The organism is Hyunsoonleella ulvae, from assembly GCF_016827605.1.
Classification (GTDB): Bacteria; Bacteroidota; Bacteroidia; order Flavobacteriales; family Flavobacteriaceae; genus Jejuia; species Jejuia ulvae.
On record NZ_JAEPJQ010000006.1, the window covers coordinates 173,015 to 230,685 of the forward strand.

A 57,671-nucleotide genomic window follows, 5' to 3' on the forward strand; every position below is an offset into this window, starting at 1 on the left:
AAAAAGTTAAAGCTTTAGGAAAACCAGTAATTGTTGTATTAAAACATAGAAGAACATTATCAATTAATACCATTGCAGAACAGGCTGATGCCATACTAGATGTTTGGGATTTAAGTGAATTTGGAGATGAGTCTACGGCAAAAATCGTTTTCGGCGAAGTGTCGCCGTCTGGAAAATCGCCAGTTACGATACCACGATCTATCGGGCAGATACCATTTCATTACAGTATGAAAGAGATTAACTATAAGAAAGAATATTTATTCTTAGGTCAAGGACCATTATATCCATTTGGGCATGGTTTAAGTTATGGGGATTTTAAATATTCTGATATTACAATCTCTAGTGAAGAAATCACACCAGATACAGAGTTAGAGGTTAGCGTCAAAGTTACTAACAGCGGTAGTATGAAAGCTAAAGAAGTGGTGCAACTCTATATTAAAGATGAAATTGGCTCTGTAACTCGACCAGATAAAGAATTAAAAGGCTTTGAGAAAATTGAGTTAGATGCTGGAGAAAGCAAAACAGTTAGTTTTAAAATAACACCAAAAATGTTGGAGTTTACAGGCATCTCTATGGAAAAGGTTTTAGAAGCTGGCGACTATACCGTAATGCTGGGAACATCTTCAAAAGAGTATTTAGAAACTACATTTAAACTAAAAAAATAAGATATAATGAATAAAACAATTTTAACACTTTTTATGGCTGTATTACTCTTTAATTGTTCAACGGCTCAGAAAGTAACAGAAGCGCAACCAATTAATAAGGAAGCAGTAAAAGCTTCAATGATAAAAGCTTTAGAGTGGCAAGAAGTTCATCCGATTTTCGCTTTATCTCCGACAGATTGGACTGCAGGGGCTTATTATGTAGGTGTAGCTAGAGCCCATAAAACTACTAAGGATATGATGTATATGGCAGCTCTTAAAAATCAAGGGTATTGGAATAATTGGCAAACATACAAACGTTTGCACCATGCAGATGATGTCGCTATCTCATATAGTTACATTTATATTGATAAATATGCTGGTAGGAAAAATTTTGTGGATTTAGAACCAACAAAGAAGTTTTTGGATGCACATTTATATGATGATGATAATTGGAAAGCAGGTACTGATAAAAGTGAAATGGGTAAAACTATTTTATGGTGGTGGTGTGATGCCTTATTTATGGCACCACCAGTACTAAATTTATATGCAAAACATACCAACCAGCCTAAGTATTTAGATGAGATGCATAAATTTTACATGCAAACCTATAATCAACTGTATGATGAAGAAGAGCAGTTATTCGCAAGAGATATGCGTTTTGTTTGGCAAGGTAAAGACGATGACACAAAAGAACCAAATGGCAAAAAAGTATTTTGGTCTAGAGGAAATGGTTGGGTTATTGCAGGTTTAGCTTTGATTTTGGATGATATGCCAGCAGATTATGAGCACCGTCCTTTTTACGAAAAACTTTATAAAGAAATGGCTGAAAAAATGTTAGCCATTCAACCAGAAGATGGTTTATGGCGCACAAGTTTACTATGCCCAGAATCTTATGACCATGGAGAGGTAAGTGGTAGTGGGTTCCATACTTTTGCATTGGCATGGGGTATCAATAATGGTCTGGTAGATAAAAAACATACAGCAGCAGTTAAAAAGGCATGGAATGCTATAGCAAAGTGCCAACATGAAGACGGTCGCGTAGGTTGGGTACAAAATATTGGAGCGTTTCCAGAACCAGCATCTGCTGATTCTTGGCAAAATTTTGGAACTGGAGCTTTTTTAATGGCGGGAAGTGAGATTTTAAAGTTAGACTAAAAAAATGTATATTTAAAATGTAAAGCGGGAACGGTATGTTCCCGTTTTTGGTTTTTATACATAAAGAATTTTGAAAGTGATTAAATTTAATGATATAAGCTTTTTGTTTATTGTATTCCTAATATTTTTTGGGGAAGCACAAAATGATATTTATAAGTTTAATCATATTACAGATGCCAATGGTTTATCTCAAAATTCTGTAATAGCTATGCATCAGGATAAACTTGGTCAAATGTGGATTGGTACCCGAGATGGTTTAAATAAATATGATGGTGAGCAATTTACAGTTTTCAAACATGAAAAAAATAATCCAAATTCAATTACGAATAATAGTATTCTCTGTATTGAAGAAGATAGAAATGGTTTTATTTGGGTAGGGACGTCTTTTGGACTTAATCGCTACAATCCAAAAAAAAATGAGTTTAAGGCTTATTTTGTTAATAAGCAACGCACATTTATTGGAAGTAACATGATTTCAGTAGTCAAAGAAATGGCTAATGATGCAATATGGATAGGTTCAGCTAGCGGTATTTCAATTTACAATATACAAAAGGATGAATTTGAAAGTGTATTGGAAAAGAAGAATATTACTTCGGTTTTAGAAACAAAATCAGGGAAAGTCATTGTTGGGACTACTAGTGGACTATTAGTTTTAGATGATAAAACAAGAAGCTTATTTAATTTTCACACTGTAGCAGGAACAGAAAATTTAGATATTCAAGATATAGTTGAAAGTAATAGCGGTAATATTTTAATCGCTACAAAAAACGAAAGTATATTAGAATTTGAAATAACTAAAAATAGTATAAAACCTTATTTTGATAAGGCTTTATTAAAAGGAAAAAGTAAGAATGTTAGAAGTCTACTTTTTGATGATCTAGGGCATTTATGGTTAGCTACCTATAATGGACTTCAAATATCCAGTGATAGAAACAAATTGATGGTACTCTACAGTGATGATAATGATGAAAAATCTATCAATGATAATTTTATAAAAACCTTATTCAAAGATAATATTGGAGTTTTATGGGTAGGTACCTATTATGGAGGGGTAAATATTTGTAGTGATTTTAATAAAAATTTTATCAATATTACTCAAAAATATTCAAAAGCAGGTCTTAGTTTTAAGGTCGTAAGTTCTTTAGTTAATTATAAAAATCTGTTATTTATTGGTACTGCAGGTGGGGGTATTTCTGTTTTAAATAATGAGAATAATTCCATAGAGCACATAAATACAAAAAACTCTAGAGCTTTAAAAAGTGACAATATAAAATCTTTATGTATAACAAATGATGACAAACTTTGGATAGGTACATTTGAAAATGGTGTAGCTATTTATAATTTAAAAACGAAGTTATTTGAGGAGTTACCTTTTTCAGAGAAATTAAAAGCGCTTTTAAAAGATGTTGGAGTATTAAGTTTATCACAGTATGATAGTAATTATATGCTAATAGGAACAAATGTTTCAGGCTTAATAAAATATAATATAAGACAAAATACGTATAGGGTTTTTAGTAGTTATTCAAAGACTTCTGCGCTTACAAATGGAAATATAAAAACTATTCATGTTAGCAAGAAAGGAGATATTTTAGTAGGAACGTTACGAGGTTTAAATTGTATTTCAGCAGACGGAATAGTTACCAATTATATTTATTCTAAGGACCTCAAAATAAAATTTGAAATCACTTCAATTTATGAAAGTCAAAATGATGTATTATGGATTGGTACAGCGGAGGATGGACTTTTTAAATTTGCAAACAATCAATTTGAGCCTATTCATTTAAAGGTAAATAATGAAGATATAAATGCAATTCGAGGTATAGTTGAGGCTGAGTCAGGCCATGTTTGGATAAGTACCTATACACAAGGGTTAATAAAATTTGATCTTGCTCAAAAAAAAATAGTATTCCACTATACCAAAAAAGATGGACTTCCGAGTAACCAATTTAATCGAGATGCGTATTTAAAAATTGGAGCCTCCTACTATTTTGGAGGACCATCTGGTGTAACATTTTTTAATGAAAAAAACTTAATAAAAAATAATTATGCACCACAGGTTATCATTACTGATTTTAAAATTAAAAACAATTCCGTTGATGTTAATGAAGATCAAAATATCATTGAGACCGCTATAAGTTATACAAGAGACATTGAATTGGCATATAATCAAGGTAATTTTAGCCTAAAGTTTGCAATGCCAAACTTTATCAATTCTTCAAGTAATAGTTATTTGTATAGGTTGCAAGGTTTAGAAAATGATTGGGTAGAAACTTCTACTAATGTAGCGTCATATACCATACAGAAATCAGGCGATTATAAATTCGAGGTAAAGGGTGTAAATAGCGATGGAGTAATAAATAAAATACCAACCACTTTAAACATCATAGTAAAACCGGCACCATGGGCAACATGGTGGGCATATAGTCTATATGGTCTTTTAATTATAGGGACATTATACTATTTGTATAATACTTTAAAATCGAAAACAAAACTTAAACATCAACTAGAATTAGAGCATGTTAAGACAGAGCAGATTGAAAAGATAAATAAATCTAAACTAGAATTTTTTACTAATATATCTCATGAGTTTAGAACTCCTTTAACCCTGATTTTGGGGTCTTTACAACAAGTTTTAGATGATTATCAAGGGAGTAGTAAAATGTTTAAGAAACTTAAAGTAGTAGAAAGCAGCTCTAATCAATTGTTAAAACTGATTAATAGATTGATGGACTTCAGGAAGTATGAGAATAGAGTAATGAAACTCGAAGCTGCAAAAGGCGATATTGTTAATTTTGTTGAAGAGATTTATTTGTCATTTTCAGAATATGCTAAAGAAAAAAAATATACTTATAACTTCTCTACCTCTGCAAAGATTATAGATTTATATTTTGATAATGCCAAGTTAGAGCGCGTATTTTACAACCTTATCTCAAACGCATTCAAATATACCCCCAAAGGAGGGAAAATAAATGTAGAAATAGAAGAACAGGAGAAACTTGTGCTAATTTTAATAAAGGATACTGGAATTGGTATACCTACGCAATTTAGAAGTAAAGTTTTTGATCGTTTTTTTGAAATATCAGAGCATAAATCAAATAATGAGCATAATCAGGGTACTGGAATAGGTCTTTCAATAGTTAAAAGCATAATAGATTTACATAAAGGAACAATTCATATTTCAGAACAAACTAAAACTACTGGTACTGTTTTTACTCTAGAACTGCCAAAAGGCAAAACCCATTTAAAAAGTAGTGAAATTGTTGAAGACTTTAAGCAAGGAGAGGATGTTTCTTATTATCAAAGTCAACTTAAAGCTATAAATGCATCTCATTTGGATGAAAACTTCTTTAATAAAACCCCACCACAAGATAAAGCTTCAATTCTTATTGTAGAAGATAATAAGGAGCTGAGAACTTTTATACGCAATCTTTTGAACTCATATTACAATGTTTATGAGGCTGGAAATGGAAAAGAAGGGTATAAAATGGCCATAAAACACCAGGTAGATCTTATAATTAGTGATGTAGTCATGCCTATAACTAGTGGTACTGAATTATGTGCTATGATTAAAGAAGATATAAGAACAAGCCATATCCCAGTAATTTTATTAACCACACGTTCTGCTTTGGTTTATAAACTAGAAGGCTTGGAAACAGGTGCTGACGACTATATAAGCAAACCTTTTAATCTTAAAGAATTTAAATTAAGAATATCTAATATACTGGCATCAAATCAACGACTAAAGGACAAAATAAATGCTAATGAGATCTTAAAACCAGAAGATATGGTAATGTCCTCTATGGATGAGGAGTTGTATAAGAAGGCATTAAATATTGTTGAGAAAAACTTAGGTAACGATACTTTTGATATTCCTTATTTTTGTGAAGAGTTAGGTGTTAGTAAGTCCGTTTTATATATTAAGGTAAAAGCTTGGACAGATTTTACACCTAAACAATTTATAGTTCATTTAAGACTAAAATATGCAGCTCAACTTCTTGAGCAAGGTAAAATGAATATAAATGAAGTTAGCCGTAAAGCTGGTTTTAAAAATCAGAAATACTTTGCAAAGATCTTTAAAAATAAGTTTGGAAAAACTCCAAGCGATTATGCTCAATCTTTTACAGAATTTTAGTTCTCTTTTTATTTAGCTCTTTTTTTTATTACAAAATAATGATAATCAAATCATTGTGTTTGTGTATGTAGTTTTAAAAAAGGAAATTTTCACACATTTTCAGGAAATTTTTACCCTGATTCTCCTTTAATTTTGTTACCAAATCATTTATAAACTAAATCTAACATTTTATGAAAAAAATTACATTTTTTGTTATCACTCTGTGTATTGCAACTAGCACTTATGCACAATTTATTGGAGCTGGTGAGTACAGACTAAGAAACAATTTTACTACTAATGGTACTGTTTATTTGTCACATGATGGCTCTAAAGCTATAAGGGCAACTTCGACTGCTTCTGATGCTACAAAATTTACATTAGTTTCCACAGGGGTAGCAGACCAATACAATATTGTAATACATACCAATGATGGTATTTTGAGAGCCAATAGTACCTCAGAAATTCCTGTAGTTGCTTATTCTGGATCACCTTCCACGTCTAACCCTAATGTTTGGTCTGTTGTTGATTCAGGATCGACTGGATCAGGCGGAGAAATTGCATACAATGTACTCACTCCGTTGACCAGTACAACTAGGTATTTGGTTTATAACAACAGTACTGATGCCATAGGTTATTCAGGTGGTAATTTTACAAGAACACAGTGGATTTTAGAGAGATTGTCTCCACCATTGAGTACGAATGATTTAGAAAAAAGTTCTGTTTTTATCTCTAACCCAATACATGATAAAATGACAATCAAAGGGTTAAAAGGGAAAGTAAACCAAATTGAAGTTTTTAATGTGCTAGGAGAATTAATGATAAGCAGAAGTACTGTAGACTCATTGTCAATAGATATAGAGACAAATGCACTATCAAGGGGATTATATCTCGTTAAGTTTTATGGAGAAACATTCTCTTTTACAAAAAAAATTATAAAAAGATAAACGTAAAGTAATTTTTTTCAATGATTGAAACGGTTTGATGCCATGAGTATCAAACTGTTTCATGTTTAAAGGATATTTTGTTTTAAGTTTATGAACAAGAAACGCTATTTGTTAAAAAATGTCAAAGAAAAATGAAACGCTATGAACAAAAGAATAATATTTTATCTCGCAATTTTAATTGCGGGTTATATTAATGCACAAAATGTAGAAGCACCCTCTTGGGTTGACTTTACAGAAAAAAAGCTTACAGGAAATTTAGCAGAAGCAACATTAAGCGACTTTTCATATACAGGTTACCACTTTTCTGAAAAAGAATTGCCAGATGTATCTGGTTGGAATACGATACGTGTAACAGATTATGGAGCCATTCCAGATGATACAGGTTATGATGATATAGGTATTCAAGCTGCTATTGATGCGGCAGAGGCTAGTAATCAACCAACAGTTGTATTTTTTCCAGCAGGAAAGTATATCGTTTCCAGTGAAACCACAAAAACGCAACCCATAGTTATTAGTGGGAGTAATATTGTTTTGAAAGGAGCAGGTACAGGCGTTGGAGGTACAGAGATATATGCAGATAAATTTAATGAAAATAAGTTTGGAAGTGGTTCTACACATTACCGATTTATGTTTAAACCATCTAATACAGATTCAAATGATATCACGCAGGTAACTGCAGAGATAAAAAAGGGAGATTTTGAAGTTCAAGTTGCAAGTACTGCTAATCTATCAGTTGGTCAATATGTAGATTTATTTCAAAAAACAACAGATAATTTAGAGGCAAATATGCCTGGATTAACACCTAACACAAGATGGACTGCTATCAACAGAGATGGTATTCGTCCTTTTGAAAAACATATAATTACTAAAATATCTGGCAATACAGTCACTTTTAAGAATCCCGTTCAGCTAAATATGCCGGTTTCTTCTACAACAGTACTTAAAACTTTTCAAACCATAGAAGAGGTTGGGGTCGAGGACATCTTATTTACAAGTGGTTGGAAAGATTATCCTGAAAACTTTGTACACCATGCTAATGACATTGTAGATTATGCGTGGCAAGCTTTGTTCTATACAAATGTTGTAAACGGATGGATTAGAAATTGTCATTTTAAAGATTGGAATGAAGATATTTTTATAGATAGAAGTATGGCAATAACAGTTAAAAATATTGACATTTCCGGAAAAAGAGGTCATACTAGCTATTTCTCAAGATATAGTTATGGCGTACTTTTCGAAAATTGTTTTGATAATGCAGATGAAGGTTTGGTTGATGCAAATAAAAAAGGAATGCATCATGGGCCAGGAATGCGTTGGAGTACAACAAGTTCAGTTTTTATAAACTGTCCCATGCAACCTGATCAATCCATAGATTGTCATGGCTCTCACCCTTACGCTAACTTATTGGATGATATTCAGGGTGGAAAGCTTCTAGGTAATGGTGGTGCAGAGCTATCTTACCCTAATAGTGGTCCTTATTTAACATTTTGGAATTTTAAGCATGATGCTAATTTTACCAGTAGGCTCTATGATTTTTGGTTTATATCTAATACAACAGAGCGGAGAACCCATACGTTTCCTAATCCATTATTTATTGGTTTTCAGCCTGGTCCAGGAGAGAATAATATAAGATTTCAAAATGAAGGTTTAAATGAGTTGCATGGACAGCAAGTATATCCGAATTCATTATTTGATGCCCAATTACAGTTACGCTTATTTGGTGCATATATGTCTGCTTCCTCCTCTAAAACAAACACTGAAGCTAAATTGGCAAATGACGATGACGATACTACATTTTGGGAATCCGATGGAGCAGGAACCGGAGAATGGTTAATGTTAGATTTAGGTATTAATAGAACGGTCAGAGGAATTACTATAAAAGAAGTTTCTTCAGGAATTAAAGACTGGACATTAGAATATTGGGATAACAACCAGTGGATAGAGCTTGTTTCAGATTCTGAAATAGGCGCAGAAAAGACCGTTAATTTTGATATCATCGTTACACGCAAAATTCGACTTAATGTAGTTAATATGTTGGCTGGACAGGAATCTGCTTCGGCATCTATTACCGCTTTTGAAATTGTACCTGGACCGTTAGAATTACCGGCTGACAATTTTACTATTGAAACTATTGGTGAAACCTGTACAGGCAAGAGCAATGGTTCTATTGTTATAAATGCTAATGCAACTTACAATTATATTGCTTCAATTAATGGTACTAATTATAATTTCACAGATACTTATACGATTACTGATTTGGCTCCAGGAGTTTATGATTTATGCATTACAGTAGATGGGGAAGATTTCCAGCAGTGTTATCAAGTAACTATAGAAGAAGGTGTTACCTTAACAGGTAAGATAGCAGTTGTTAAAAAATCTGCTCAAGTTTCTGTTGAATCTGGCGCAGCTCCTTACACGGTTTACAAAAATGGAACTCAAATTATGGAAACATATCAGTCTAACTTTTCAATTGATGTAAGTCATGGCGATGAACTGCAAATAAAAAGTAAGGACGCTTGCCAAGGGGAAATGATAAAAACAATAAATCTACTTGATAATGTTAAGGCATATCCCAATCCTTCTGATGGTGTATTTGAGATTTACATGCCAAGTAACCTAAAAACAGTGGAGATGTTCATCTATAATATACATTCTCAATTAATTGATGTTAAGATGTATACCTTAAATGCAGGAAAGTTGCAATTAAATATTGAAGATAAACCCAATGGAATTTATTTTGCTAAGATGAATTTAGAAAAACCGGTATTCATAAAATTAATAAAAAAATAGTATGAAAAAGTCATATTTATATTTAGTATTAATTACTAATGTTTGTTTGTCATGTAATAGTGGAGGGGCAGATGATGACAATGAATCAAACCTTGTTAACACTGCTCCCACTATTCCTGTACAAATATATCCATTGAGCAATACTTTATGTATTGATAATAACGTAATTTTTGAATGGAATGCTTCTACAGATAACGAAGGAAATACGATAACTTATAGAGTTGAAGTATCTGAACAAAGTGACTTCTCTTCGTTAGCATATGATGTCTCAAGTTCGTCAACGTCTAGAATTATTAGCTTAGAGAAAGGAAAATCGTATTATTGGCGGCTAAAATCCAGAGATAGTAAGGGAGAGGAAAGTGCATATTCTACCGTTAGTCAATTCCTTACTGAGGGAGACGGTATTTCAAATCATTTACCATTTGCACCAAGTTTGGTTGAGCCTGCTTTGAATGCTGAAATTGATGGTACGAGTACAACACTTAGTTGGTCTGCTAGTGATGTGGATAACGATAGTTTAATTTACGATGTGTATTTAGATACAGATAGTGATCCAACAACAAAAGTTTCAGAAAATCAATCTGAAACAACATATAATGCTACCGGTTTAGCAGCAGCTTCAACTTACTATTTTAAAATAGTTGTAAAAGATGGAAATGGAGGAACCACTATAGGTCAAATTTGGAGTTTTACGACTCAATAGGTAGTTTATTAATTCAAAACTAACTTGTCCAAATAATTAAATCTACAGTAGTTTTGTTTTTTGATAATGCTTAATTGATTTTAGCTTTATCATGTATTGCTCCTTCTTGCCTAAAGATTAGACTATAGTTTATTTAGGAGTTATAAAGAAATGCTGATTTATTCATTAGTAAGTAAAAAATCAGTATTTTATCAAATGGTTTTTTATTCGTGGAATTTTAGTAAATCAGGATAATACAGGACACTGCTTTATCTTTAGAAAACTAATTTTAGTAATTTAAATCTAGCCTAAATGAAATTATTCAAAATACTAGTCGTATTCTGTTTATGCTTCACTAATTGCCAAATTAAAAAGGGAAATAAGAGTGAAAAACATGAAGAAATAGCAAAACTAGAATTACCCAAGCGCCCGAATATTCTCTGGTTAGTAACTGAAGATATGGGGGCTTACATTCCTCCTTTTGGAGATAGCACAGTAGCTACACCAAATTTAAGTAAACTAGCTTCCGAGGGTGTTATCTATCCCAATTTATATTCAACTTCTGGTGTTTGTGCACCAAGTAGGGCGGCTATTGCAACAGGTATGTATCCGTCAAGTATAGGTGCTAACCATATGCGCACCAATTCTTATACAGAGGTTACGGGGTTGCCTAAATATGAAGCAGTACCACCACCCAATGTTAAGATGATAAGTGAGTTATTACGTCAACAAGGTTACTACTGTACCAATAATTTAAAAACCGATTATCAGTTTAAGGCACCAGTAACCGCTTGGGATGAAAGTAGTCCTTATGCTCATTGGCGTAATAGAGCTAAAGATCAGCCTTTTTTTGCAGTATTTAACTTTACAGAAACTCATGAATCAGGTTTATTTGAGCCTTATGGGTTCAGAGCCATAGAGACAAGGCATTACCATGCCGGAGATAGAAGTTATAAATGGAAAAACTTTGGAAGCTCACAATCCAAAAACCGCATGGCCGAAGCAGAAATTCCAGTACATCTGCCAAAAGACACAAAATTTAATATTCCTCCTTATTTGCCAGATACAGAAGTAACGCGTAGGGATATGTGGAAACTCTACAATAATATTGGCGAGATGGATAACCAAGTAGGTGCTGTTTTAAAACAATTAGAAGCCGATGGATTGTTAGAAAACACCATTATATTTTTCTACGGAGATCACGGTGGGCCACTACCGAGAGAGAAACGTTTAATCTATGATTCTGGGTTAAATACGCCAATGATAATCCGTTTTCCAAATAAAATAAACGCAGGAACAAAAGACAACCAGTTAATCAGTTTTATAGACTTTGCACCTACATTATTAGCATTAACGGGAGAAGCACCAAAAGCGTACATGCAAGGTCAAGCCTTTTTGGGAGAAAATAGTACTGAAAAAGAACGTAACTATATTCATGCAGCAGCAGACCGGTTTGATGGGTTTACTGATGCCATACGTGCAGTAAGAGACAGTCGTTTTAAATACATTCGTAATTATAGGCCAGAACAAGGCTATTATTTGCCTGTGGCTTACAGAGAAAAGATACCCACAATGCAAGAACTGTTAAGGCTAAAAAAAGAAGGAAAGCTAAACGATATCCAAATGCAATGGTTTAGAGAGAAAAAACCAGTAGAAGAGCTATTTGATTGCGAAAAAGATCCTCATGAATTAAATAATTTAGCTGACGACCCAGCTTACAAAGAAAAGTTATCCGAGTTAAGAGCCGAAATGGACCGTTGGTTAGCTGAAGTGGGAGATGATCCAAAACTTAAAGAAGCTAAGTTGGTTGAAAAATTATGGAACGAAAGCCCCACAAAACCAGCGACATTAAAACCAATTGTTACTTTTGAAAATGGATTGGTAAGTGTTGCTTGTGCAACTGAAGGCGCATCAATAGGCTATAAAATAATTGATAAAAATGGAAAAACTCCGAGATCTTGGGAAATCTATCAAGAGCCTATAAAACTTCCAGAAGCATCCAAATTAGTTGTACAAGCACATCGTATAGGTTTTGTGCCAAGTAAAGTTGTAGAATTTAATTAAGCTTAAAACATTCCACAATATTTAAATTGATGTTTTCAAGTTCGCTATCATGATTTGTTTCAGCTATGTATCTTTTAAGTGAAGAGTATAATAAACTGAGTATAGTTATTTATATTTACGACTCTATAACATATTTTTTTATTCAATGTTAAGGGGGCTAGCTTTTTTGATTTTTTTTACATGTAGTTTGATTTGTGTTAGTCAAACACGGTCGTATAGCTTTTCTCATCTATCTACATTAGACGGATTATCGCAAAGTACGGTTATAGCAATACATCAAGATAAATTAGGGCAAATATGGGTGGGAACTAGAGATGGTTTAAACAAATATGATGGTACAAAATTTACGATTTATAGAAATAAAGAAGATGACCCAAAATCTATAAGCAACAACGATATATTATCTATAGAAGAAGATGAAGAAGGGTTTTTGTGGATAGGTACATATAATGGGCTTAATAAGTATAATCCCAGAACAGATGAGTTTACCCGTTATTTCCACAATGAGGATAATACCTCTTTAGCCAATAATACTGTTTTAGTACTAAAAGCATTCTCAAATGGTAAGATTTGGGCAGGTACATCAGGAGGACTATCGATACTTAATAAAGCAACTAATAAATTCAGTACGTATTTAAACACTTATGGCAAGCCAATTGCTAGGCAGGTCATGTCAATTTTAAAAACTTCAGAAGATGACATATTTGTAGGTACAGGAGCTGGGATTTATAAGGTAGAAAGAGGTAAGGATACGTTAGGTTTAGACCGTTTAAAGGGGAGTGAATCACTTTTCGTTCAAGATTTAGTGAAAGGTTTAAATAATAACTTATTAATTGCTACCCAAAGTAATAGTGTGTTTAGTTATGATCTAATACAAAAAGAGTTTACCAGATTTTTAGACCCTGATACATCTAACACAAGTAACGTAAGACAACTACTTTTTGATGATGATAAAAACCTATGGGTAGGTTCTTATGATGGAATTAGGGTTGTTAATCAAGAAAAGGTTATTACCACTTTAAAAGCAGATATAGATAGAAAAAATTCGTTAAGTAAAAACTCTGTAAAATGTTTGTTTAAAGATAAAAAGGGATCAGTTTGGGTAGGAACATATTATGGAGGTATAAATATATGGGATGAAACCAATACAAACTTCAGTAATATAATACAAAACCAGAAAGGTAAGGGGTTAAATTATGCCGTAGTTAGTTCTATCGAAAAATATGGGGACAATATGTTTTTTGGTACAGAAGGCGGGGGTGTAAATATCTGGAACAGCAAAACGAATACATACAGGTACATAACCATAGGTAATTCCAACATATCAGATAATAATATAAAGTCACTAAAAATTCTTGGCAATGAACTTTGGATAGGGACTTTTAAAAGAGGCTTAGATGTATATAACCTTGATACTAGATCGATTAATACTAAAGGTCTACCAAGAATACTAAAGGCATTTTTGGAGGATACTGGCGTATATACGATAAAAAATGATGCGCATAATAATATTTGGATAGGTACTTTTGGACAAGGTTTATTTAAATATAATCCTACCACCAAAGAATTTAAAAGATTTTACGATACAGATAGCGGTAATGCCATATCTAGTAATCTAGTTAGGTCTATATGTATAGATTCAAAACACAATATTTGGGTTGGTACCGAAAAAGGGTTGAATAAAATTGATGAAAATGAAATTGTTTCCACATTTTTTTATGATGAAAAGCTGCAATACGGAGATGATATTTTATGTGTTTATGAAGATAGCATAAATAATTTGTGGGTAGGAACAAAGTCTAGGGGACTTTATAAATATGATGGTACAGATTTCAATGCTATTAATTTAGATATAAATAAACTGAAGATATCAGCAGTTCATAGTATTCTCGAGGAAAATGATAATAAATTATGGATAAGTACCAATCAAGGGCTAATGCAGTATAATATTAGTACTGAAAATGTACAATTATACAACCAGACGGATGGATTGATTAGTAATGAATTTAATAATAACTCCAGTTTTAAAACAAAAAGTGGTGTGTTTTATTTTGGAGGTCCCCAAGGAGCAACGTATTTTAATCCGCAGGAAATAACAACAAATAATTATGCACCTCAGGTTATATTAACCGATTTTATAGTTCGAGAAAATGATAAAGAGGCTGACGATGCTAAAAATAACCTTAATAAAGAGTTAGCATACACAGAGTCTATTAACTTATCACACAAGCAAGGTAATTTTAGTATAGCGTTCTCTATTCCTAATTTTATAAATTCTAGTAATAACAAGTATCAGTACAGATTAAAAGGACTAGAAAAAGATTGGAATTTAACTACTACTAATATAGCATCATATACCATACAAAACCCAGGAAATTATGTTTTTGAAGTAAAAGGCGCTAACAATGATAATATATGGAATGCTACAGCAACACAATTAGCTATAAACGTAGCACCGGCACCATGGCGTACATGGTGGGCTTTTGTATTGTATGGTCTTTTAATTTTTACTGCGCTGTATTTTCTTTTAGATATCTTAAAATCTAGAACAAAACTAAAACACGATTTACAATTAGAATACTTAGAAACAGAAAGAACGAAACAAACCAATAAAAATAAGTTAGAGTTTTTTACCAATATATCCCATGAGTTTAGAACTCCGTTGGCTTTAATATTGGGACCTCTAAATCAAATCTTAGAGGATTATCGAGGTAGCAGTAAAATGTATAAAAAGTTGTTGGTAATTGAAAATAATGCAAGCCATTTATTGCATTTGATAAACCGATTGATGGATTTTAGGAAATTTGAAAGTAACCTATATAAGCTAAAAGCAGCAGAAGGAAATATTGTTAAGTTCTTAAGAGAAATTTTCTTGTCATTTACCGAGTATGCCAATCATGGAGAGTATACGTTTGAGTTTATATCAGAAGCAGAAGAAATTTTAGTGTATTATGACCGTAATAAACTAGAGCGCGTTTTTTATAATTTAATTTCTAATGCATTTCGTTACACACCCAAAGGAGGGCATATTATCGTTAGAATAGAAAAGTTTCAACAACATGTAAAAGTACATGTTGAAGATTCTGGTGTTGGTATAGCAAAAGAATATCAAACCAAAATATTTGATCGATTTTTTGAAGTAGCAGTTAATAACAAGCCAGATAAAGATTATAATAAAGGAACAGGAATAGGATTATCTATTGCTAAAAATATTGTTGAGCTCCATAAGGGGAGTATTGAGGTAAAAGATAATAGCAATGATAAAGGATCTATTTTTTCAGTAACATTATTATTAGGAAAAGCACACTTAGATGATTCTGAAATTTTAAAAGATTTTAAATTTAGTGATGACCTTTCCCAATACGTTAAACAATTGGAAGAAGATAGTCCTACTTTAGAAGATGAAATTCAAATTCCTAGTGTCACAAAAAAGTATTCTGTTTTACTTGTAGAAGACAATAAACAACTAAGAAAGTTTATAAAAGACCTTTTAAAAAATGATTACAATATTTTAGAGGCAGAAAATGGAAAAATAGCTCTAAAGAAAGCAAAAAGGGAAGCCCCAGATTTGATTGTGAGTGATGTGATTATGCCAGAAATGACAGGAACTGAGCTCTGCTCTGCAGTTAAGGGGGACTTAAAAACAAGCCATATCCCTATCATATTATTAACATCAAGATCATCTTTAATTTATAAAATTGATGGCTTAGAACGTGGTGCAGATGATTACATCAGTAAACCCTTCAATATAAACGAGTTTAAGCTAAAAGTGAACAATTTGCTTCAAACTAGAGAAAAGTTAAGAGAGAAGTTTGTTTCTAGTGAGGGTTTAAAACCTGAAGATATTTTAGTTTCATCTTATGATGAAAAACTATACAAAAAAGCACTACAAATAGTAAATGATAATTTAGGAAACGAAGATTTTGATATAGCTTATTTCTGTTCAGAATTAGGTGTTAGTAGAACCATGTTATTTACAAAAATAAAAGCATGGTCTAATTTTACACCTAATGAGTTTATTCTACACTTTAGAATGAAGCGAGCTGCACAATTATTAGAGCAGGGAAAAATCAATATATCTCAGGTTAGTTATAAAGTAGGATATAAAGATCCTAAATACTTTAGTAAATCTTTTCAAAAGAAATTTGGAGAAACACCTTCCAAATACGCAGCTAAATTTTCAGAGTAGAAACTTTTGTTTAAGTAAAAGTTATTGTAAATCAGTTAGTTGTACTATTTTACTCCCTATTTTGTACTTCTACCAGTTCCATTTATTCTAGTTTTAGGTCATGAAAAATATTAAACCAACAACAAAATATCTAGAATATTTGCTCATCGCAGTAATTGTTGTTTTAGGGTTGGTTATAATCTATCTAAACTAATTATAATTTAAAACTAAATTAACTGATGAAAAAAACTAAACAATTAAAAAAGACACTTTTTCTTTTATTGAGTTTTTGTTTTGTACTAAATATTAGTGCACAGGAAAAAACAATAACAGGAACTGTAACATCTGCTACAGATGGATTAACGTTGCCAGGAGTAAACGTTATTGTTAAAGGTACTAACAATGGTACATCTACAGATTTTGATGGAAATTATACAATAACTGTCAAAGAAGCCAATGCAATTTTGGTGTTTAGCTATATAGGATACAAATCTCTAGAAGTTTCTGTAGGTAGTTCTAATCAACTCAATGTGAAACTAGAAGAAGACTTAGCTGCTTTAGATGAGGTGGTAGTTGTAGGCTATGGTGCAAGGAAAAAGAGTGATATTACAGGGTCCGTATCTTCTGTGAAGTCTGAAGAAGTTACAGCATTTCCTGTTTTAGATGCGCAGCAAGCATTACAAGGACGTGCGGCAGGTGTTGCTGTACAATCTAATAATGGTGGAGAGCCAGGTACGCCAATTAATGTAACCATAAGGGGTAATACCTCTATAAATGCCAGCAGTGCTGCACTCGTAGTTGTTGATGGGTTTGTAGGAGCTACATACCCACAACCAGGCGATATAGAATCTGTAGAAGTCTTAAAAGATGCTTCTGCAACTGCTATTTATGGGTCTCGAGGTGCCAATGGTGTAATTTTAGTTACTACTAAAAAAGGAAGAAAAGGTAAAATGGTTATAGAACTAAATAGTAATTATGCACTACAAACTACCTCTAACAGGTTAGATTTATTGGATGCTGGTCAATTTGCAGATTATACAAGGATCATTAACCCTTCGTACACTCAGGGCTCAGCCAATACAGACTGGCAAGATTTAATTTATACTACAGGGCATACAACAAACCATCAGTTATCATTTTCTGGAGGTTCAGATAAAATTAATTATTATGTGTCGGGCAACTACTTTGATCAGAAGGGGGTAGTTGTTAATTCTGGATTTGAGCGTTTTTCATTTTTAAGTAATATAGATGCTCAAATTAATGATAAGTTAAAGTTAGGCTTTAACGCTTTTGGAAGCCGTAGTTCCAAAGATGGTGTTTCTACTCAAGCTAGTACTGGAGGTAGAGGAAGTGGAGATGTAATATCCATTGCTTACAGGTTTGCCCCAGATTTAGGTGTTTTAGATGAAAATGGAAATAATACATTCAACTCTGTGGGAGATGATATTGACAACCCATTTGCTGTTGCTACGGAAAGAGTGGATGAAACACTCGAAGATATTTACAGAGCCAATTTTTATGGAGAGTATCAGGTTCTTGAAGGGTTAACTTTTAAGTCAACATTTGGTTTTAGTTCAAGAAACCAAACTAGAGGGCAGTTTACACCTTCAACCCTAATAACTTCCGCAGGAAGTCAAGGAGGTATAGCAGGTATTGCTAATTTGAAAAATACAAATTTATTAAGTGAAAATTATTTAACCTACACTAAGGAAATAGGGAAAGGAAATTTAACCGTATTAGCAGGATATTCTTATCAAAAAGATAGAACTGTAACAAATTCATCAGGAGCTGAAGGCTTTGTGACAAATAGTGTATCCTATTATGCTCTAGATACGGCATCAACACCTTTATTTCCAGAATCCTTTTTAAGGGAGTTTGAGATACAATCACAGTACGGTCGTATAAATTATGATTACGACGATAAGTATTTAATCACATTTACTGCACGTAGAGATGGGGCATCAAACTTTGCCAAAAATAATAAGTATGCATTTTTCCCTTCTGGAGCTATAGGTTGGAAAATTTCTAATGAGAACTTTTTAAAGGATAACGAAACTATAGCTAACCTAAAACTTAGAGTGAGTTATGGGGTTACGGGTAATCCATCTATTGCACCCTACCAATCTTTAGCAACGTTACAGTCAATTTATGCAGTTACAGGAGATCAAACAGTAAACGCTGTGGTTTCTGGTAGACCTGCAAACCCAAACTTAAAATGGGAATCATCTTATCAAACTAACTTTGGTATAGATTTGGGTTTGTGGCAAAATAGAGCCTCTTTAAGTGTTGATATTTACAATATTGATACAAAAGACTTAATAGTAGGTAATAGCAATACGCCAGAGTATACAGGTTTTTTAAATCCTAATTTTTTAGATAATATCGGGGAGATAAACAACAGGGGGGTTGAAATTACACTTTCTACAAAAAATATAAGCACAGAGGATTTTACATGGTCTACCGATTTAAACTGGTCTAGGAATAGAAATACAGTGGAGAAACTATTTGGTAGTGATGTAGATTTCTTCTTACCATCAGCTGCGCCAGGGCACTTTTTACAGGATGAAACACATATTTTAAGAGAGGGAGAGGCACTCGGACAATTTTTTGGTTATGAATATAGAGGTGTTTATCAAGGAGGAGACTTACCAGTAGGTACAGCTACATTTAGTGGTGCAGCAGCAGGAGAAGAATTATTTACAGATACAGATGGAAGTGGTGAGATAAATTCATCTGACCGAAAAATAATAGGAGATCCAAATCAAGATTGGACATTTGGTTTTAATAACACATTTAAATACAAAAATTTTGATTTGGGCATCTTTTTTCAAGGAGCAGTTGGTGGCGATATTTATAGTTTTACATTATCTGAGCTTGCATCTGGAGGCTCTAATGCTACAACTGAAGCATTAAATGCATGGACACCAACAAATACTGACACTAATGTGCCTTCCCCAGCTACTAGAGAAAAACGTATGAATTCTAGGTTTGTTTTCGATGGCACTTATGTGCGATTGAAGAACTTAGTACTTGGCTATAATTTGCCGCAAAATGTCACTGAAAAGTTAGGAATGGATAATGTTAGGTTTTCGCTTAGTGGACAAAATTTATTAACCATTACCGATTATCCTGGTACAGATCCAGAGGTAAGTTATAGGGCGTCTGGTTCTCAAAATGCCAATGTGAATCAAGGCTTTGATTATGGAAATTATCCTAATATAGAATCGGTTACTTTTAGTGTAAATCTTAAGTTTTAAAATAAAAAATAGAAAAACATGAAAAAATTAAAATATATATTCCTTTTATTGGTAATGCCTATTTTGGGATGTTCAGATTTAGAAGAAGAACCAATATCAGTGTTGTCACCTGATGGGTTTTTTAAATCAATCCAAGATGTACAAACAGCTATAAACGGTAGTTATGGAAATATGGGGACTGAGGCTTTTTGGGGAAGGAAATTTTCCTTACCATTAATGCTTAGAAGTGATATGGTTGGTATTGGAGATCAAGGTACAGCAGGTCGTCGAAAAGATCATGATAACTTTGCTGTAGCTGATGATAATGGAATGATTACGGCATTTTGGCCAAGAACTTATCAAATAATTGCTGGGGCTAATGAAGCTATTGCTGGCGGTAGTGGACTTGGTCTACCAGATGAGACTTTAAACCCAGTAGTTGCTCAAGCACATTTTGTTAGGGCTTATACATATTTTCACTTGGTAAGACTTTTTGGCGATATTCCTTATTTTGATGCTCCCATACAAAATATTGCAGAAGCGTCTCAAGTTTCTAAAACATCAGCAGCAGAAGTTTACACAAACATTATTGCAGATTTAGAGTTCGCCAAACAATGGTTACCCGATACACAACCTTCATCAGCATTACCATCTAAAGCTACAGCAGCAGGTTATTTGGCATTAGTGCATTTAACTATGAATAATTTTCAAGACGCTTATGATGAAGCAAAGTTTGTAATTGACGGAGAGGGAAGGTTTGATTTAGAGCTTGCTGCAGATTTTCAAGATTTATTCGATGCTACTAAGCAAAGTGGTTTAAAGGAAGCTTTGTTTACTATTGATCACAATGGTTTTAGAAGCGGGAATTACGGACAGGACTACATGCCCGCACTTACAGGTATTAGAGCGAATCAGTTTGGTGATATTGGTGGGGGATGGTCTGTAGCCGTACCTAGTATAGAAGTATATAACAGATGGGATGGTAGAGATTATAGAAAAGCTGTTAGTTTGGATACCACGGGTATTTTTAACGGCGCAGTTGATGATTTTATGAATTTCCCAACATATGATGCTCGAAATATTCAAAGTGCATACATAGCAAAATATGCAAGATTCACAGGGCAGACATCAAACGGTAATGGTCGCGGATCAGAACATAATTATGCACAAATGCGTTATGCAGAAGTTCTCTTAATAGCCGCAGAAGCATTGAATGAAATAAGTCCAGGAAGCACTGAAGCAGACGGGTATGTAAATAGAGTACGGGCTCGGGCAAGAAATGGCAATGGTTCTGGCTTCCCAGCAGATGTAATACCTGGAATGTCTCAATCAGACTTCAGAAATATGGTTCTTGAAGAACGTCGATGGGAACTAGCTTTTGAGTTTAAACGATGGTATGATATTAAGAGACGTGAATTGGGAATTGATGCTTTCGGGGCTAGTGGTTTTGAAGAAAGACCAAATTTTACGCCCTCTAGGGATTACTTATATCCGCTTCCTAATGATGAATTACAGCGTAACCCAAACTTAGAACCTCAGAACCCTGGATACTAAATCAAAGTTTTGTTTGATGTTTAGAGTTAGTTTTTTATTTATTATCCTTGGATTTACATGTGTATCATGTAAATCTGAGGATAAAAATAAAGTAGTAGACGGTCAAGAAACTATTGAAGCTTTGTTAGAAGCAAGGTACAGTAAGTTTCTAAATTATAAAGTAGATTCCACAGCTTTTGCACGAAGCTATAATCCAAAAACAGCTACAATAACAAAGGTGCCTTCTAGTAATTGGACCAGCGGTTTTTTTGCCGGAAACTTTTGGCAAATTTATATGCTCACTGGTAAAGAAGATTTTAAAAATAGCGCTGAAGAATGGACTGCTTACATAGAGAAAGAAAAGTACAATGATAGAACCCATGATATGGGCTTTAAGGTATTTTGTAGTTTTGGTAATGGCTTAAAAATTAAAGACAATCAAAATTACAAGGATATCATAGTAAAGAGTGCTAAAACTTTATCTACAAGGTTTGATGATACCGTAGGTAGTATACGTTCTTGGGATTTTAATGAAGATATTTGGCAGTTTCCTGTTATTATAGATAACATGATGAATCTAGAACTTTTGTTTGAAGCTACCAAAATATCAGGAGATAGTACGTTTCATAAAATAGCTGTTAAGCATGCCAATACTACTTTAAAAAATCATTTTAGAGAAGATGCAAGTACATGGCATGTATTAGATTATGATACAATATCTGGTCAAGTTAGGGGTCGTGTTACGCATCAAGGCATTAGTGATGAATCGGCATGGGCTCGTGGCCAAGGTTGGGCAATTAATGGTTTTACTACTGTTTACAGGTATACTAAGGATGCTAAATATTTAAATCAAGCCATAGCTACTGCAAACTTTTTTATTAATCACAAGAATATGCCAGAAGATGGGATTCCCTATTGGGATTTTGATCATCCTGATATACCAAACATCTCTCGTGATGTATCTGCTGCTGCAATCGTGGCGTCAGCACTAATAGAGTTATATCAGTATACCAAAAATGAAGATTTTTTGAATTATAGTAAAAAAGTTTGTGAAAGCTTAAAGTCAAGAAAATATATACTTCCCGAAGATATTGATATACCTTTTATATTAGATCATAGCTTTGGAGATTGGTCGCTCAAAAAAGAAATGGATGAGCCAATTGTATACGGAGATTACTATTTTTTACAAACCCTTCTTAGACTCAAAGCGCTCCAGAAATAGAAATTATATTTCTAGAATATTTGATACGTAAATAAATGTCTCGTTTTCACTTAAGTGGGAAGATCTATTTTTAGTTGTTGATTATATACATCCAATAGTTTTATTTGCAATTAATTTATTAAGCACCCAATGTTGTTGCTTATATTGTTTTTACATTATTTAAGTTTTAAAAGATGAAATTGAAATCCTCGTTTTTAGGAATATTAGTAGTTCTTTTATGTTGCCTTTCCCAGTTTTCATGCGATTCAGAAGTTAACGATGTTACTACTAATACAAGGAATAAGACTAATATAAACTTAAACTGGCTTTATTTAGAAAATAATACTCAATATTTAAAAGAAGCTCTTAAGCAGAATAATTGGCAAGAAGTAAATTTACCGCATAGTTGGAATGCATTAGATGCTACAGATATAACTCCTGGTTACAGGAGAAGTGCGAGTTGGTATAAAAAGGATTTAGATATATCTGAAGTTGTGGATGGTCAATCCTATCATCTATATTTTGAAGGTGTTAATATTGAAAGCGAAGTTTATGTTAATGGAACTAAAGTAGGAGGACATGTTGGAGGTTATATAGGGTTTTCTGTGGATATCACTAATGCTATAGTATCAGGAAAAAATGAAGTATTAGTAAGAGTAGATAATAGCTATAATCCAGAAGTAATACCATCACAAAAAAGTGATTTTTTCATATTTGGAGGGATTACTAGGGATGTGTGGCTTAAAACATATCCAACAATTTACCTTTCAGATTTAAAAATCAATACACCAAACGTTTCTTATGAGAAGGCAGAATTAATAGCAACAGTATCAATAAATGGCGCTAAAAAATCCAACCTAAAAGTTAAGGCGTCATTAATTGATACTAATAATGTAACAGTTAAAACATCATTGTTTGATGTCTCTGAAAACTCAGCAAATATTATATTTAGAGATATTAAAAACCCACAACTTTGGCATACATCAGCTCCAAACTTATATACTCTAAATGTAGAATTAGTTGATACTGATGTTGTAAAGGACACATTATCTGAAAAAGTGGGCTTTAGATGGTTTGAATTTAAAGACCATGGTGCATTTTATTTAAACGGAGAACGTCTCTTATTAAGAGGGACGCACAGGCATGAAGAGCATGCTGGTGTTGGGGCAGCAATGTCTAATGAACAGCATAGGGTAGATATGGAGCTTATAAAAGATATGGGGGCTAATTTTGTGCGGTTAGCACACTATCCACAAGATCCAGAAGTTTATAAAGCTTGCGACGAATTGGGACTTTTGGTGTGGGATGAATTGCCTTGGTGTAGAGGAGGGGTAGGTAATGATACATGGAAAACGAATACTAAAGCCATGCTCGAAGAGATAATTACTCAAAATTTTAACCATCCCAGTATCATTTTATGGTCTTTAGGTAATGAAATTTATTGGTTGCCAGATTTTGAAAATGGAGATAATAGGCAGGAAATAAATTCATTTTTAACAGAACTCAATGATTTGGAACATAAGCTAGACCCGTCAAGAAAAACAGCTATTAGAAAGTATTACGAAGGAGCGCATATTGTAGATGTATTCTCGCCTTCAATATGGTCTGGTTGGTACTCGGGAAGTTATAAAAGTTATCAAAAAGCAATAGATCAATATAAAGCCGAATACCCTCATTTTTTACATGCCGAGTATGGAGGCTCAAGTCATGTGGGACGCCATACTGAAAACCCGATAACTGGAGAAGGGAAAATTCAATCTGATGGTTGGGAAGAAGCTATCGTACAAACAGATGTTGCTAATATTGCACAGATAGGCGATTGGAGTGAAAACTATATTGTAGATTTATTTGATTGGCATTTACGAATTTCAGAGAACGATTCCACTTTTGTGGGTAATGTACAATGGGCGTTTAAAGATTTTGGAACGCCACTTCGTCCCGAAAATGCTATTCCTTATATGAACCAAAAAGGTTTGGTAGATAGAACAGGAACGCCAAAAGATGCGTTTTACGTGTTCAAGAGTTATTGGGGAGAAACTCCTTTTACTTATATAGAATCCCATACGTGGACAGAACGTCAAGGCCCAAAAGGGAAACCCAGAAATGTTTCGGTCTATAGCAACTGCCCTAAAGTGGAATTATTTTTAAACGGCAAAAGTTTAGGGACAAGAAACCGTGATACTAAAGATTTCCCTGCCGCAGGGTTAAATTGGAATGTAAACTTCAAGGAAGGTAAAAACCTATTAACATCTATTGGGTTTACCCAAGATGGTAAGGAGGTAAGTGACACTTTAAAGGTAAATTATAGGTTTGCTAAAAATGGTATAGCAAGAGGCTTGACACTAAAACATAAAAAATTAGAGAATGGTAATTACTTAATAACTGCTACAGCAGTTGATGGAAACGGTTTAAGGTGTTTAGATTATGAAGAACGTGTTTATTTCCAATGTTTAAATGGAGGACAAGCTATTATAAGCCATGGTACACCTAAGGGAAGTGAGGTAATAGAAATGGCTAATGGAGCAGCCTCAATTGAAGTAAAAAGATTTTCTGAAGATAAATTGCTACAAGTTATGGTACTTAATCAAAGCTTTAAAGGAACGTATTTAGATATAGAGTAGCCTTAAGAGTAATCACAGAAAAATAGTTTTATTTAACTTTCTTTTGAAGTTTAGATGTATCAGTCATACTATTAATGATAATTTTAGGGTTTTGATATAGATATATAGCACTCGAACCATTAGCATCAATGGTAATATCTTTAATAACCTCTAAATAGGCATCACTTGATATGTTGCAAATAACGTTACAGCTATTCATTGTAAAATTCTTTCCGTTAAATAAGGCATTATTATCTAGTTCTAAATTAGCAGTATCACAATTACCTTCAATAGTGGCATTAGCTCTCTCAAATATAGAAGCATTAACTTTTGGGGCGTTTATTAAAGCCTCTAATTTTCCCGAACCTCTCATATTAACCAAACAGGTATCTGCTGTAACATTCAACTTTACTTTAGCTTTATCAATACTTTCAAAATTAAAATTATCAGTTTTTATAGTTAAACCAACTTTAGAAGAACCGCTAGTTTTTAATGTTGCGTTATATAAATGTAAAGGCGTTAATCCATGTATTTCAGCATTATCAGTAACTTCAATATGTTGTAAAAAATCGTCATAACTTACTTTAATATGCAATCGCTTTTTTGAGGTTATGCGTTTTAGCTTGTTAAAGTAGAGTACACTGTCTCTTACCATAAAATCAATTATTTCATGTAGGTTTTCGTCTGTTTCAATTTCAATAGAAGGGATTTTATTATAAATCAAGTCAATTTCAAAATCTTCATCTAAAGCAATAGTATGAAAGCCATCAATTTGAGTATTTACAATGGTAACTTGACGGTTACCTTTAACCTTTTCTAGGTTTTGAGCGTGAGTTTTTATAGAAGCAAAAAAAGCTAGGGTAAGTACTAAAAAATATCTTTTCATGTTAAGTGGGTTAAAAGGTATAACGTACATTCAACACGTTATTCTGTTTATTTAGACACACTTAAGTAATAAGAAGTCACTTAATTAAAGGTAGTATGTAATAAAATAAAACCACCCTAAACCAATTAATGTTTAAGGTGGCAAAAATTCACAAAGTTTAGTTGGTTATCTTTTACTAATGCTACCTCCAGAACTTTTGTCAGTATCTATCATTTCAGGATTGCCATAGTATTTAACACCACCACCACTTGAAGCTTTTGCTATTAGTGCTTTGGAAGTATTTACAGTTAGGTTAGCACCACTAGATGCAGACACCTCAGAAGACTCTGCTTTTAAATCCCCTGCTTTAATATTGCTACCACTACTGGCTTCTGCAGTTAAACTAATAGCCTCTCCAGAAACTTTTAAACTACTTCCGCTAGATGCATCGCAGGTTAAATCATTAGCATTTACCTTTACTCTCATACTGCTACCGCTGCTGGATTTTAAAACCAAATTTTCAGATGCAATAGTATTTGTACCGTAAACACTACTACCGCTGGTTGATGTAAGATTGGTAATAGATTTAAAATTCACGTTAATTTTTTTAGAAGAAGCTTTTCCTATTTGTTCTTTACAATGTATTTTAAGAACACCATCTTTAATTTCAGTTAAAATAAGTTCTTGGAGGTTTTCGTCTGCTTCAACTGTAATTGCTTCTTTGTTATCCTGCGTTAAGTAAACTCTTAAGCCTTCAGTAGCTTTAATTTTAGAGAAAGATTCAGTTACCTCTCTGGTTTCCATTACCACATTACCATTACCCTTTACTCCAGTACTCCAATTGATATTGACACAAGAAAGCATAAGTAAACTTAAGATTGAGGTAACAATAATTCTGATTAGTGTTGTCATGATTATTAGTTTTTAAAGTGATTGATGATTATTTAATTATTTGTTGTTCAAATATATTTTGTACTTGGTATTTTTTTAAAACTTTACTACCGAACTGTATATTTTTAATGATGAATTGTTAATTTTAATTAAATCCCCTCGACGTTTATACGCCGAGGTTAGTTTCTACCATAATTTCAATGAAATAGGGAGTTTACTTTAATTGTCAGATGTTATGTCAATACCATTTCTATCAATATTAACCTTAACATCGTCAGACTCTACTTTTATACCATTACCGTTAATTTTTACTTTGTCTGCCCCATCTTCAATTTCAATACCATCTTCATTTATTTTTACACCATCGGTATCTACATTTACTTCAAAAGTATCCTCTTTACAATCCAAGCATTTGGTGTCGTTATGTAAAATTTTTAAATAATGCTCTTCCTGTCCATTATCCAATATATCGTTATAATACGATGTATTTCTGTGGAAAGAATAGGTATTATCATCAGCGTATAAAACTGACCCTTCAGGTAAATATAATATCAACTCCACTTCTTGATCTCTATATTTATTCTCAAAATCAGTGGTAAAGAATGCATCCAATAACAATTCTTTATTGCTAAGGGCATAGTTGTAATTAATTTGTTCTGCACGTTTCTTAGCAATTACATAGCTGCTACCTTCAGCTTTTTTCTCAATACTCAATGCAGCTAACGAGTCTTTGGTAGATCTAACAATTAATCTAATATCAGATGAGTAGATTATTTTTTCATCGTTTTCATCAGGTACTATCTTAAAACTATTAGCATTTCTGTATAAATAGCCTCGCTTGTTTCTGTAATAATTGTCATTACCAACCATTTTTACAAAAACGGTGTCCTTGGCTGTAATATTTATTTGTTCTTTTACCACAACATTGGCATCAAAGGCATGTTCACTCGCTTGTTTCACACCAAGAACTACTAGTCCGATAACAGAAATAAGCCATAATCCGAGCAGAGAGAATTTAGCAACATTACCAATAGATTTTAAGTTGTTTACCAATATTTTTAAGCCTAAATACGCTAAGAAAAAGAAAGGCACACCTGCGGCAAAAAGTACAAGTAACGAAACCAACCATATTGGTGTATTTGCCGAATTTGCTGCGTCAACAACATCAAACCCAGGGACATTAACGGCATCCGAAATTCCCACTGTAAATAATGAAACAATAAGAGCAATTACGGTAACAGAACCAACAAAAAGTAAAATTGCACCTATAACTTTGGCAAATATTTTAAAGAAGAACATAATAACATCTCCAAGAGTTTCAAAAAACGTTCTAGAGGATGATTTTATGGAGCTAGCTCCTTTTTTTACATCTACTTTTTGGGCTGCGTTTGATACGGAATCTGATACATTTTTAGCAACATCACTCACGGTTTCCGTTACAGTATCAAAACCATCTTTAATTTTTTTTTCGATGTTACTAATGTTTACTGGCTCTCCAGTCATCATTATCTTTTCAGCCGTAGTTTTAGCTTCGGGCACCAAAATCCAAAGTAAAATATAAAGTAAAATTCCAGTTCCAGCGGCACTAAATAATATGATCCAAGCTAAACGAATCCAAACAGCGTCTACACCAAAATAGTGGCCTAAACCAGAAGATACACCACCAACGTAAGAGTTATCTGTATCTCTGTATAGCTTTTTGCTTGGTCTAGATGAAGTAGGATTGTAAGTTTGTTGTGGGCCATCCTCAAAAATCTCGTCGTCCACAAGATAATCTTCGGGCTGTCCCATAATGGCAATTACTTCGTCTACTTCTTTAATTCGTATAACTTGTTTGTCGTTTTGCACACGCTCGTTAAAAAGTTCGGCTATACGTGCTTCTATGTCGGCAATAATTTCAGATCGACCTTGAGAGTCTGTAAATGAACGTTTTATAGCCTCAAGATAGCGTTGTAATTTTAGGTATGCGTCTTCATCTATATGAAAAAAGATACCTGCTAAATTTATATTGACTGTTTTATTCATTTTTGTGTTGTTTTTTGGCTAGTTACAATGTTTACTGCGTTACGTAATTCGTTCCAGGTCGTGTCCAGTTCTTTTAAAAAAAGTTTACCTGTTTCGGTTAATCCATAATATTTTCTTGGAGGTCCAGAGGTGCTCTCTTCCCATCTGTAATTTAAAAGTCCTGCATTTTTAAGTCGCGTTAATAGCGGGTATATAGTACCCTCAACTACAAGCAACTTAGCGTCTTTTAGCGTCTGTAAAATCTCTGCAACATAAGCATCATTGTCTTTTAAGACAGAGAGAATGCAAAATTCTAAAACGCCTTTACGCATTTGTGCCTTTGTGTTTTCTATCTTCATAATGTCATTCTGTTAATTTTGTAAAAACTGTTCATTTTTTGATTGATTTTTTTGATACTGAAACAAGTTCAGCACAGGTTGATTGATTTGATGAAATTTATTATTTGGGCGTTACCACAAGGGTCGGGCTTTCTGCTATATCTTTTTCTCGTGCCTCAAAAAAGGATGCCGCTACAATCCCTAACGCGGTAACGTCTGTTTATTAAAAATTTTATAGTTGTATTTATAATGTGTCATTTTTTTAAAGTTTGAGTGTCCCCTCTACTAAGAGGGGAGTCAGGGGTGTGTTGTGTATTATTTTAAAAATTTAATAGTAAATGGATATTTATATAATTCGCCATCTCTGGCCTTTAAACTTGCAATAACAATTAAAGCCAACTCTACTATAAAAGCAATAACAGCTAAAACCCCTAAGCCACCACCAACATAAAGTAATGGAGAAGGTTTGCCTAAAGAAATATGAAAATCATGAAAACCATGAAAATCAATAAAGTCCATACCGCTAAATATTTTAAAAATAAAAAACGGAATAGTTAGTGTGCCAAGAATAATAGCATAAAGAAAAATACTAATCTGAAAATTTAAAATCTGCTTTCCGTGTTGGTCTACAAATTCCGACTTATCCTTATTTATGGTCCATAAAATTAATGGACCTAAAAAATTTCCTAACGGAACAACAAACCTACTAAAGGAGGATAGATGAATAAAAGTGGCGATGTTTTTTTGGTGTTGGTCTAACATGATTTTTTAATTATTTCATTTTATAGGAATTAGAACTAGATGTTTTTACTAAACCGTAATTGCTTTCTTTTTCAAAAGTTAATTTTCCTAAGATAATATCTGATGGGTTGTATACTTTAAATGCCAGTTTTCCAATCTCAAAAGCTAGTTTCTGTTTACTTTTAGTGTTATAATGGTTAAACTTAGAATCCCCAATCAATATATTTAGAACTTGTTCTTTATCCTGATGATTGGTAATGTTGATTTTAATATTTTCTATATCATATTCTCTAGATATTTCCTCTTTCAATTCTTTCATTTGGCTAAGTTCCTTTCTAAATTGAGAGCAACTAAAAGTTGTGATTATTATAAATGAAAGTATAATTTTTAAAGCTTTTTTATTCATTGTATCAAAAGTATATAATAGTTTCCTATGCAAATATATGTCTAAAATCAGGTACTTTGTTACGCATAGTACTATAATTAACATTTTTTTAACATATCAAACTAGCATTAAATTTCATAACTTAGTACAAATTAAAATAGGATATATGAAGCTTACACCCAGTAAATTAAATACGTTTAGCATGTTTAAATTACCCTCTGCATACCTATGTGGTGTACGTGTAAAATATTTAGATGATGAGAAATGCATCATAAAAGTAAGACACAGATGGATTAATCAAAATCCATTTAAATCCATGTTTTGGGCAGTACAGGGTATGGCAGCAGAATTATCTACTGGTGCCTTAATGATTGGTAAAATCCAAGAATCTGGTAAAAAGGTATCTATGTTAGTAACAACTAATAACGCAACGTTTACAAAAAAAGCAACAGGACGTATAACCTTTACATGTAATGACGGACATTTAATAGACGAAGCACTAAAAAAGACCATTGAAACTGGAGCAGGGCAAACCATTTGGATGAAGTCCGTTGGTGTTAATGAGGGAGGAGTAGAAGTATCTACCTTTAATTTTGAGTGGAGTATTAAGATTAAGAGTTAGTTATTCAATGTAACTTTAAATTACTTTTTGATACTAACTATATGCAATGAGATCTAAATATTTGTGTTAATTTATATAATATTCCTAGGGTTAGTATTTCTTTTGTATTCTATGAATGCAAAGGTTAAACATATTGAGATTCGATCTAGAGCAACAAAAATAAAGGCAGAAGTTGTTGAATATAGGAAAGAAAAAGGCCCAATGAGAAATGATTATACTTTATTGGAGTATCCTTATGTGCGTATTGATTTAGATGACGAAGACTATATAATTGAAAGGTTAAAATATGCTACCAGTTCAGGCAGATATTTCAAAATTGGACAAATTATAGATGTATTTTGGTATGATAATTATTTGCTGTATTGGGATGCTTATGATAACGGGATTTATAAATACTTTCCTGGTTCATGGAAGTTGATATAAATATTAGTTACAGAATCTAAAACAAATCAACAGTTAAACATATAAACATCAATTAAAAATGACTTCACACGAAATAGACTATCGCATTTACGGAGAGGAAATGCAATATGTAGAAATAGAATTAGATCCTAATGAAGGGGTAGTAGCTGAATCTGGCAGTTTTATGATGATGGACGACGGGATTAAAATGGAAACCATCTTTGGGGACGGTTCCCAAAAAGATACTGGGTTTCTGGGTAAAATATTAGGCGCAGGAAAACGTATCCTTACAGGAGAAAGCTTATTTATGACAGCTTTTTACAATACTTTAGTTGGTAAACGTAATGTGTCTTTTGCATCTCCTTATCCTGGTAAGATTATCCCGATTGATTTAACAGAGTTTGGTGGAAAGTTCATCTGTCAAAAAGATGCATTTTTATGTGCGGCGAAAGGCGTAAGCGTTGGGATAGAATTTTCTAAAAAATTAGGTAGAGGTTTATTTGGGGGCGAGGGTTTCATCATGCAAAAATTAGAAGGCGACGGTATGGCATTTGTACATGCAGGAGGTACTATGGCTAAAAAAGAATTAGCAGCAGGGGAAACACTAAGAGTCGATACGGGATGTATTATAGGTTTCGACCAAACTGTAGATTATGATATTGAATTTGTAGGTGGTATTAAAAATACAGTTTTTGGGGGAGAAGGACTGTTTTTTGCCAAGTTGCAAGGTCCAGGAACCGTTTTTGTACAATCTTTACCATTTAGTCGTCTAGCAGGCAGAGTTTTAGCTTCTGCACCAAGAGCTGGAGGAAAAGGTAAAGGGGAAGGTAGTATTTTAGGTGGCTTAGGAGATTTGTTAGATGGAGATAATAGTTTTTAACTGTGTTAAAATCCTATTAAAATAATAGAATTGTGTAATTTTTGCTTAATTTTATACAACAATTAAAACATATATAATATATAGCCAAAATCTACCTTAATTTTATTAAACCGAAAATACCTAACATAAAAATGGCAAGAGCAATGCTAGAGTACACAAAAACCGTACTGGAAAAAGTGAGTTTTGACGCCACATTGTTTTGCAAAGAAGTACAAAAGGCGGTAAAAAGATTGTTGCCTTACGAGATTGAAGAGCTTAAAATTTATATCAATTCTCTAGTACAGCAGAACCCAGACTTAAATCAATGTCTAATCTATTTAAAAACATAAAAAAGCGACCTACGGGTCGCTTTTTAATTTATAAAAATCCTTGACATTTCATTAGGGTTGTATTTAAACTGTTTGTGATCTATCTGTTTTTGATATCCCTATAGAAATCAGATTAAATTAGAGTTTACTTAGCGTTCTACTTACTTGGTAAGGGGCTTATTATTTTTACATCCTGAAACTTAATAGCGCCTCTAATAATTCCAGAGATTACACTTTGCATCGCTTCAATAATCTGCATTTTTAGTTCACTTTTGTGGTATATTAAACTTACTTCTCTGGCTGGGGAGGGTTCTTCAAAATAATGTAGATTTTTTTTATCCTTATCATTTAAATCTAGCGTATGCAAATAAGGTAAAAGCGTCATGCCTAAACCTTCATTAGAAAGTTTTATTAATGTTTCAATACTACCGCTTTCTAACTGAAATTTATCATCATCGTGATTTTTAAAAGCTTTACAAAGATTAATAATACCGTCTCTAAAGCAATGCCCATCTTCTAAAAGTAGCATATCCTCAATCACTAAATCTTCGGTTTTAATCTTGTCTTGCGTGTGTAGTTTGTGTCCTGGGGGAATAAATGCTACAAATGGTTCAAAATATAATACCCGTTCTTTTATGTTTTCACTTTGTAAAGGTGTAGCAGCAATGGCAGCGTCTAAATGTCCTTCGTTAATACGATGTATAATTTCTTCAGTAGTTAGCTCTTCAATTTTAAGTTTAATTTTTGGATACTTTTTTATAAAAGCATTTAGGAACATTGGTAGCAATGTAGGCATTATAGTAGGTATAATACCTAGTTTGAATTCTCCACCAATAAATCCCTTTTGTTGATCTACAATATCCTGAATTCGATAAGATTCATTAACTATATTTTTTGCTTGGGTTACAATTTTTTTACCCACATCGGTTAGCTCAATAGGTTTTTTACTACGATCGAAAATTAAAATGTCAAGCTCGTCTTCTAATTTTTGAATTTGCATACTTAAAGTAGGCTGTGTAACAAAACATTTTTCTGCTGCTTTTGTAAAGTTTTGATGTTCTGCTACTGCTAAAACGTAATATAATTGGGTAATTGTCATAGTATAAGTTTAAGCTATAAAAATATAAAAACTATCAGTTAAACTTATAGAAATAGAGATTTATTGTAAATTAATTTTTGTCTTATAATATAAAGGGTAAGGCAATTTAAAGATGCTACACTAAAATGAATTTTTGTGGATGAGTTGTAAGTTTTCGAGATAGAAGATAGGAGACAAGAGACAAGAGATAATTGGAGATGATGACAAATTTTTGGTGCATTTATAGTTTTATCTTTAACTGAAAACTGATACTACCAGCTGTTAAAGCAATCCTCTAGATTTTATTTCTAAATACTTATTGATGGTATCTACTGTTAGATTTTCTGGAGTAGTTAAGATGGAATAGATGCCAAACTTTTTAAGTTCATTAACTATAAGGCGTTTTTCAAAATCAAACTTTTCAGCAATTACCTTGTCATAAACATCTTGTACTGTTTCTGCCTTGGTATTTAAAAGTTTGTCAATTTCTGTGTTCTTAAAGAATATAACTACCAATAAATGGTTTTTTGCTATAGCTTTTAAATAAGGAAGCTGTCTGTTTAATGCGTTTAAAGTACCAAAGTTGGTATACATTAATAAAAGGCTTCGGTGTGTTATATGACGTTTTACATTGGCGTAAAGTCTACCAAAATCACTTTCAAAATAATCGGTCTTTACATTGTATAGCGCTTCAAGAATTAATTGCATTTGTCCGCTTCTGCGTTGCGCCACAACCATATTGTCCATTTTTTTTGAAAATGAAAACATACCTGCTTTATCATGTTTTTTTAAGACGATATTGCTAATCACTAAGCTAGCATTTATAGCATAGTCTAATAAGCTTAATCCATCAAAAGGCATTTTCATTATACGTCCTTTGTCTATAATGGAATATACGGGTTGTGATTTTTCATCTTGAAACTGATTTACCATCAACTGGTTTTTCTTTGCAGTAGCTTTCCAATTAATGGTTCTAAGATCATCCCCTAAAACATAGTCTTTAATTTGTTCAAACTCCATGGTATGACCTAGTCTACGCACTTTTTTAAGTCCGTAATCCATGGCATTTTTGTTGATGTTTAACAGTTCAAATTTCTTTAACTGTTTAAAACTAGGATAGGTAGGCACCATAACACCATTATCAAACTTAAAGCGTTTGGCAACTAGTTGAATAGCAGATGAAGCATACACATTTAGAAATCCAAAATGATATTCGCCTCGTTCTTTTGGAGTTAAACTGTAAGTGATTATTTTTTGCTTTCTAGGATTTACCGTATCAATAAGTTTAAAATCTCTAACTTGAAATTGTTCTGGGATTTCATCGATAATTTCTAGATGGGCTATAAAAGGGTAATTGTTAGCAATATTTACTGTAATACGATTAGCATCTCCATTAGAAAATTTATCAGGAACAATTCTGCTAGCATCAATTTTTTGATGTCCTATAAATACAATTAAAACATCAAGAAAAAATAAACCCAGCAATACCAAAATACAGAGTTGTGCGATATTAAAAAGTACTGGTATAAAGTAGCTTATAGCAAAAAGTACAACGATACCTATACCTGCATAAAAAAATCGGGGTTGTATGTAAAAGGGTTTAAAGAGTTTCAATAAATTGATTATTACCGTTAACTGTTTACTGGGACTGCCTACTTAACACTACCAACTTACCTTGGAATTTCTACTGTTTCAATAATTTGTTGAATGATTTGTTTACTGGTTACTCCCTCCATTTCACGCTCTGGTGTTACAATTACTCTGTGGTGTAAAACAGGAACTACAGCACGTTTAATATCTTCTGGCGTTACAAAATCTCGTCCTGCCATGGCAGCAAATGCTTTACTGGCTTTTAACACTGAAATAGATGCTCTAGGGGATGCGCCTAAATATAAAAAGCGGTTGCTTCTCGTGGCTACAATTAATTCTGCTATGTATTTTAATAAATGTTTTTCAACTATTACTTTGCTTACAAGACTTTGGTATGTAGCTATTTGTTTTGCTGTTAAAAAGGAAGTAATCTGTTCTGTTTTTGTGTTTTCTTTTAGTTCATGTTCACGGGATAAAATTTCTATTTCTTCTTCAAGATTTGGATAATCTACATCAATCTTAAATAAAAATCTATCTAACTGCGCTTCTGGCAAACGGTAGGTGCCCTCTTGTTCTACAGGGTTTTGAGTGGCTAAAACCATAAACGGAATGTCTAATTTATATTTGTGTCCATCTATAGTAATTTGTTGTTCTTCCATTACCTCAAACAACGCTGCTTGTGTTTTAGCAGGCGCCCTGTTAATCTCATCTATCAATACCATATTGGAGAAAATAGGCCCTTTTTTAAATTCGAATTCAGAATCTTTTAAGTTAAAAACAGAAGTCCCTAAAATATCACTAGGCATTAAATCTGGTGTGAATTGAATGCGACTAAAATCTACACTTAACGATTTTGCTAATAGCTTTGCAGTTACGGTTTTTGCTACACCAGGAACCCCTTCAATTAAAGAATGCCCTTTTGCTAAAAGCGAAGCTATCAGCATGTCTACCATATCTTTTTGACCTACAATTACTTTTCCAACTTCTGCTTTTATTTTAGCAACGCTCTGTTGCAGTTCTGATAAATCCAATCGATTTTTAAATTCTAAGTCTTTAGATTCATCTTTTAAAGCACTGTCGTCTATAGACGAGACAACATCTTGCGCTGGTTTGGGTAAAAAATCTTCGTGGTTTTCTTGTGCTTTGTTTTCGTCCATAATTATTGTGCGTAAAAATCTTCTATAAATCTATTTAATTTTACGAGACTTTGCTCAGAAAGTTCGTCTTTTGTTCGCAACCATTTTATATAATTAATGAGTTGCTTTACATCTTCTTGTTTCCTACCAGCTTTACCTGACAGTTTTTCTATAAAATCTTCATCTAGAGTAGAAGTGTCTAAATTAAAATCTGTTCTCACTTTTTCTAAAAAGTAAGTTGCTTTTTTGTCTATTAAGTTTTTGTAATCTTTAGTTTCTATGTATAAATTAGAAATAGTTTTTACAAAAGCTAAAGAGGTGTTTTGTAGAGGTTTAATAATTTTAATAATACGTTGGCGGCGTTTGGCATTAAAAATCATGAATAAAATCATAAAAATAATAGCTGTATACCACGCCCAACGAAACGATAACTGGTCTAAAAACCAAGTTAAGTTAGATTCTTGTTCGGCATCTCCATAGGGTGTTTGTCTTTTGGAATAAGAATCAAAATACACATCATCATCTGGTAAATAGGATAAAGCACTTTCAACATATTGATATCTATCGTCTTTTAAAATATGATAATTTGTGAAGGCTTTAGGTTCGGTATGTAATAAAATGTTGCCCTCTCCAAAAGGCACTTTTATAAAATTAACACGTTTTTTATCGGTTTTAGAATGCCCTAAAATAGTATAGTTAATACTATCAAAACTCGAAAAAAAGTAGTCGCCCTCATTTTTATCTATTTTAATAGTATTTAAGTTTTTATTCTTAAAAGACAAATAAGATATACTATCATTCTTAGCGTTGTATTCAAAATCTACATCAATATCAAGGGTGTCATGAAGTTTTTCTGCAAAGTAATAATCGGAAATAAAAAGTGTATTACCAGTATCTACAAATTCTAGAAGCTTATTTACGGAGAAGTCCGTAAGATAGTCTGAGTTTCCTATGATAATATAGTTGCCTTTTGCTTCGTGATCACCATAACCATACTCAGAATTTGCTGTGAGATAACTAGAGGGTTGATGGTAAACAGTTCTTAATTTATAGTCTTTAAATAGTCTTGGTAGTTCTTTATAAAGTACACTAACACCATAGGGTTTGTTACTTTTTTCGTTAAAAGATTCTTCCCAATCTACGGTTCGGGTTCGTTTTACGTTAAATGTTAAGGCGATTACTACTATTAAAGCTATAATAACTAATATGACAGGTAAAAGTTTCTTCATTATTTTACCTGATTTAAAAGTGATGTAAAATTATCTTTAGCCTTAGAATATTGTAATTTTTCTAAGTTAAATTTACCATACCAGATATAGTTGTAGAGGTATGAAGCATACGAAAATCCTTTACTAAACGGTTTGTCCCTTATTTCATTTAAGTATTCTGCATTGGTTTTATCATCCTCAAATTTAATATGATTTTTTAGTGAAAGGGTTTTCAAGGTTAGAAGATAATAATAACGAATAGCGAGCCTGTAGTCATTACTGTCTTCAGCTTTTTTTATTAAAGCATGAATGTCTGCATGTTCGATGTTTTCTGCTGTAATTTCATCATGATGGTCTATAGACTTGTTTTTACCTTTAGCAAACAAGCCCGTACCACCTTCATTTAACAAAACATAGGCTAAATAAAGAACTGCACCAACAAGAATGAAAATAAATAACCACCCAAACGGACCAAGATTGATAACGACATTTTCAGAGTTATCCCGTTCTCTGGGTTTTACTTTTTCTTTTTCATAGTCTTTGTATTGCCCAGAACCAGGTCTTGTTTTATTAACTACTTTGGTACCTTCGTAGTTATATCTGTCACTAGAGTAGCGTTCTTTAAAATCATCTTCAAAACTACGATATACTTCAGGTTCTTGAGTAGTTGCCACAGGGTAACCCCATCCTTTATAGCTCAATAGTACAAGCATGAAAATCAATACAATGTTTACTGATTTTTGTTTCATTAAGCGACAGTAGATAAAAGGTTTTGAGTTATCTGTTTTTGTACTTTAAATGGGTATACCAAATAGTAGTAACTTATAATGGCCAGTGTAATTAGTATAATACCCACTGATAGCCAATTGGGCATAATATTAGAGTACCTAGTTATGAAGCCTTCTAGAAAACCGGCAGCAAACGTAAAAGGAAATGTGCTAATTAAAATTTTTATACCTGTTTTGGCGCCAGATTTAAATGACGTATAACGAGAGTGCGTTGCTGGAAATAGGATACTTGCACCTAAAATTAGGCCTGCAGCAGATTCTATAACTATGGCAAATATTTCCATAGCACCATGTATCCAAATACCTCGAACACTTTCCCAAAACACTTCTTTTTCATAGAAGAAATATTGAAAAGAACCAAGCATGATACAGTTTTTAAACATAACATACAGTGTTCCGATACCTAAAAAGACTCCAAGTACAAATGCAATAATCCCAACACGAAGATTATTTATGGTAATACCTATAAAACTCCCCCAATTACTGCCACTTTTGTATACAGCAACAGGGTCGCCAGCTTCAATATTTGCTATGGTTTGGTCAACATAATTATCGCCAACAACTGATCTTAGAAATTCTGCATTATTAGCTGCGGAAATTACTCCAATTAACGTGAAAACTGTAAAAATTATAAAAGCTACATAAATAAATTTACGGTATTGGTAGCAAATTAAAGGTACTTCTGTTTTCCAAAATCCGATAATTCTGTTAGTGTCTTGTCGTTTTGTCTTGTATATTTTTTGAAATGCTTTAGCTGCTAGCTGATTTAAATAGGTAATTACCTTACTTTTAGGGTAGTAGGTTTGTGCGTATGCTAAATCGTTTACAAGTTGAATGTAGTTTGAAGCAAGTTCGTCAGGGTCTTTAAAATCATTATTAAAAATAGCAGTCTCAAAACTCAACCATTTTTCTTTATTTTGCTTAATAAATGCAACTTCTCTCATATACGAGATAAATTAAAATATAAAATGTCAGAGTTACAAATTAACACGACGCAAAATGTAAAAATAAAGTTTACCGCTGCTGGAGTTGGAGAACGATTGGTTGCTTTTATTATTGATACAGCCATAAAAATTGGCTACTTACTTATTTTGAATAAAGTTTTTGGAGTATTTGAGGGAATGGATGAGTGGTCACAAATAGGTATTAACACTGTATTGAGTTTCCCTGTGATGTTTTATACATTGGCTTTAGAGACCTATATGGATGGACAAACCCTTGGGAAGAGGGCTTTAAAAATTAGGGTAGTAAAAATTGATGGGTTTCAAGCTACATTTTCAGACTATGTAGTACGATGGTTTTTTAGGATAGTAGATGTTTGGATATTTGGCATTGGTTTTTTTGTAATTATTTTTAGTAAAAAGCTACAACGCATTGGAGATATGGCAGCTGGAACGGGAGTAATTAGCTTAAAGGATAAGGTAAATATAAATCATACCATTTTAGAGCAATTAAGAACAAATTATAGGCCTACATACCCTAATGTTATTAAGCTTTCTGATAATGATGCACGTATTATCAAAGATACATTTACAAGGGCTAGAGCGGCTAAAGATTATTCAACTTTAATAAAGCTTAGAACTAAGCTTATTGAGGTTGTAGGTATTAAAGAGGTAAAGCAAAGTAGCGATATTGAGTTTATAGATGTAATTTTAAAAGATTATAATTTTTATACCCAAGATATGTAAGCAGAGAGCCATTATTCAAGCCAATGCAATTGGCTTGAATAGCATGCGAATCGCTTATCACGCCTTTGGCGTGATCTCAAAAAGTAACGCCATAATAATAAATTACAATGTTTTACACTTTAGACATATTAGGAACCATTGCTTTTGCCATATCTGGTGTATTGGTTGCTTTCCACAAGAAAATGGATGTGTTTGGTATACTTATTATTGCATTTGTTACTGCTGTTGGTGGTGGTACGCTTAGGGATTTATTAATTGGAAATACACCTGTAAGTTGGATGTTAGATATGAATTATACGTATGCTATTCTGACTTCTGCTGTTTTTGCCATAATTTTTAGAAAAAAAATAAATTACTTGAGAACTTCTTTGTTTTTATTTGATACCATTGGTATTGGTTTATATACTGTAGTTGGTATTGAGAAAGGATTAAATGCTAATTTACATCCAATTATTTGTATTGCTTTAGGGACTATGACGGCTAGTTTTGGAGGTGTAATACGTGATATTTTGTGTAATGAAATTCCTGTGATTTTTAGAAAAGAAATTTATGCTACTGCATGTATTTTAGGTGGTTTAGCATATTTTGTTTTAATAGAATTCCCAATAAAGACGGATTTTGTGTTTATAATTTCTGGCTTGGTAGTAATTGTATGTAGGTTACTTGCTGTGAAATTTAAAATAATGTTACCAAATATTTATCATGAGGAGAAGTAATATTTATTCTAAAATTTCTACACTTTTAATATAAACATTTTTAAGGGGCCAGTCTGCTTCATCGGTTTTCACTGCAGCAATTTTATCTACAACATCCATTCCTTTTGTTACTTTACCAAAAACAGTGTAGTCGCCATTTAAATGATGTGCACCACCGTTTTGTTGTACTATAAAAAACTGATAAGGGGATGCTAATTTGTGTGGGTTCTCTATATCACTACTAGGCATGGAAATAGTACCACGATCGTGTTTAAAACCACGATTGGTATCTCTGGGCAGTAAATATTTTCCAATCTTTCTACGCTTAATAGCGGTTGCCATATCGTCGCCATTACCGCCTTGTATCATAAAATTATTAATCACTCTAAAAAACTGGGTATCATTAAAATAGTTTCGTTTTGTAAGATAGATAAAGTTAGAACGGTGAAATTTAGTTTCCTCAAATAATAAGATATCAATATCTCCAAAGTCTGTGCTAATTCTTACCTTGTTTTCTTTGTGATGTTTATCGTATTGTAAGAAGAATTCCATGGCAGTAGGACTATCTAAAACAGGATATTCTTGAGTTTTTGTAGTATCAGTTTTTATTTTACCCTTTTCTACCGCTATGGTATCTTTAGGTTGTAAAGAATGCTTCTCTTTAGATTGTTTATCTTCACAGTTGAATAAAAAACAACACATCATTAAAAACAATACAATGCGCATAAAGAATGAGATTTAATGAATTTTTAAAACTGATTCCAAAAATAAAAAATATAGAGCTACCTGCCGAATCTTCACATTTTAAAATGGTACCACCAACAAGAAAGGCTTTTGCAAAGTATTCTGAGGCACAGTTAAAAAAAGCCAAACGTGCTGGAGTTTTGACATTATTTTATCCTAATGATATAAATGAAACATATTTTGTGCTTATGTTGCGAAAAACCTATAAAGGCGTGCATTCTGCCCAAGTGTCTTTCCCTGGGGGAAAGTTGGAACCTGATGACGAAAATATAGAGGAAACTGCCTTAAGAGAAACATTTGAGGAAGTTGGTGTACCAATATCAGATATTGAAGTGATAAGACCATTATCTCAAGTGTATATACCACCAAGTAATTTTTGTGTACAGCCTTTTGTTGGTATTTTAGATAAACCTCCTGTTTTTAAAAAAGAGGAAAGTGAAGTTGAACAAATAATTGAAGTAAAATTATCTGATTTAATGAATGATGATAGCCTTACTAAAACTACAATAAAAACTTCATATAGTATTGGTATAGAGGTGCCCGCATTTGTTCTTAATGAGTTTATTGTTTGGGGAGCTACAGCTATGATGTTAAGTGAGGTTAAAGATGTGCTTACAAAATTGACATAGATAATAGTTTTATTACCTTTGCCGTCCAACCCTAACAAGATAACAGTACATGGGATTATTTAAAAAAAATCCTTTCGGACATATACTTTTCTTAAAACTATGGCTCATTCGTATTTTAGGAGCGATGACGCACAGACGTTTTAGAGGATTTAATGAACTACAAATAGAGGGCTCGGAAATCATAAAAAATCTTCCAGATAAAAATGTGCTTTTTATATCAAATCATCAAACGTATTTCGCTGATGTTGTGGCTATGTTCCATGTATTTAACGCTAGTTTAAGTGGGCGTACAGATTCTATAAAAAATATTGGATACCTGTGGAACCCAAAACTCAATATTTATTATGTTGCTGCTAAGGAAACCATGAAAGCTGGTTTGCTTCCTAAAATTCTGGCGTATGTAGGTTCTGTAAGTATAGAGCGTACATGGCGTTCTGAAGGTAAAGATGTACAGCGACAGGTTAAAATGAGTGATATTTCTAATATAGGGAAAGCTTTAGATGATGGTTGGGTAATTACTTTTCCGCAAGGCACTACAACACCATTTAAGCCTATAAGAAAAGGTACTGCACATATTATAAAGCGCTATAAACCTATGGTTGTACCTATTGTTATAGATGGTTTTAGACGTTCGTTCGATAAGAAAGGGCTTCGTATAAAAAAGAAAAACATACTACAAAGTATGGAAATAAAAGCACCTTTAGAGATTGATTACGATAATGAAACTACCGATGAAATTGTAAAGAAAATAGAATTTGCTATTGAGCAGCATCCATCTTTCCTAAAAGTTATTCCTGAAAAAGAGTTGAAAGCTCAGCTTGAATTAGATAAGCTACGAGAGTGGTAGTCTTTTTTTAACTAAAAACTACTATAGTATTTTGACTTGCAATAATTTAACAATAAAATTCGTTATATTAGTATTGCAAAACTATTAGATAACTAGTCGTATAAACTTGTGTTTTTAGGACTTATATTAGAGCTTACGGCAACCCCAAAACCTATCTGCTATGAAATATCTTAACCATTTAAAATTAGCTTTTTTAAGTGTTCTCCTCATCACTTTTGTGTTTAATTGCTCCAATCAAACAGAGACTACTGTTCAAGATGATATCCAAGAAGAAGAGGAAGAAGTAGTAGCTGATTTAACTAAAGCAGCTATAAATTATACAAACCATTGTGGTGGTTGTCATGGACAGAAATTTGAGTCTTTTATAGAAAGGCAATGGTTATATGGTAATGCCTCTGTAGATATTGCTAACTCCATTACTGTTGGATATGAATCCAATGGTATGCCTGCTTACGAAAACACGTTTTCTCCACAAGAAATAAAGGATTTGGCTGATTATATTCTTCAAGAAATTGAAGGGAAAACCAAAGCTGATATTGAGGTTGAAAACCCTAACCTTTCAGGTACTATAGAATCAGACGATCTTATTTTTAGATTAGAAACCATAACAAATCAAATTGACGGTGTGCCTTGGGGTATGGTACAGCTACCAAACGGAGATTTTTTAGTTACACAACGAGAAGGAAACCTTTTTAGAGTTACCAGCAAAGGTGTAATATCAGAAATTAGTGGTACTCCCAATGTTGTTGCACAAGGTCAAGGCGGTTTACTAGATGTAATGTTGCATCCTGATTTTGAGAACAATACTTATATCTATTTGTCTTATTCTAGCCCAAACCCAAATAACTCCAATCAAAGAACAACAGCTGTAGCGCGTGGACGTTTGTCTGGCAATACTTTAGAAGGGGTTCAGGAAATTTTTACTGCCTTACCATACCTTACTAGTGGAAACCATTTTGGTTCAAGATTGGTATTTGATAATGCAGGTTACCTCTATGTAACAGTTGGAGATCGTGGTAATAGAGATACGTATCCTCAAGCTCTAGATAATGGTGTAGGCAAGGTGCATAGGTTAATGGATGATGGTACTGTGCCAACTGATAATCCTTTTTACAATATGCAAGATCACGAATGGTCTGTTTTTAGCTATGGGGTAAGAAACCCTCAAGGTTTAACAAAACATCCCGTTACTGGTGCTATTTGGGAGGGAGAGCATGGTCCTCAAGGAGGCGATGAAATTAATATTTTGGATTCTGGAAATAACTATGGTTGGCCCACAATTACTTACGGTATTAATTATAATGGTACACCTATTACAGATCAAACTGAAATGGCGGGAATGGAACAACCAATTCACTATTGGGTGCCTTCAATTGCGCCTTGTGGTATGGATTTTTTGTCTGGTAATTTTTATGGCAAATGGCAAAATGACCTTTTTGTAGGATCCTTAAAATTTAGGTATTTACACCGTTTAAAAATGGATGGAAATGTAGTTACTGGTCATGAAGAATTGCTAAACGATATTGGTCGCGTTAGAGACGTGCATATGGGTAAAGATGGCTACATGTATGTTCTAGTTGAAGGTCCAGGAAGACTTATAAGACTTGTGCCAGAGCAATAATAATATTTTTATGATGTTTTGGGCGTTACCCACAAGGGGTCAGGCTTTCCGTTATATCTTTTTTAAAGAATACATCATTATTGGGAGCTGTAAGTGCTAACCTCAATGATATGAGTTCTAAATAAACTTTGGTTTTCAAAATTTAAAAAAGGATGCCACTCCAATCCTTAACGCAGATTCGGTGCTATATTCCCATGAGGTTTTATATATGTATATTGGAAGTATTAATTCAATAATCTAATAAACTCTTGCATACCAACTGTGGCTGTTTTAGCAATTACAGTAATACGGTTGTTACTCTCAATATTGGGTTTTGGATCAATAAAATAAATAGGAGTATTGCTTGGTGCATAATGCATTAATCCAGCAGCAGGATACACTTGCATAGATGTCCCAACAATTAATAAAATATCTGCTGTTTCACAAATTTGAGCAGCCTTTTCAATAAGTGGGACATCCTCTCCAAACCAAACAATGTGTGGGCGTAATTGATATCCTTTTTTGCAAAGGTCGCCTAAAACCAAATCGGTTTTCCATTCTTGTATATCATTTGCATCAAAGGTGCTACGTACTTTTAATAATTCGCCATGTAAGTGTATTACATTTGTGCTGCCAGCACGTTCATGCAAGTCATCAACATTTTGTGTAATTATAGTTACGTTATGTTCGTTTTCCAATTTAGCAATGTCTATATGTGCAGCATTTGGGGAAACTTCAAACAGCTGTCGTCGCCGTTGATTATAAAAATCTAAAACTAATTCTGGATTTTTTACAAACCCTTCAGGAGTTGCTACTTCCATAACATCATGCCCTTCCCATAAGCCGTTTTCATCTCTAAACGTCTTTACGCCACTTTCAGCACTCATACCAGCGCCGGTAAGTATAACTATATGTTTTTTCTTCATATTACTTTTCTATAGACTACATAACTTAAAGTATGCTAAAGCTACTAAAATATTTTTTTCATCAACCTTTAAAAAATCTATAATATTTGTTTTTAGTAGAATTATAATTAACAATAAAAACACCAATTATAGGCATCACGTGTTAAATTGTATCTTTATCCTATTAAATATTGTTGAATTACATGATAGACCGAGATTTACTGCATCATTTAGAAGGGTATTTAACCGAAAATAGAAGAAATAAATTTGCAAAAGTACTTGCCCAGCGTACAAAGCATTTTACAGTAGCTATTGAGGATGTATACCAATTGCATAATACTAGTGCTGTGATAAGAAGCTGTGATGTGTTTGGGATACAAGACGTTAATATTATAGAAGAGCAAAATACCAAACGCATAGATAGAGAAATAGCCATGGGAGCTCAGAAGTGGGTAGATTTAAATAGGTATAATTCTGTAAAGTCTTGTATTACTGATTTGAAACAAAATGGCTATCAAATAGTAGCTACAACACCTCATATAAACGATTGTGATTTACAAGATTTTGATGTAACCAAAAAGTCCTGTATTTTTTTCGGTCGTGAAACCGAAGGCTTATCAGATGAGGTTTTAAATGCAGCCGATAGTTATTTAAAAATACCTATGGTAGGTTTTACAGAGAGTTTAAATATATCAGTATCTGCTGCTATTATATTGCAGCATATTACAAGTAAGCTAAAAAGCACTAATTTACCTTGGCAATTATCTGAAAATGAACAGTTAGTAAAGCGAATTGATTGGTGTAAAAAAACGATTAAGAGCTTTGATGAGATTGTAGAGCGGTTTCATCACACTAAAAATATATAACTTCATACTAAATACGGTCTTTTCGCCTATTACTTAGTAATTTGTACTCTTCGTAGCATTCGCTTATGGCATCCAGTATTTGCAAGTCATTGGCTGTTTGAATAAAGCCTTTAGAATAGTTACACTGACTCACTATTTCATCAAGATCTACACGTTCAACTTTTAAAAGCGCTGTTAACATTTCTCTGTCAAAACGAGAGGCGAGTAAATTACGTATTTCATCATCCTGCTTCATCTGCTTGAGCTTTCTAAGCTCATTAGGCTTTTTACCAAACATACGGTGTAAAAAGTCAGCCGGGTTAAAAATTGAACCGATAACCTTGGTTAATCCAGATTTTTTACCAGCCTCATAACCTTTAGATAAACCAGCAATTTGATAACGGTAATTATCATTTATTTGCGGAACTTGTTTAATGTCAACCTCTAAATACCCTGTGAGTTTTAGTTGATTTACTACAACCTCTTCTAAAGCCAAAGCCAGTTCTGTCAATTCTATGGTAGAACTTCCATATTTTAACCAGTCGTTGGTAACCCTAACTTTTATAGATTTAAAACCAATATACGAGAAGTGTAAAGTATCATTAACTTTGGCAGTAATGGCAAATTCCCCTTTATTGTTAGTTGTTGTACCCTTAACTTGGTTTAGGTTAACGATATTAACGCTTTCAAGAGGCTTGTCATCTGCTGCATTTACCACAACACCAATGGCTTTAGTATCAGCTTCCTGAGCCATGGCAAGGTTGCTGACAAAAAGTAATATGATGATACTTAAAATACGTTTCATGAGTGGCGTAATCACAGTTATGAGATGTTAAAAATACTAAACAAAACCCTAACATGTTGGTGTTATGGTTTTAATTTGACTAAAAATTAACAAAAAGCATACCTAAATGGTAGTTTTGTGTTGTTAGTCGATTAGCCCACAAAAAACTTATCTTCTGGAACGTCTAGGTCTGGAACTGGCAAAATCTCCTCCAGACTTAGAGCGTCTAGATTTTGATTTATTATCGCGTTTGCGATCATCTTTTCTGCTGCCAGAACTAAAGTTTCCTTTTCTGTCATCTCTACGTCTGCCTCTGTTTCGGTCACGCTTTCTACCTCGTCCACGATTTTCGGAAATCTCTACATTTACAAAACGTCCGTTATATTTAAAGTCAGTAAAAAATCCAAGTATTTTCTCTTGCAGTTCTTTTTCTGTATTAAAAAATGAAAACGTATCCTTTGCTTCCACCTTAAACACATCATCTTGTCCCAATTCTAACACTTCTTTTAGAAAGTCCTTCAAGCTCATCCAGTCAAACCCATCTTTCTTTCCAACATTAATAAAGTAACGAACAGAATTTCCAGAATCCTTATGATCGTCGTTAGATGTAGAAATATTTAAGTCTAAAGCTTTTTGGTAATAATTATAAAACCTAGAAAACTCAACAGAGAAGAATTTTTTAATCAATTCATCTTTACTTGTATCTTCAAATAAAGCATTAATATCCCCTAAATAGGTGTCAATATCATGATTAACCTCAGTATGGTGTACTTTTTTGGCAAGGGACATTAATTGCACCTCGCAAATTTGCATTCCATTAGGGATGTCTTTCTTTTCAAACTGTCTCTTAATAATACGTTCTATACCCTTAATTTTCCGTACTTCACTTTTAGAAACAATAACCATAGAAACCCCAGTTTTTCCTGCACGACCTGTTCGTCCAGAGCGATGTGTATAGGTTTCAATCTCATCAGGTAATTGATAATTAATCACATGAGTAATATCGTCAACATCAATTCCACGAGCAGCTACATCTGTGGCAACTAACATTTGTATTTGCTTATTTCTAAAGGATTTCATAACCAAATCTCGCTGATTCTGACTTAAATCACCGTGCAATGCTCCAGCACTGTACCCATCTTCAATCAAACGCTCAGCTACTTTTTGGGTATCGCGCTTAGTTCTACAAAAAATTACAGAAAAAATATCAGGGTTAGCATCAGCTAAACGTTTTAAAGCTTGGTAACGGTCTCTTGCATTAACAAGGTAATATTCATGTGATACTTGGCTAGTACTTTCATTTTTACGCCCTACGGTAATCTCTTGAGGGTCATACATAAAGTTCTTAGCAATTGCAGCTACTTCACGTGGCATAGTAGCCGAGAATAACCATGTGTTTTTGTCTTCAGGAGTGTGCGATAAAATAGAAGTAATATCCTCTTTAAATCCCATATTTAACATCTCGTCTGCCTCATCTAAAACCGAATATCCAATTTTAGAAATATCTACCAAACGTCTGTTAATCATATCTTTCATACGTCCAGGAGTGGCTACAATAATTTGGGCACCACGTTTTATCTCTCTAGCTTGTTCTGTAATACTCGCGCCACCATAAACAGCAACTACATTTAAACCTTTACAGTATTTACCATAAAGCTTCATTTCGTTAGTAATTTGCAGGCAAAGCTCTCTGGTAGGTGATAAAATTAACCCCTGTGTTGTACGACTGCTAACATCGATTTTTTGAAGCATAGGAAAACCAAATGCCGCAGTTTTACCCGTTCCAGTTTGTGCTAACGCGACTAAATCAGTTTCGGAATTTAATAAAATGGGGATGGCTTTCTCTTGGACCTCGCTAGGTGTTTCAAAACCTAAATCAGTAATAGCTTGTAATAGGTCGTTATTTAGACCTAAATCTTGGAATGTGCTCATGTGTATTATGTATGCGATTTTATTATGCAGTGTTGCATAAGAAGCGCATCGACATACGTAACCTAAACTTCTAGCAACACATCCTCACCCTGAGGATTTTAAGCGGCAAAGATACACTAATAATTTAGATTACTGGTTTTTGGTATTTAAGATGAGTATTTTACCACATTCTAAAATATTGGCCTTTGTTTGGGACGTAGAAGGTTGAGTTTAACGGTTTTTTAAGTATAAGAATTAGAGTGGTTTAGTAGTTATATTCTAATCCTAAACTAAATACAGATGATTTAATAGTATTATTTCGTTCAATTAATCCAAAAAAGTATCTTGTATTCATACTAATTTTTTCTGTAAGCTTAAATCCAATTCCAAATGTAAATCCAAAGTCAAATTTATCATAATTAAAATCAACTGGTTCAGTAGGTGTTCCAGAAATATCAACAAATGGGTCTTTAGTAATTTTCTCTTTTCGATTTATTATGTATCCAAATTGTGGACCACCTTCGAGATAAAAATTTTCGCTAACAATATACTGTGCAACAATTGGGATTATAATTGTAGATTCATTAATGTTAGATTCAAAGTCAACGAATATTGAGTTGAAGTTATTTGAATCAGTAATTTCAATATTTTCATTTACGAATTTTGAACCTTGTATTGCAAAAATGAGTTCTGGTTGAATTCTAAAATCATTCGATATTTCAAAGCTTAAAAAACCACCAAGATAAAAACCAAATTTTCTGTCATAGCGCACATCTTCAATTCCAGGAATTATATATCTCGGTGTGTAAGATGAATAATTTGCTCCAGTTTTAAAGCCTATTGTCATTTCATTATTTTGCGCTTTTGCATTATTATTGAATACTAAAAAAAGAAATACTACTAAAAAAAGATGTTTATTCATAATTTGGTAATTATTTGTAACTCTTATATATAGTGTAAACAGTTTACTATTTGTGCCTATAAATCTAACAATTTAAATCAATTTTTAAGACTAAATTATACCTTATCACACATAATCAAATTGTATTTTTACCAAAATATCTTATATGAATTCTAGACAAGATCAACTCAAAGCTTTTGATAGATTGCTAACCATTATGGATGAGTTAAGGGAACAATGCCCATGGGATAAAATGCAAACTATGGAAACTTTACGGCACCTTACCATTGAAGAAACTTATGAATTAGGCGATGCTATTTTAGATAAGGATTTAGAAGAAGTTAAAAAAGAGTTAGGAGATGTATTACTACATATTGTATTTTATTCTAAAATAGGGAGTGAGACCAATGATTTTGATATAGCCGATGTATGCCATGCCATATGTGAAAAATTAATTAATAGGCATCCGCATATTTATGGAGATGTGGCTGTCGATAACGAAGATGATGTAAAACGTAATTGGGAAAATATAAAACTAAAAGAAGGTAAAAAAAGTGTTTTAGAAGGTGTACCGAAAAGTTTACCAGCTCTAGTAAAAGCAAATCGCATTCAAGAAAAAGTAGCAGGCGTTGGTTTTGATTGGGAACGACCAGAACAAGTTTGGGAAAAAGTACAAGAAGAACTAAATGAGCTAAATACCGAAATTAAAATGGGTAACTCAGATAATATAGAAAGCGAGTTTGGAGATGTATTGTTTTCTATGGTAAACTATGCTAGGTTTTTAAATGTAAACCCAGAGAATGCTTTAGAACGAACTAATAAAAAATTCTCAAAACGATTTCAGTATCTAGAAGAAAAAGCAAAAGAATTAAATAAATCGCTAACAGACATGACACTTGCTGAAATGGATGTATTTTGGGAGGAAGCTAAAGGGCAGTTTAAATAAAAATACTATATGATTTGTAATTATAAAGAGTAAGAAGTTGCAACAAGAAGATATGAACAAATATGCTATAATAATTGGAGCAGGACCAGCTGGGCTTACTGCAGCTTATGAATTTTTGACTAAAACAGATATTGTTCCTATCGTTTTGGAAAAGACTGATAAAATAGGAGGGATTTCAAGAACCGAGGTATATAAGGGAAATAGAATTGATATCGGAGGTCATCGGTTTTTTTCCAAGTCTGACACTGTTATGGATTGGTGGCGAAATATTCTACCTGTCCAAGGATTTCCATCAAAAGATGAAATTGCCAACACAAAAAAGAATAATAAATCAAAATTTAAAAAAGGAGGTCCAGACCCAGAAAAGGAAGATTTAGTAATGCTAATAAGATCACGATTATCCAGAATCTTTTTTTTAAGAAAGTTTTTTGATTACCCGATAGCAATAAACTGGGAGACGCTATCTTCACTAGGGTTTAAGAAAATTATAAAGATTGGATGGACTTATCTACAAATACGATTTTTTCCAATTAAGAATATCCAAAACTTAGAACAATTTTTTATTAGTAGATTTGGAAAAGAACTCTACGAGACGTTTTTTAAGGATTATACAGAAAAGGTATGGGGCGTCCCTTGTTCTCAAATTGATGCAAATTGGGGGTCTCAACGTATTAAAAAGCTTTCTATCTCTCGAACCATTATTCATTTTGTAAAATCTCTTTTTACAAGTAATCAGTCTATTGATCAGAAAAAATTAGATACAAGTTTAATTGAGCAATTTATGTATCCTAAGTTAGGTCCTGGACAAATGTGGGAGACTGTCGCTAAACTAGTAAAAGAAAAAGGAGGTCAGGTAATAATTAATGCTGAAGTTATTGGGATACAACTTACTGATGGATTGATAAACAGTGTATCCTACAAAGATATTTCTAGCAATAAAGACACAACTGTAAAAGGGAGTTATTTTTTCTCTTCAATGCCTGTAAAACATTTAATTAGAAGTATGTCTAGCACGGTAGTCCCTAATAATGTAAAGAGAGTTAGTGAAGGTTTGGTGTATAGAGATTTTATTACTGTTGGGTTGCTTCTTAAGAATTTAAAAATAGGAGATCGAGAGAACCTTATTAAAGATAACTGGATATATATTCAAGAAAAAGAAGTTAAGGTTGGTAGGTTACAAATATTTAATAATTGGTCTCCATACTTGGTTGCACAACCAGATAATGTTTGGATAGGACTTGAGTATTTCTCTAATGTAGGAGATGAGCTGTGGCGTATGGAGGATGCAAAATTTATTGAATTTGCAATTGATGAATTAGTTTCCATAGATATTATCCAAAGAGATGCCGTTCTTGATAGTACAATCATCAAGATGCCTAAAGCTTATCCTGCTTATTTTGGGACTTATAATGAATTTGATAAAATAAGAGATTTTACTGATAAAATCGAAAATTTATTTTTAATAGGAAGAAATGGCATGCATAAGTATAATAACCAAGACCACTCTATGATGACAGCTATAACAGCTGTAAACAATATTAAAAATAACATTAAGAGTAAAGCTAATATATGGGATATTAACTTGGAAAAAGAGTACCATGAGGAAAAATAAGTATGAAAATATACTCTTTTCTCCACTGTGTATTGGCACAGGATTATTTTTGATTTTAGTTGTAATTGCGTTATACCCATATTTACTGTATGATGAAATTATCTGGGCTTATATTGGGAGAATATGGGAAGAGAATGGATTGGCTCCCTATAAAAACGCTGTAGAAAATAAAACTCCAGGAATTTATTTTTTAAATGCATTAAATAGTTTTTTGTTTCATGGGAATGCGCTTTCTATCAGGCTTTTTGGTGCAGTTTGTATTATTGGGACTTCCTACTTATTATATCTTTTAGGAAAACTATTAGATAGTAAGTTATGCGGGGTTTTATGTATGTGTATATACGGGTTGATGATAAGTTGGCATGTAATGGATGGTCTTGCACTTTCTTACACAGAGGTTTTTATGTCTTTGTTTACTGTAGCTTCATTTTATATTATTTTTAAGTATAAAAATATAAGTGCAAATATATATTACTTACTACTCGCTGGGATTTTTATTGGAAGTTCTATTGTTTTTAAGCAAATAGCAATTTTAAGCCTGATAGCTCTAATTGTTATCGTTTTTCTAATCAATAAAGAACAATCATTTAAGAGTAGGTTTTTAGATATTGGTACTCTTATACTAGGTGCTTTTATAATAAACATAATTTGTTATTTGGTTTTATATTTAAATGGGGTATCGGTAAGAGAATATCTAGAAGGTGCTTGGAGTATTTTATTTAATCAAGGGTCGGGGCAAGGTTTTAATGAGTTACGTTTTAGTAGGTTTTTTGATGTTTTTTTTACCACAAGATTCTTATGTATTTATCCATTTATTTTTCTTTTTTGGATAGATAGGAAATTATACAACAGAGAACTATTAATGCTTCTTCTAGTATGGCTTTTCTTTGATTTTTTAGGGGCAAATCTATCAGGAAATTACTATGGGCACCAGTTAAAACAAATGTTGCCAGTACTTTCAATTTTATTGGCTTTAGTGTTTTGTAGATTGAAGGTTAGGCTAAACCACATCAAAAAGCTAAAAGGATTACATAGTTTTAAATTTATGATTTTAGTGGTTATCTATTTTTTTCCATACTACCAAATAGCCAAAATAGGAAAGTCATTTTTAGATTATCCAAATGCTCCATATGTTGATATGCAAGGTTGGATTGAGAATAACTCTTCTAAAAGAGATAATATATTCTTGTTAGGTGGCGATATTAGTTTGATGCACGCGTTATATGAATCAAATAGGGTATCTTCTAGTAAATTCTTTAATTTAATGTTTGTAAAGAGTTTTAAGGAACAACGTGTTATTATGGATGATTTATTGAATCGTCCTCCATTATTTATATTAAAACTAAAAGAGAATAGTGAGGTTGTATCAATTTATGGTAATACTATCTATGCTTATTTTGTTGAAAATTATTATTTAGAAAAAGTTACAGGTAATGTGGAAATTTATAAAAAAAAGGTAGTGCAATAACGCTAATTATAGTGTTTTAAAAAAAGCCTTTATAAAACTCCAAGAAAAAAGTGAAAACATAATTTTTAATTCTTCTAAAAAGTTAGATTCTTCATCTAAAAAACGAAACATAGTTTCAATATCATTTTTGGCATAAAACTGTTTAAATATCCACTCGCCTTTGTGGTTTTCATCTTTTAAAACTTTAAGAAACACTTTGTCATAAAACTTATATTTCTTTTTAAAGAGATGATGCGAAGGTCTTTTATTTGCTTTAATGTTAGTTATAATTTTTGCTACTTTCTGTTCTGTGTGTTTAAATGAGTATCCTGATGAAGGTTTTACCCAACCACCACCAGTACCAATTTTTGTGATATTTTTAGTGTTATATCGATCAAATAGAAAGGTTGTCATGGGAATATTTCCCGTTTCAGATGCTATAACTTTATAGTTTTCAATTTTTAGGTAGCCTTTAATGTATTTTTTTAAATAGATATCATATACTGACTCATCAACAGTATTTTCTGTAAAATAAGTAAACTCCACCAAGGCCTCATTTTTTGAAAAGGGCAGTACATAAGTGAATGTAGTTTGTTTGCCATCTTTTAAACGGTAATCCATCATAGTAAAAGTATCTACATCAAAAACATCTCTTTCGGTCTTGATGATAATACCTTTAAAATGCTGATTTATCTTGATGCTTTTAGAATCTTGATAGAAAGATTCTGGTATTCTACTATCAAAAACATGATTTGCAGAAAAGCTATTTTTTTTAGTATTGATGGTTAAAGTTCCGTTTTCAGATAGGGAGACAACTTCATCAATTATAAAGTGAATGTTATTATGACTTTTTAATTGTTGTTTAGCGTAATTGTAAAAGTCAATAGCCTTAATAGATTTATATGTGTAAGGCGAGAGGTTTAAATCAAGAGTCTTTTCAAAAGCTATAATATTAGCTCTTTTCCATGTTTTCTCTGGTAAATAATTCCATTGCGAAGGTTCGGTTTCCCAAAAACTCCAAGTTTTGTCGTTGATGTTTTTTTCAGAGGGATCTATTAATGCAATTTGCTTATCGTAAAAAAAAGTATCTGAAGCCATTTTTAAAGCCAGTTGCAAACCTGCTAAACCATTGCCAATAATGATATAGTCAAAATGGGAACCAATTGGCATCTTTAATTATTTCTTTTTGAAGTATTTAAAGGGGACTACAAGCATGCCAAAGCATTCGCCGTGACTTTTTCCTAGATGTTTATGGTGGATTTTATGAGCTCTCCGAACCCCATGTGCGTACCAATTATTGGCATTTCTAAACATTTTAAAACGCTGATGAATAAAAATGTCATGTACCAAAAAATAGCACAGGCCATATGCAAAAATACCAAGACCTATGGGGAGTCCGACCCATAAGATGTTATGTTTCCAAAGTAAAAAAAAGCCAATGCTTACAACTGCATAAAAAATAAAAAAGGCATCATTACGCTCAAACCAACTGTCATGGTCTTTGTGGTGGTGGTCTCTATGTAAACCCCATAAAAACCCATGCATGATGTATTTATGTGTAAACCAAGCCATAAATTCCATAAAGCAAAATGTTCCTAAAAAAACGAGTATCCACAATACAATTTGCATGGTATAAAATTACATTAAATTTAATTGATATTTTACATAACTGCGCATCAAGAGTTCAATTTTTTTGGGATTAGAGACCCTGATACGCGTGTCTTTTATTCGCAATGCTGGTGTTTTCTTCAACTTTTTTAGAAGTTGACTGTAGTAACGGTATGCCATAAAAACACCAAATTTAGCCTCCATTGGTAATTTTTTAATGCCGCTTAACCCTTTTTCAAAATCACTTTCAATATCATCAATAATTTGTTTTTTGGAATTTTCGTCCAGATTATCTAAATCAATATTTGGAAAATAGCTTCTATTTAATTCATTAAAATCAGCTTTCAAATCTCTTAAGAAGTTTACTTTTTGAAACGCCGACCCTAACGACATTGCAGTATCTTTTAACTCATTAAATTTATTTTCATCTCCTTTTACAAACACCTTTAGGCACATTAAACCAACCACATCAGCAGAACCATAGATATAGTCTTTGTATTCTTGGTCAGATAGATAATCACTTTTATGCAAATCTAATCGCATACTTCTCATAAAAGCATCAACCATGCTCTTATCAATATTAAACTTATGATAAGTATACTGGAATGAATTTAAAATGGGGTTAAGACTTATTCTATCTTTAAGTGCATTTTCTAAATCTTCAGAAAAACGCTCAAATAAATCTTCTTTATCGTAACTATGAAAAGAATCTACAATTTCATCTGCAAACCTTACAAATCCATATATATTGTAAATATGCATTCTAATGGAATTAGATAGCATTTTAGTGGCTAACGAAAATGAAGTACTATAACTTTTAGTTACTACTTTACTACAATTGTATGAAACGGTATCAAATAATGCTTTCATATTATTGATTATGGTGTTTATTAATAAGTTGCGCTACTAACTTTCCAGAAATTAGCGATGGTGGCACTCCAGGTCCTGGGACAGTGAGTTGACCGGTGAAATACAAATTCTTTACTTTTTTACTTTTAAGCTTAGGTCTTAAAAAGGCAGTTTGAGAGAGTGTGTTTGCCATGCCGTAGGCGTTACCTTTGTAAGAGTTGTATTCCTTGATAAAATCCTTAACGCAAAAGGACTCTTTAAAGATAATATTATTTGTAACATCTTGTTGTGTTAACTTGTTAAATCGAGAGATGATGATGTCAAAATATTGTGCCCTAATTTCATTGGTGTCTTCAATACCAGGGGCTATAGGTATTAAGAAAAAACCTGTTTCACAATCCTTAGGTGCCATTGATGTATCAGTTACAGAGGGGAAATTTGCATAAAATAATGGGTCTTTAGGCCATTTAGGGTTATCATAAATCTCTTCTGCGTGCGTTTCAAAGCTCGTATCAAAAAATAAATTGTGATGATCGATATTTTTTAATTTTTTATTGAAACCCACATAAAATAGTAGGGATGAAGGTGCAAACGTTTTTTTAGACCAATAGGTTTCGGAATATTGTCTGTAGGTTTCATCGAGTAAAGTTTCAGAGTGATGGTAGTCTGCACCACTTAAAACAATATCAAAGGTTTTAATGACTCCATTTACTTGTATAGAGGTAGCAGTTTTTTGCGCTACATTTATTTTTTCTACAGCACTATCAGTATATATTTTTACACCTAAGCTTTCAGCAAGAGTTTTCATGGCTTTTATCACTTGATACATACCTCCTTTGGGATGCCACGTGCCTAAACCAAAATCGGCATAATTCATAAAGCTGTAGAATGATGGTGTGTTACTGGGTTTGGCTCCAAGAAAAAGCACAGGAAACTCTAGAGTAGAAATAAGCTTGGGATTTTTAAATTTTTTTCTAACATCTCCACTAATGGTTTTAAAAAACTGGTCTACTCGGGTTGCCGTTTCTGGCGTTACCAATTCAAAAGGCGATATTCCAGGTTTTAGCACTACTTTATTTATAGCTATATCATAATTAGTGGCTGCTTTGTTGATAAATTTCTGTAAAGGTTTAGAGCTGCCAGGTTCAATACGTTCGAATTCTGCACATATTTTGTCCATTGTGTCCCCTATGGTAATCACTTCATCTTTGAAGAAAATTTTATATGCTGGGCTGAGCTTGTCTAACTGATAATAATCGGAAGTTGACTTGCCAAAATCGTTAAAAAACTTTTCAA

General features: G+C 32.8%; 46 protein-coding genes (2 of these 46 running past the window's edge). 25 read left to right on the forward strand and 21 right to left on the reverse strand.

The annotated features are described in order from the left end of the window. The 12 genes from JS605_RS14890 to JS605_RS14945 form a co-directional block, all read left to right on the forward strand. Positions 1 to 665: the 3' end of a glycoside hydrolase family 3 N-terminal domain-containing protein gene (locus JS605_RS14890; protein WP_203258518.1), read on the forward strand. It extends 1,600 nt beyond the left edge of the window; the window shows 665 of its 2,265 coding nt (coding positions 1,601–2,265); its start codon lies off the left edge, out of view; its stop codon occupies positions 663 to 665. A 6-nt stretch (positions 666 to 671) separates the two neighbouring features. Further along, complete coding sequence (locus tag JS605_RS14895) at positions 672 to 1,799, forward strand: glycoside hydrolase family 88/105 protein (RefSeq protein WP_203258519.1); 1,128 nt, start codon at positions 672 to 674, stop codon at positions 1,797 to 1,799. A gap of 76 nt (positions 1,800 to 1,875) precedes the next feature. After that, a complete protein-coding gene (locus tag JS605_RS14900) occupies positions 1,876 to 5,931 on the forward strand; it encodes a hybrid sensor histidine kinase/response regulator (RefSeq protein WP_317194159.1) in 4,056 nt (1,351 codons plus the stop codon). 170 nt (positions 5,932 to 6,101) lie between these two features. Next, the gene (locus tag JS605_RS14905; RefSeq protein ID WP_203258520.1) at positions 6,102 to 6,854 is read left to right on the forward strand and encodes a T9SS type A sorting domain-containing protein; all 753 of its coding nucleotides are present in this window, start codon (positions 6,102 to 6,104) and stop codon (positions 6,852 to 6,854) included. A gap of 141 nt (positions 6,855 to 6,995) precedes the next feature. Further along, positions 6,996 to 9,644 (forward strand): DUF4955 domain-containing protein, encoded by a 2,649-nt coding sequence (locus JS605_RS14910; RefSeq protein WP_203258521.1) that lies wholly within the window; start codon positions 6,996 to 6,998, stop codon positions 9,642 to 9,644. 1 nt (position 9,645) lies between these two features. After that, positions 9,646 to 10,347, forward strand: a complete 702-nt coding sequence (locus JS605_RS14915; RefSeq protein ID WP_203258522.1) for a fibronectin type III domain-containing protein — start codon at positions 9,646 to 9,648, stop codon at positions 10,345 to 10,347. A gap of 291 nt (positions 10,348 to 10,638) precedes the next feature. Then, complete coding sequence (locus tag JS605_RS14920) at positions 10,639 to 12,390, forward strand: sulfatase family protein (protein ID WP_203258523.1); 1,752 nt, start codon at positions 10,639 to 10,641, stop codon at positions 12,388 to 12,390. Positions 12,391 to 12,577: 187 nt separating this feature from the next. Beyond that, the gene (locus JS605_RS14925; protein WP_239000369.1) at positions 12,578 to 16,579 is read left to right on the forward strand and encodes a hybrid sensor histidine kinase/response regulator transcription factor; all 4,002 of its coding nucleotides are present in this window, start codon (positions 12,578 to 12,580) and stop codon (positions 16,577 to 16,579) included. A 218-nt stretch (positions 16,580 to 16,797) separates the two neighbouring features. Continuing rightward, complete coding sequence (locus JS605_RS14930) at positions 16,798 to 19,815, forward strand: SusC/RagA family TonB-linked outer membrane protein (RefSeq protein WP_203258525.1); 3,018 nt, start codon at positions 16,798 to 16,800, stop codon at positions 19,813 to 19,815. Between the two features lie 18 nt (positions 19,816 to 19,833). Continuing rightward, positions 19,834 to 21,348: a RagB/SusD family nutrient uptake outer membrane protein gene (locus tag JS605_RS14935; RefSeq protein ID WP_203258526.1), complete on the forward strand. Its 1,515-nt coding sequence runs from the start codon at positions 19,834 to 19,836 to the stop codon at positions 21,346 to 21,348. 16 nt (positions 21,349 to 21,364) lie between these two features. Continuing rightward, on the forward strand, positions 21,365 to 22,549 hold the full coding sequence (locus tag JS605_RS14940) for a glycoside hydrolase family 88 protein (RefSeq protein WP_203258527.1): 1,185 nt from the start codon (positions 21,365 to 21,367) through the stop codon (positions 22,547 to 22,549). 173 nt (positions 22,550 to 22,722) lie between these two features. Beyond that, complete coding sequence (locus JS605_RS14945) at positions 22,723 to 25,149, forward strand: glycoside hydrolase family 2 protein (RefSeq protein ID WP_203258528.1); 2,427 nt, start codon at positions 22,723 to 22,725, stop codon at positions 25,147 to 25,149. Between the two features lie 28 nt (positions 25,150 to 25,177). Here the strand turns inward: JS605_RS14945 and JS605_RS14950 are convergent, their stop codons facing one another. From JS605_RS14950 to JS605_RS14975, 6 genes are all read right to left on the reverse strand, one after another. Beyond that, positions 25,178 to 26,014 carry a GIN domain-containing protein gene (locus JS605_RS14950; RefSeq protein WP_203258529.1) on the reverse strand — a complete coding sequence of 279 codons (837 nt, stop codon included), beginning with the start codon at positions 26,012 to 26,014 and terminating at the stop codon, positions 25,178 to 25,180. Positions 26,015 to 26,179: 165 nt separating this feature from the next. Then, positions 26,180 to 26,905 (reverse strand): head GIN domain-containing protein, encoded by a 726-nt coding sequence (locus JS605_RS14955; protein ID WP_203258530.1) that lies wholly within the window; start codon positions 26,903 to 26,905, stop codon positions 26,180 to 26,182. Between the two features lie 198 nt (positions 26,906 to 27,103). Then, positions 27,104 to 28,909, reverse strand: coding sequence for a PspC domain-containing protein (locus JS605_RS14960; protein WP_203258531.1), 1,806 nt, complete (start codon positions 28,907 to 28,909; stop codon positions 27,104 to 27,106). Further along, entirely contained in the window at positions 28,906 to 29,247 is a 342-nt protein-coding gene (locus JS605_RS14965; protein ID WP_203258532.1) for a PadR family transcriptional regulator, read from the reverse strand. The genes JS605_RS14960 and JS605_RS14965 overlap by 4 nt, the downstream gene beginning before the upstream one ends. 294 nt (positions 29,248 to 29,541) lie before the next feature. Then, positions 29,542 to 29,988, reverse strand: coding sequence for a DUF4870 domain-containing protein (locus JS605_RS14970; protein WP_203258533.1), 447 nt, complete (start codon positions 29,986 to 29,988; stop codon positions 29,542 to 29,544). 10 nt (positions 29,989 to 29,998) lie between these two features. Beyond that, positions 29,999 to 30,286, reverse strand: a complete 288-nt coding sequence (locus JS605_RS14975; RefSeq protein WP_203258534.1) for a hypothetical protein — start codon at positions 30,284 to 30,286, stop codon at positions 29,999 to 30,001. Between the two features lie 232 nt (positions 30,287 to 30,518). Between JS605_RS14975 and JS605_RS14980 the strand changes: the two genes are divergently transcribed. The 4 genes from JS605_RS14980 to JS605_RS14995 all read left to right on the forward strand — a co-directional run bounded on the left by JS605_RS14980 (position 30,519) and on the right by JS605_RS14995 (position 32,585). Then, positions 30,519 to 30,974 carry a DUF4442 domain-containing protein gene (locus JS605_RS14980; protein WP_203258535.1) on the forward strand — a complete coding sequence of 152 codons (456 nt, stop codon included), beginning with the start codon at positions 30,519 to 30,521 and terminating at the stop codon, positions 30,972 to 30,974. Positions 30,975 to 31,085: 111 nt separating this feature from the next. After that, positions 31,086 to 31,397 (forward strand): hypothetical protein, encoded by a 312-nt coding sequence (locus JS605_RS14985; protein WP_203258536.1) that lies wholly within the window; start codon positions 31,086 to 31,088, stop codon positions 31,395 to 31,397. A 58-nt stretch (positions 31,398 to 31,455) separates the two neighbouring features. Then, positions 31,456 to 32,256, forward strand: coding sequence for a TIGR00266 family protein (locus JS605_RS14990; RefSeq protein WP_203258537.1), 801 nt, complete (start codon positions 31,456 to 31,458; stop codon positions 32,254 to 32,256). A gap of 131 nt (positions 32,257 to 32,387) precedes the next feature. After that, positions 32,388 to 32,585, forward strand: coding sequence for a hypothetical protein (locus tag JS605_RS14995; RefSeq protein WP_203258538.1), 198 nt, complete (start codon positions 32,388 to 32,390; stop codon positions 32,583 to 32,585). Positions 32,586 to 32,721: 136 nt separating this feature from the next. Here the strand turns inward: JS605_RS14995 and JS605_RS15000 are convergent, their stop codons facing one another. The 6 genes from JS605_RS15000 to JS605_RS15025 all read right to left on the reverse strand — a co-directional run bounded on the left by JS605_RS15000 (position 32,722) and on the right by JS605_RS15025 (position 39,308). Then, positions 32,722 to 33,663, reverse strand: coding sequence for a LysR substrate-binding domain-containing protein (locus JS605_RS15000; protein WP_203258539.1), 942 nt, complete (start codon positions 33,661 to 33,663; stop codon positions 32,722 to 32,724). A gap of 261 nt (positions 33,664 to 33,924) precedes the next feature. Next, a complete protein-coding gene (locus JS605_RS15005) occupies positions 33,925 to 35,256 on the reverse strand; it encodes a DUF58 domain-containing protein (RefSeq protein ID WP_203258540.1) in 1,332 nt (443 codons plus the stop codon). A 56-nt stretch (positions 35,257 to 35,312) separates the two neighbouring features. After that, complete coding sequence (locus JS605_RS15010; protein ID WP_203258541.1) at positions 35,313 to 36,389, reverse strand: AAA family ATPase; 1,077 nt, start codon at positions 36,387 to 36,389, stop codon at positions 35,313 to 35,315. A gap of 2 nt (positions 36,390 to 36,391) precedes the next feature. Further along, on the reverse strand, positions 36,392 to 37,597 hold the full coding sequence (locus JS605_RS15015) for a DUF4350 domain-containing protein (protein ID WP_203258542.1): 1,206 nt from the start codon (positions 37,595 to 37,597) through the stop codon (positions 36,392 to 36,394). Further along, a complete protein-coding gene (locus tag JS605_RS15020; protein WP_203258543.1) occupies positions 37,597 to 38,325 on the reverse strand; it encodes a hypothetical protein in 729 nt (242 codons plus the stop codon). Before JS605_RS15020 ends, JS605_RS15015 begins: the two co-directional genes overlap by 1 nt. After that, positions 38,325 to 39,308: a stage II sporulation protein M gene (locus tag JS605_RS15025; protein ID WP_203258544.1), complete on the reverse strand. Its 984-nt coding sequence runs from the start codon at positions 39,306 to 39,308 to the stop codon at positions 38,325 to 38,327. The genes JS605_RS15020 and JS605_RS15025 overlap by 1 nt, the downstream gene beginning before the upstream one ends. 24 nt (positions 39,309 to 39,332) lie before the next feature. Between JS605_RS15025 and JS605_RS15030 the strand changes: the two genes are divergently transcribed. Together JS605_RS15030 and JS605_RS15035 are read left to right on the forward strand one after the other, a co-directional pair. Continuing rightward, the gene (locus JS605_RS15030) at positions 39,333 to 40,052 is read left to right on the forward strand and encodes an RDD family protein (RefSeq protein WP_203258545.1); all 720 of its coding nucleotides are present in this window, start codon (positions 39,333 to 39,335) and stop codon (positions 40,050 to 40,052) included. A gap of 107 nt (positions 40,053 to 40,159) precedes the next feature. Next, complete coding sequence (locus JS605_RS15035) at positions 40,160 to 40,768, forward strand: trimeric intracellular cation channel family protein (protein ID WP_203258546.1); 609 nt, start codon at positions 40,160 to 40,162, stop codon at positions 40,766 to 40,768. A gap of 3 nt (positions 40,769 to 40,771) precedes the next feature. On the opposite strand, the gene JS605_RS15040 is transcribed toward JS605_RS15035, so the two are convergent. After that, positions 40,772 to 41,473 (reverse strand): peptidylprolyl isomerase, encoded by a 702-nt coding sequence (locus JS605_RS15040; RefSeq protein ID WP_203258547.1) that lies wholly within the window; start codon positions 41,471 to 41,473, stop codon positions 40,772 to 40,774. Between the two features lie 5 nt (positions 41,474 to 41,478). On the opposite strand from JS605_RS15040, the gene JS605_RS15045 reads away from it, so the two are divergent. From JS605_RS15045 to JS605_RS15055, 3 genes are all read left to right on the forward strand, one after another. Beyond that, entirely contained in the window at positions 41,479 to 42,120 is a 642-nt protein-coding gene (locus tag JS605_RS15045; protein WP_203258548.1) for an NUDIX hydrolase, read from the forward strand. Positions 42,121 to 42,169: 49 nt separating this feature from the next. Then, a complete protein-coding gene (locus JS605_RS15050) occupies positions 42,170 to 42,967 on the forward strand; it encodes a lysophospholipid acyltransferase family protein (protein WP_203258549.1) in 798 nt (265 codons plus the stop codon). Positions 42,968 to 43,127: 160 nt separating this feature from the next. After that, positions 43,128 to 44,588, forward strand: a complete 1,461-nt coding sequence (locus tag JS605_RS15055) for a PQQ-dependent sugar dehydrogenase (RefSeq protein ID WP_203258550.1) — start codon at positions 43,128 to 43,130, stop codon at positions 44,586 to 44,588. A gap of 224 nt (positions 44,589 to 44,812) precedes the next feature. On the opposite strand, the gene JS605_RS15060 is transcribed toward JS605_RS15055, so the two are convergent. After that, positions 44,813 to 45,493 (reverse strand): SIR2 family NAD-dependent protein deacylase, encoded by a 681-nt coding sequence (locus JS605_RS15060; protein WP_203258551.1) that lies wholly within the window; start codon positions 45,491 to 45,493, stop codon positions 44,813 to 44,815. Positions 45,494 to 45,675: 182 nt separating this feature from the next. Here JS605_RS15060 and JS605_RS15065 point away from each other — a divergent pair, with 182 nt between their 5' ends. Next, entirely contained in the window at positions 45,676 to 46,338 is a 663-nt protein-coding gene (locus JS605_RS15065; protein ID WP_203258552.1) for a TrmH family RNA methyltransferase, read from the forward strand. A gap of 7 nt (positions 46,339 to 46,345) precedes the next feature. Here JS605_RS15065 and JS605_RS15070 read toward each other — a convergent pair whose 3' ends face one another. The 3 genes from JS605_RS15070 to JS605_RS15080 form a co-directional block, all read right to left on the reverse strand. Further along, on the reverse strand, positions 46,346 to 47,122 hold the full coding sequence (locus JS605_RS15070) for a carboxypeptidase-like regulatory domain-containing protein (protein WP_203258553.1): 777 nt from the start codon (positions 47,120 to 47,122) through the stop codon (positions 46,346 to 46,348). 147 nt (positions 47,123 to 47,269) lie between these two features. After that, positions 47,270 to 49,033: a DEAD/DEAH box helicase gene (locus JS605_RS15075; protein ID WP_203258554.1), complete on the reverse strand. Its 1,764-nt coding sequence runs from the start codon at positions 49,031 to 49,033 to the stop codon at positions 47,270 to 47,272. Positions 49,034 to 49,277: 244 nt separating this feature from the next. After that, positions 49,278 to 49,934, reverse strand: a complete 657-nt coding sequence (locus tag JS605_RS15080) for a porin family protein (RefSeq protein ID WP_203258555.1) — start codon at positions 49,932 to 49,934, stop codon at positions 49,278 to 49,280. A 145-nt stretch (positions 49,935 to 50,079) separates the two neighbouring features. Here JS605_RS15080 and mazG point away from each other — a divergent pair, with 145 nt between their 5' ends. From mazG to JS605_RS15095, 3 genes are read left to right on the forward strand one after another with little or no spacing between them, the layout of a single operon-like run. After that, complete coding sequence (gene mazG, locus JS605_RS15085; RefSeq protein WP_203258556.1) at positions 50,080 to 50,859, forward strand: nucleoside triphosphate pyrophosphohydrolase; 780 nt, start codon at positions 50,080 to 50,082, stop codon at positions 50,857 to 50,859. Positions 50,860 to 50,896: 37 nt separating this feature from the next. Next, a complete protein-coding gene (locus JS605_RS15090) occupies positions 50,897 to 52,471 on the forward strand; it encodes an NAD(P)/FAD-dependent oxidoreductase (protein ID WP_203258557.1) in 1,575 nt (524 codons plus the stop codon). Next, positions 52,458 to 53,939 (forward strand): ArnT family glycosyltransferase, encoded by a 1,482-nt coding sequence (locus JS605_RS15095; protein ID WP_203258558.1) that lies wholly within the window; start codon positions 52,458 to 52,460, stop codon positions 53,937 to 53,939. Before JS605_RS15090 ends, JS605_RS15095 begins: the two co-directional genes overlap by 14 nt. A 6-nt stretch (positions 53,940 to 53,945) precedes the next feature. Here the strand turns inward: JS605_RS15095 and JS605_RS15100 are convergent, their stop codons facing one another. The 4 genes in view from JS605_RS15100 to JS605_RS15115 are tightly spaced (at most 9 nt apart) and all read right to left on the reverse strand, a layout consistent with a single transcriptional unit that may run on beyond the window. Beyond that, entirely contained in the window at positions 53,946 to 55,088 is a 1,143-nt protein-coding gene (locus JS605_RS15100; protein ID WP_203258559.1) for a lycopene cyclase family protein, read from the reverse strand. Between the two features lie 6 nt (positions 55,089 to 55,094). Continuing rightward, a complete protein-coding gene (locus JS605_RS15105) occupies positions 55,095 to 55,547 on the reverse strand; it encodes a sterol desaturase family protein (RefSeq protein WP_203258560.1) in 453 nt (150 codons plus the stop codon). Between the two features lie 9 nt (positions 55,548 to 55,556). Continuing rightward, a complete protein-coding gene (locus JS605_RS15110; RefSeq protein WP_203258561.1) occupies positions 55,557 to 56,396 on the reverse strand; it encodes a phytoene/squalene synthase family protein in 840 nt (279 codons plus the stop codon). 1 nt (position 56,397) lies between these two features. Continuing rightward, positions 56,398 to 57,671, reverse strand: the 3' portion of a protein-coding gene (locus JS605_RS15115) for a phytoene desaturase family protein (RefSeq protein WP_203258562.1). Its footprint extends 190 nt past the window's final position; 1,274 of the gene's 1,464 nt are visible here — the last part of the coding sequence; its start codon lies off the right edge, out of view — the gene reads right to left on this strand; it ends in the stop codon at positions 56,398 to 56,400.

Excerpts from the sequence above, each read along its gene's own strand:
- JS605_RS15015 (WP_203258542.1), bottom strand. The coding sequence starts at position 37,597 with ATGAAGAAACTTTTACCTGTCATATTAGTTATTATAGCTTTAATAGTA.
- JS605_RS14960 (WP_203258531.1), bottom strand. The coding sequence starts at position 28,909 with ATGAATAAAACAGTCAATATAAATTTAGCAGGTATCTTTTTTCATATA.
- JS605_RS14915 (WP_203258522.1), top strand. The coding sequence starts at position 9,646 with ATGAAAAAGTCATATTTATATTTAGTATTAATTACTAATGTTTGTTTG.
- JS605_RS14995 (WP_203258538.1), top strand. The coding sequence starts at position 32,388 with ATGGCAAGAGCAATGCTAGAGTACACAAAAACCGTACTGGAAAAAGTG.
- JS605_RS15065 (WP_203258552.1), top strand. The coding sequence starts at position 45,676 with ATGATAGACCGAGATTTACTGCATCATTTAGAAGGGTATTTAACCGAA.
- mazG (WP_203258556.1), top strand. The coding sequence starts at position 50,080 with ATGAATTCTAGACAAGATCAACTCAAAGCTTTTGATAGATTGCTAACC.
- JS605_RS14930 (WP_203258525.1), top strand. The coding sequence starts at position 16,798 with ATGAAAAAAACTAAACAATTAAAAAAGACACTTTTTCTTTTATTGAGT.
- JS605_RS15030 (WP_203258545.1), top strand. The coding sequence starts at position 39,333 with ATGTCAGAGTTACAAATTAACACGACGCAAAATGTAAAAATAAAGTTT.
- JS605_RS15100 (WP_203258559.1), bottom strand. The coding sequence starts at position 55,088 with ATGCCAATTGGTTCCCATTTTGACTATATCATTATTGGCAATGGTTTA.
- JS605_RS14965 (WP_203258532.1), bottom strand. The coding sequence starts at position 29,247 with ATGAAGATAGAAAACACAAAGGCACAAATGCGTAAAGGCGTTTTAGAA.
- JS605_RS14985 (WP_203258536.1), top strand. The coding sequence starts at position 31,086 with ATGAATGCAAAGGTTAAACATATTGAGATTCGATCTAGAGCAACAAAA.
- JS605_RS15060 (WP_203258551.1), bottom strand. The coding sequence starts at position 45,493 with ATGAAGAAAAAACATATAGTTATACTTACCGGCGCTGGTATGAGTGCT.
- JS605_RS15080 (WP_203258555.1), bottom strand. The coding sequence starts at position 49,934 with ATGAATAAACATCTTTTTTTAGTAGTATTTCTTTTTTTAGTATTCAAT.
- JS605_RS15105 (WP_203258560.1), bottom strand. The coding sequence starts at position 55,547 with ATGCAAATTGTATTGTGGATACTCGTTTTTTTAGGAACATTTTGCTTT.
- JS605_RS15095 (WP_203258558.1), top strand. The coding sequence starts at position 52,458 with ATGAGGAAAAATAAGTATGAAAATATACTCTTTTCTCCACTGTGTATT.
- JS605_RS14950 (WP_203258529.1), bottom strand. The coding sequence starts at position 26,014 with ATGAAAAGATATTTTTTAGTACTTACCCTAGCTTTTTTTGCTTCTATA.
- JS605_RS15045 (WP_203258548.1), top strand. The coding sequence starts at position 41,479 with ATGAGATTTAATGAATTTTTAAAACTGATTCCAAAAATAAAAAATATA.
- JS605_RS14975 (WP_203258534.1), bottom strand. The coding sequence starts at position 30,286 with ATGAAAGAATTGAAAGAGGAAATATCTAGAGAATATGATATAGAAAAT.
- JS605_RS15020 (WP_203258543.1), bottom strand. The coding sequence starts at position 38,325 with ATGAAACAAAAATCAGTAAACATTGTATTGATTTTCATGCTTGTACTA.
- JS605_RS15055 (WP_203258550.1), top strand. The coding sequence starts at position 43,128 with ATGAAATATCTTAACCATTTAAAATTAGCTTTTTTAAGTGTTCTCCTC.
- JS605_RS14955 (WP_203258530.1), bottom strand. The coding sequence starts at position 26,905 with ATGACAACACTAATCAGAATTATTGTTACCTCAATCTTAAGTTTACTT.
- JS605_RS14935 (WP_203258526.1), top strand. The coding sequence starts at position 19,834 with ATGAAAAAATTAAAATATATATTCCTTTTATTGGTAATGCCTATTTTG.
- JS605_RS14945 (WP_203258528.1), top strand. The coding sequence starts at position 22,723 with ATGAAATTGAAATCCTCGTTTTTAGGAATATTAGTAGTTCTTTTATGT.
- JS605_RS15110 (WP_203258561.1), bottom strand. The coding sequence starts at position 56,396 with ATGAAAGCATTATTTGATACCGTTTCATACAATTGTAGTAAAGTAGTA.
- JS605_RS15050 (WP_203258549.1), top strand. The coding sequence starts at position 42,170 with ATGGGATTATTTAAAAAAAATCCTTTCGGACATATACTTTTCTTAAAA.
- JS605_RS15000 (WP_203258539.1), bottom strand. The coding sequence starts at position 33,663 with ATGACAATTACCCAATTATATTACGTTTTAGCAGTAGCAGAACATCAA.
- JS605_RS15010 (WP_203258541.1), bottom strand. The coding sequence starts at position 36,389 with ATGGACGAAAACAAAGCACAAGAAAACCACGAAGATTTTTTACCCAAA.
- JS605_RS15040 (WP_203258547.1), bottom strand. The coding sequence starts at position 41,473 with ATGCGCATTGTATTGTTTTTAATGATGTGTTGTTTTTTATTCAACTGT.
- JS605_RS14940 (WP_203258527.1), top strand. The coding sequence starts at position 21,365 with ATGTTTAGAGTTAGTTTTTTATTTATTATCCTTGGATTTACATGTGTA.
- JS605_RS14980 (WP_203258535.1), top strand. The coding sequence starts at position 30,519 with ATGAAGCTTACACCCAGTAAATTAAATACGTTTAGCATGTTTAAATTA.
- JS605_RS14920 (WP_203258523.1), top strand. The coding sequence starts at position 10,639 with ATGAAATTATTCAAAATACTAGTCGTATTCTGTTTATGCTTCACTAAT.
- JS605_RS15070 (WP_203258553.1), bottom strand. The coding sequence starts at position 47,122 with ATGAAACGTATTTTAAGTATCATCATATTACTTTTTGTCAGCAACCTT.
- JS605_RS14990 (WP_203258537.1), top strand. The coding sequence starts at position 31,456 with ATGACTTCACACGAAATAGACTATCGCATTTACGGAGAGGAAATGCAA.
- JS605_RS14910 (WP_203258521.1), top strand. The coding sequence starts at position 6,996 with ATGAACAAAAGAATAATATTTTATCTCGCAATTTTAATTGCGGGTTAT.
- JS605_RS15025 (WP_203258544.1), bottom strand. The coding sequence starts at position 39,308 with ATGAGAGAAGTTGCATTTATTAAGCAAAATAAAGAAAAATGGTTGAGT.
- JS605_RS14905 (WP_203258520.1), top strand. The coding sequence starts at position 6,102 with ATGAAAAAAATTACATTTTTTGTTATCACTCTGTGTATTGCAACTAGC.
- JS605_RS15035 (WP_203258546.1), top strand. The coding sequence starts at position 40,160 with ATGTTTTACACTTTAGACATATTAGGAACCATTGCTTTTGCCATATCT.
- JS605_RS14895 (WP_203258519.1), top strand. The coding sequence starts at position 672 with ATGAATAAAACAATTTTAACACTTTTTATGGCTGTATTACTCTTTAAT.
- JS605_RS15075 (WP_203258554.1), bottom strand. The coding sequence starts at position 49,033 with ATGAGCACATTCCAAGATTTAGGTCTAAATAACGACCTATTACAAGCT.
- JS605_RS14970 (WP_203258533.1), bottom strand. The coding sequence starts at position 29,988 with ATGTTAGACCAACACCAAAAAAACATCGCCACTTTTATTCATCTATCC.